General features: G+C 57.7%; 55 protein-coding genes (2 of these 55 only partly in view). 37 read left to right on the top strand and 18 right to left on the bottom strand.

Translation table 11 applies throughout. The features are described from left to right. The 9 genes from ACQUWM_RS10410 to ACQUWM_RS10370 all read left to right on the top strand — a co-directional run. Positions 1 to 206: the 3' portion of a DUF2004 domain-containing protein gene (locus ACQUWM_RS10410; RefSeq protein ID WP_428922092.1), read on the top strand. The gene continues 97 nt to the left of window position 1, outside the view; only the last 206 of its 303 coding nucleotides appear in the window; its start codon lies off the left edge, out of view; the stop codon is at positions 204 to 206. Between the two features lie 564 nt (positions 207 to 770). Beyond that, positions 771 to 1100: a hypothetical protein gene (locus ACQUWM_RS10405; protein ID WP_428922091.1), complete on the top strand. Its 330-nt coding sequence runs from the start codon at positions 771 to 773 to the stop codon at positions 1098 to 1100. 121 nt (positions 1101 to 1221) lie between these two features. Further along, positions 1222 to 1554 carry a hypothetical protein gene (locus tag ACQUWM_RS10400; RefSeq protein ID WP_428922090.1) on the top strand — a complete coding sequence of 111 codons (333 nt, stop codon included), beginning with the start codon at positions 1222 to 1224 and terminating at the stop codon, positions 1552 to 1554. A gap of 128 nt (positions 1555 to 1682) precedes the next feature. Further along, positions 1683 to 1979, top strand: coding sequence for a hypothetical protein (locus ACQUWM_RS10395; RefSeq protein ID WP_428922089.1), 297 nt, complete (start codon positions 1683 to 1685; stop codon positions 1977 to 1979). Positions 1980 to 2086: 107 nt separating this feature from the next. Further along, positions 2087 to 2536 (top strand): hypothetical protein, encoded by a 450-nt coding sequence (locus ACQUWM_RS10390; RefSeq protein ID WP_428922088.1) that lies wholly within the window; start codon positions 2087 to 2089, stop codon positions 2534 to 2536. Positions 2537 to 3099: 563 nt separating this feature from the next. Then, positions 3100 to 3414 carry a cupin domain-containing protein gene (locus ACQUWM_RS10385; protein WP_428922087.1) on the top strand — a complete coding sequence of 105 codons (315 nt, stop codon included), beginning with the start codon at positions 3100 to 3102 and terminating at the stop codon, positions 3412 to 3414. Between the two features lie 136 nt (positions 3415 to 3550). Further along, positions 3551 to 4237: a hypothetical protein gene (locus ACQUWM_RS10380; RefSeq protein ID WP_428922086.1), complete on the top strand. Its 687-nt coding sequence runs from the start codon at positions 3551 to 3553 to the stop codon at positions 4235 to 4237. Between the two features lie 288 nt (positions 4238 to 4525). Continuing rightward, positions 4526 to 4984: a hypothetical protein gene (locus tag ACQUWM_RS10375; RefSeq protein ID WP_428922085.1), complete on the top strand. Its 459-nt coding sequence runs from the start codon at positions 4526 to 4528 to the stop codon at positions 4982 to 4984. Positions 4985 to 5442: 458 nt separating this feature from the next. After that, complete coding sequence (locus ACQUWM_RS10370; RefSeq protein WP_428922084.1) at positions 5443 to 7584, top strand: LamG-like jellyroll fold domain-containing protein; 2142 nt, start codon at positions 5443 to 5445, stop codon at positions 7582 to 7584. 349 nt (positions 7585 to 7933) lie between these two features. Here the strand turns inward: ACQUWM_RS10370 and ACQUWM_RS10365 are convergent, their stop codons facing one another. Continuing rightward, positions 7934 to 8071 (bottom strand): hypothetical protein, encoded by a 138-nt coding sequence (locus ACQUWM_RS10365; RefSeq protein ID WP_428922083.1) that lies wholly within the window; start codon positions 8069 to 8071, stop codon positions 7934 to 7936. Between the two features lie 142 nt (positions 8072 to 8213). On the opposite strand from ACQUWM_RS10365, the gene ACQUWM_RS10360 reads away from it, so the two are divergent. Both ACQUWM_RS10360 and ACQUWM_RS10355 read left to right on the top strand, forming a co-directional pair. Next, on the top strand, positions 8214 to 8837 hold the full coding sequence (locus tag ACQUWM_RS10360) for an FMN-binding negative transcriptional regulator (protein ID WP_428922082.1): 624 nt from the start codon (positions 8214 to 8216) through the stop codon (positions 8835 to 8837). 86 nt (positions 8838 to 8923) lie between these two features. Beyond that, positions 8924 to 9421 (top strand): DUF523 domain-containing protein, encoded by a 498-nt coding sequence (locus ACQUWM_RS10355; protein ID WP_406998576.1) that lies wholly within the window; start codon positions 8924 to 8926, stop codon positions 9419 to 9421. Positions 9422 to 9792: 371 nt separating this feature from the next. Here the strand turns inward: ACQUWM_RS10355 and soxR are convergent, their stop codons facing one another. Next, entirely contained in the window at positions 9793 to 10248 is a 456-nt protein-coding gene (gene soxR / locus ACQUWM_RS10350) for a redox-sensitive transcriptional activator SoxR (RefSeq protein ID WP_406998578.1), read from the bottom strand. Between the two features lie 81 nt (positions 10249 to 10329). On the opposite strand from soxR, the gene ACQUWM_RS10345 reads away from it, so the two are divergent. Then, positions 10330 to 11250 (top strand): arylamine N-acetyltransferase family protein, encoded by a 921-nt coding sequence (locus tag ACQUWM_RS10345; protein ID WP_428922081.1) that lies wholly within the window; start codon positions 10330 to 10332, stop codon positions 11248 to 11250. 102 nt (positions 11251 to 11352) lie between these two features. Here ACQUWM_RS10345 and ACQUWM_RS10340 read toward each other — a convergent pair whose 3' ends face one another. After that, complete coding sequence (locus ACQUWM_RS10340) at positions 11353 to 11952, bottom strand: FMN-dependent NADH-azoreductase (protein ID WP_428922080.1); 600 nt, start codon at positions 11950 to 11952, stop codon at positions 11353 to 11355. Positions 11953 to 12060: 108 nt separating this feature from the next. Between ACQUWM_RS10340 and ACQUWM_RS10335 the strand changes: the two genes are divergently transcribed. Next, on the top strand, positions 12061 to 12993 hold the full coding sequence (locus tag ACQUWM_RS10335; RefSeq protein WP_428922079.1) for a LysR family transcriptional regulator: 933 nt from the start codon (positions 12061 to 12063) through the stop codon (positions 12991 to 12993). Here the strand turns inward: ACQUWM_RS10335 and ACQUWM_RS10330 are convergent. From ACQUWM_RS10330 to ACQUWM_RS10320, 3 genes are read right to left on the bottom strand one after another with little or no spacing between them, the layout of a single operon-like run. Beyond that, entirely contained in the window at positions 12968 to 13711 is a 744-nt protein-coding gene (locus ACQUWM_RS10330; RefSeq protein ID WP_428922078.1) for a sulfite exporter TauE/SafE family protein, read from the bottom strand. The genes ACQUWM_RS10335 and ACQUWM_RS10330 overlap by 26 nt on opposite strands. 10 nt (positions 13712 to 13721) lie before the next feature. Next, positions 13722 to 15887 (bottom strand): TRAP transporter permease, encoded by a 2166-nt coding sequence (locus ACQUWM_RS10325; RefSeq protein ID WP_428922077.1) that lies wholly within the window; start codon positions 15885 to 15887, stop codon positions 13722 to 13724. A 14-nt stretch (positions 15888 to 15901) separates the two neighbouring features. After that, on the bottom strand, positions 15902 to 16909 hold the full coding sequence (locus ACQUWM_RS10320) for a TAXI family TRAP transporter solute-binding subunit (protein WP_428922076.1): 1008 nt from the start codon (positions 16907 to 16909) through the stop codon (positions 15902 to 15904). 217 nt (positions 16910 to 17126) lie between these two features. Here ACQUWM_RS10320 and yghU point away from each other — a divergent pair, with 217 nt between their 5' ends. Then, positions 17127 to 17999: a glutathione-dependent disulfide-bond oxidoreductase gene (gene yghU, locus ACQUWM_RS10315; protein ID WP_428922075.1), complete on the top strand. Its 873-nt coding sequence runs from the start codon at positions 17127 to 17129 to the stop codon at positions 17997 to 17999. Here yghU and ACQUWM_RS10310 read toward each other — a convergent pair. Next, positions 17972 to 19537: a flavin-containing monooxygenase gene (locus ACQUWM_RS10310; RefSeq protein ID WP_428922074.1), complete on the bottom strand. Its 1566-nt coding sequence runs from the start codon at positions 19535 to 19537 to the stop codon at positions 17972 to 17974. The genes yghU and ACQUWM_RS10310 overlap by 28 nt on opposite strands. A gap of 52 nt (positions 19538 to 19589) precedes the next feature. Continuing rightward, positions 19590 to 20528, bottom strand: coding sequence for a metal-dependent hydrolase (locus ACQUWM_RS10305; RefSeq protein ID WP_406998596.1), 939 nt, complete (start codon positions 20526 to 20528; stop codon positions 19590 to 19592). 328 nt (positions 20529 to 20856) lie between these two features. Here ACQUWM_RS10305 and ACQUWM_RS10300 point away from each other — a divergent pair, with 328 nt between their 5' ends. Then, on the top strand, positions 20857 to 21963 hold the full coding sequence (locus tag ACQUWM_RS10300; RefSeq protein WP_406998598.1) for a histone deacetylase family protein: 1107 nt from the start codon (positions 20857 to 20859) through the stop codon (positions 21961 to 21963). Further along, the gene (locus ACQUWM_RS10295; protein WP_428922073.1) at positions 21902 to 22990 is read left to right on the top strand and encodes an Ldh family oxidoreductase; all 1089 of its coding nucleotides are present in this window, start codon (positions 21902 to 21904) and stop codon (positions 22988 to 22990) included. The genes ACQUWM_RS10300 and ACQUWM_RS10295 overlap by 62 nt, the downstream gene beginning before the upstream one ends. Before the next feature lie 7 nt (positions 22991 to 22997). Here ACQUWM_RS10295 and ACQUWM_RS10290 read toward each other — a convergent pair whose 3' ends face one another. Continuing rightward, positions 22998 to 23879, bottom strand: a complete 882-nt coding sequence (locus tag ACQUWM_RS10290) for a helix-turn-helix domain-containing protein (RefSeq protein ID WP_428922072.1) — start codon at positions 23877 to 23879, stop codon at positions 22998 to 23000. Positions 23880 to 24019: 140 nt separating this feature from the next. Between ACQUWM_RS10290 and ACQUWM_RS10285 the strand changes: the two genes are divergently transcribed. The 7 genes from ACQUWM_RS10285 (at position 24020) to ahpC (ending at position 31369) form a co-directional block, all read left to right on the top strand. Then, positions 24020 to 24901, top strand: a complete 882-nt coding sequence (locus tag ACQUWM_RS10285) for a DMT family transporter (protein ID WP_406998604.1) — start codon at positions 24020 to 24022, stop codon at positions 24899 to 24901. Positions 24902 to 24957: 56 nt separating this feature from the next. Then, positions 24958 to 25170: an acetyltransferase gene (locus ACQUWM_RS10280; RefSeq protein WP_406989620.1), complete on the top strand. Its 213-nt coding sequence runs from the start codon at positions 24958 to 24960 to the stop codon at positions 25168 to 25170. A gap of 152 nt (positions 25171 to 25322) precedes the next feature. Next, positions 25323 to 25916 carry a transcriptional regulator BetI gene (betI, locus tag ACQUWM_RS10275; RefSeq protein ID WP_406998606.1) on the top strand — a complete coding sequence of 198 codons (594 nt, stop codon included), beginning with the start codon at positions 25323 to 25325 and terminating at the stop codon, positions 25914 to 25916. Positions 25917 to 25963: 47 nt separating this feature from the next. Continuing rightward, complete coding sequence (gene betB, locus ACQUWM_RS10270) at positions 25964 to 27439, top strand: betaine-aldehyde dehydrogenase (RefSeq protein WP_406998608.1); 1476 nt, start codon at positions 25964 to 25966, stop codon at positions 27437 to 27439. 27 nt (positions 27440 to 27466) lie between these two features. Continuing rightward, positions 27467 to 29161: a choline dehydrogenase gene (gene betA, locus ACQUWM_RS10265; protein ID WP_428922071.1), complete on the top strand. Its 1695-nt coding sequence runs from the start codon at positions 27467 to 27469 to the stop codon at positions 29159 to 29161. Positions 29162 to 29376: 215 nt separating this feature from the next. After that, a complete protein-coding gene (locus ACQUWM_RS10260) occupies positions 29377 to 30594 on the top strand; it encodes a BCCT family transporter (RefSeq protein ID WP_406998612.1) in 1218 nt (405 codons plus the stop codon). A 211-nt stretch (positions 30595 to 30805) separates the two neighbouring features. Continuing rightward, on the top strand, positions 30806 to 31369 hold the full coding sequence (gene ahpC, locus ACQUWM_RS10255) for an alkyl hydroperoxide reductase subunit C (RefSeq protein WP_406989613.1): 564 nt from the start codon (positions 30806 to 30808) through the stop codon (positions 31367 to 31369). A 40-nt stretch (positions 31370 to 31409) separates the two neighbouring features. Here the strand turns inward: ahpC and ACQUWM_RS10250 are convergent, their stop codons facing one another. Then, complete coding sequence (locus ACQUWM_RS10250) at positions 31410 to 32141, bottom strand: DUF3581 domain-containing protein (RefSeq protein ID WP_428922070.1); 732 nt, start codon at positions 32139 to 32141, stop codon at positions 31410 to 31412. Between the two features lie 260 nt (positions 32142 to 32401). Here ACQUWM_RS10250 and ahpF point away from each other — a divergent pair, with 260 nt between their 5' ends. Further along, positions 32402 to 33988 carry an alkyl hydroperoxide reductase subunit F gene (gene ahpF / locus ACQUWM_RS10245; protein WP_428922069.1) on the top strand — a complete coding sequence of 529 codons (1587 nt, stop codon included), beginning with the start codon at positions 32402 to 32404 and terminating at the stop codon, positions 33986 to 33988. A 64-nt stretch (positions 33989 to 34052) separates the two neighbouring features. Here ahpF and ACQUWM_RS10240 read toward each other — a convergent pair whose 3' ends face one another. Beyond that, positions 34053 to 34733, bottom strand: a complete 681-nt coding sequence (locus ACQUWM_RS10240) for a transglutaminase-like domain-containing protein (protein WP_428922068.1) — start codon at positions 34731 to 34733, stop codon at positions 34053 to 34055. 159 nt (positions 34734 to 34892) lie between these two features. Then, the gene (locus ACQUWM_RS10235; protein WP_428922067.1) at positions 34893 to 35498 is read right to left on the bottom strand and encodes a porin family protein; all 606 of its coding nucleotides are present in this window, start codon (positions 35496 to 35498) and stop codon (positions 34893 to 34895) included. 215 nt (positions 35499 to 35713) lie between these two features. Here ACQUWM_RS10235 and ACQUWM_RS10230 point away from each other — a divergent pair, with 215 nt between their 5' ends. From ACQUWM_RS10230 to ACQUWM_RS10195, 8 genes are all read left to right on the top strand, one after another. Then, entirely contained in the window at positions 35714 to 36751 is a 1038-nt protein-coding gene (locus tag ACQUWM_RS10230) for an NAD(P)H-dependent flavin oxidoreductase (protein WP_428922110.1), read from the top strand. After that, entirely contained in the window at positions 36748 to 37323 is a 576-nt protein-coding gene (locus tag ACQUWM_RS10225) for a YgjV family protein (RefSeq protein WP_428922066.1), read from the top strand. Before ACQUWM_RS10230 ends, ACQUWM_RS10225 begins: the two co-directional genes overlap by 4 nt. A 103-nt stretch (positions 37324 to 37426) precedes the next feature. After that, positions 37427 to 38665: an RNA polymerase sigma factor gene (locus tag ACQUWM_RS10220; protein WP_428922065.1), complete on the top strand. Its 1239-nt coding sequence runs from the start codon at positions 37427 to 37429 to the stop codon at positions 38663 to 38665. A gap of 72 nt (positions 38666 to 38737) precedes the next feature. Next, on the top strand, positions 38738 to 39097 hold the full coding sequence (locus ACQUWM_RS10215) for a YciI family protein (RefSeq protein WP_406989603.1): 360 nt from the start codon (positions 38738 to 38740) through the stop codon (positions 39095 to 39097). 36 nt (positions 39098 to 39133) lie between these two features. Then, positions 39134 to 39487 (top strand): DUF1428 domain-containing protein, encoded by a 354-nt coding sequence (locus ACQUWM_RS10210; protein ID WP_406998626.1) that lies wholly within the window; start codon positions 39134 to 39136, stop codon positions 39485 to 39487. Positions 39488 to 39643: 156 nt separating this feature from the next. After that, positions 39644 to 41170, top strand: a complete 1527-nt coding sequence (locus ACQUWM_RS10205) for a flavin-containing monooxygenase (protein ID WP_428922064.1) — start codon at positions 39644 to 39646, stop codon at positions 41168 to 41170. A 105-nt stretch (positions 41171 to 41275) separates the two neighbouring features. Continuing rightward, the gene (locus ACQUWM_RS10200; protein WP_428922063.1) at positions 41276 to 42196 is read left to right on the top strand and encodes a lysophospholipid acyltransferase family protein; all 921 of its coding nucleotides are present in this window, start codon (positions 41276 to 41278) and stop codon (positions 42194 to 42196) included. Between the two features lie 6 nt (positions 42197 to 42202). After that, positions 42203 to 43912 carry an alpha/beta fold hydrolase gene (locus tag ACQUWM_RS10195; RefSeq protein WP_406998632.1) on the top strand — a complete coding sequence of 570 codons (1710 nt, stop codon included), beginning with the start codon at positions 42203 to 42205 and terminating at the stop codon, positions 43910 to 43912. Between the two features lie 8 nt (positions 43913 to 43920). On the opposite strand, the gene mltF is transcribed toward ACQUWM_RS10195, so the two are convergent. Beyond that, positions 43921 to 45297 carry a membrane-bound lytic murein transglycosylase MltF gene (gene mltF, locus ACQUWM_RS10190; RefSeq protein WP_428922062.1) on the bottom strand — a complete coding sequence of 459 codons (1377 nt, stop codon included), beginning with the start codon at positions 45295 to 45297 and terminating at the stop codon, positions 43921 to 43923. Between the two features lie 412 nt (positions 45298 to 45709). Between mltF and ACQUWM_RS10185 the strand changes: the two genes are divergently transcribed. Next, complete coding sequence (locus ACQUWM_RS10185) at positions 45710 to 47029, top strand: DEAD/DEAH box helicase (protein ID WP_428922061.1); 1320 nt, start codon at positions 45710 to 45712, stop codon at positions 47027 to 47029. 106 nt (positions 47030 to 47135) lie between these two features. Here the strand turns inward: ACQUWM_RS10185 and ACQUWM_RS10180 are convergent, their stop codons facing one another. Both ACQUWM_RS10180 and ACQUWM_RS10175 read right to left on the bottom strand, forming a co-directional pair. Further along, the gene (locus ACQUWM_RS10180; RefSeq protein ID WP_428922060.1) at positions 47136 to 47894 is read right to left on the bottom strand and encodes an OmpW/AlkL family protein; all 759 of its coding nucleotides are present in this window, start codon (positions 47892 to 47894) and stop codon (positions 47136 to 47138) included. A gap of 157 nt (positions 47895 to 48051) precedes the next feature. After that, positions 48052 to 48507, bottom strand: coding sequence for a winged helix-turn-helix transcriptional regulator (locus ACQUWM_RS10175; protein WP_406989594.1), 456 nt, complete (start codon positions 48505 to 48507; stop codon positions 48052 to 48054). Positions 48508 to 48597: 90 nt separating this feature from the next. Between ACQUWM_RS10175 and ACQUWM_RS10170 the strand changes: the two genes are divergently transcribed. The 3 genes from ACQUWM_RS10170 to ACQUWM_RS10160 all read left to right on the top strand — a co-directional run bounded on the left by ACQUWM_RS10170 (position 48598) and on the right by ACQUWM_RS10160 (position 50769). Then, positions 48598 to 49710 (top strand): NADH:flavin oxidoreductase, encoded by a 1113-nt coding sequence (locus ACQUWM_RS10170; RefSeq protein WP_428922059.1) that lies wholly within the window; start codon positions 48598 to 48600, stop codon positions 49708 to 49710. A gap of 127 nt (positions 49711 to 49837) precedes the next feature. Continuing rightward, positions 49838 to 50149 (top strand): outer membrane protein assembly factor BamE domain-containing protein, encoded by a 312-nt coding sequence (bamE, locus tag ACQUWM_RS10165; protein WP_406998641.1) that lies wholly within the window; start codon positions 49838 to 49840, stop codon positions 50147 to 50149. Positions 50150 to 50175: 26 nt separating this feature from the next. Then, the gene (locus ACQUWM_RS10160; RefSeq protein ID WP_406998643.1) at positions 50176 to 50769 is read left to right on the top strand and encodes an exopolysaccharide biosynthesis protein; all 594 of its coding nucleotides are present in this window, start codon (positions 50176 to 50178) and stop codon (positions 50767 to 50769) included. A 120-nt stretch (positions 50770 to 50889) separates the two neighbouring features. Here the strand turns inward: ACQUWM_RS10160 and pntB are convergent, their stop codons facing one another. The 3 genes from pntB to ACQUWM_RS10145 form a co-directional block, all read right to left on the bottom strand. Further along, a complete protein-coding gene (pntB, locus tag ACQUWM_RS10155; protein WP_406998645.1) occupies positions 50890 to 52284 on the bottom strand; it encodes a Re/Si-specific NAD(P)(+) transhydrogenase subunit beta in 1395 nt (464 codons plus the stop codon). A 12-nt stretch (positions 52285 to 52296) separates the two neighbouring features. After that, positions 52297 to 53874, bottom strand: coding sequence for a Re/Si-specific NAD(P)(+) transhydrogenase subunit alpha (locus ACQUWM_RS10150; RefSeq protein WP_428922058.1), 1578 nt, complete (start codon positions 53872 to 53874; stop codon positions 52297 to 52299). A 114-nt stretch (positions 53875 to 53988) separates the two neighbouring features. Continuing rightward, a complete protein-coding gene (locus ACQUWM_RS10145; protein ID WP_406998649.1) occupies positions 53989 to 54621 on the bottom strand; it encodes a TetR family transcriptional regulator in 633 nt (210 codons plus the stop codon). Between the two features lie 329 nt (positions 54622 to 54950). Here ACQUWM_RS10145 and ACQUWM_RS10140 point away from each other — a divergent pair, with 329 nt between their 5' ends. Beyond that, positions 54951 to 56291, top strand: the 5' portion of a protein-coding gene (locus ACQUWM_RS10140) for a flavin-containing monooxygenase (RefSeq protein WP_406998651.1). The gene runs 237 nt beyond the window's last position; the window shows 1341 of its 1578 coding nt (coding positions 1-1341); it begins with the start codon at positions 54951 to 54953; its stop codon lies off the right edge, out of view.

Genomic DNA, 56291 nt, shown 5'->3' with positions numbered 1-56291 from the left:
AAGAGCTTCCAGAGAGTTATTGGCAGAAGCATCTAGGAGTCTCTGCACCATCCAATGAGCAAGTAATTGGGCTACTGGTCCTCAGAGAAAAATGGGATGACGAAGAGGTATACGACTTTACTCTTCCTGATGACGTGACGGATTACGTGGTTAGTGTGTCATTCGACGACGAGGGGAAAATCGAAGAAATCGTCATGGAGAGCTAGCCTCCACCTAACCAAGTGTTCCAGTTCGTTCCGGGCCTGAAGGCCCTCCACCGGACAGCCTTGTCGCCGCTTCGCTCTGCCAAGGCTGCCGCTGAACAACGGCGTTATGTGTTCACTGATTTCCAACTTAGGGAGCTGCTTTGGACTGGGAAGTGATTAACGGCATTACCGGGATTGTAAGTGCAGTTTGTGCAGTGGTGAGCTTGGCTTACCTCGGCTTTGAAGGTCGGCGCTCTACGCCAGTGGAACGGCATCCAATCCTGTCCATGCATCGTTTCATGTCCCTCGTCCTAGCTAGTTCGGGGTGGGCTCTTCTATGCTTAAGTGGTCTCTGGATTTTCGAGCCCTTCGGGTGTTGCCCTATGGATGAGGAGTACCTCAAATTATACGGCGTTGTTATAGCATTCCCTGCCGGTGTTATCTTTTTAGCGGGAATCAGGCTAATGCAACCTGGCGGCGCCACATAACCAATGCATCAAATACGTTCCGGCCCGACGGGCCTCCACCGGACGGTTTTTCCTCCGCTTCGCTGCGCAAAAACCGCCGTTTATGCAGGCGTTATGTGTGTTTGAGAACATGAAAATATCAATAGATGCGGGCTCCTTCCTGGAGCAACAAGAGATTCTGACTGGTGAAATGATCGCCAGGGTTGCTGACCATTTGGAAGCTGGTGGCCTTAAAGGGGATGTGCTGAAGGAAACAACCGGGAAAGTGGCCTTTGAAATAGCCTGCATGATTGATGGGGTCTCAGAAGTCAGCTTCGATGGTAGCGAGGCTCATCCATACCTAACGTTTCAAAGCGGGGACAACGAACTTGTCCATCTTGGCGGCAATTCATACATGCATGAGCTGGTGTACGGTATTCTGAATGCTATGTTCGACGAGAACACATAACCAGTCATTCCAGTACGTTCCGGCCCTAACGGGCCTCCACCGGACCGCCTTTTCTACGCTCCGCTCCGTAAAGGCGGCCGCTGAATATTGGCGTTATGTGGCAGTTCGTGAAGAGATTTGAATGGCCAAAAATTTGACCGAAGCGAAGGAAAAGCTTTTAAGCACGGAGTACCCGCGTTGGCGCAATGTGCTGTCTTGCGTGATTCTCGTGCTTCTCACCACGGGCATGGTTTCGGGTTGGTGGTATGCCTATTACACCGTCTCTGACATAGAGTGCCATAAAGGTATTTTGTATTTCTCAGCTGTGTGGCTGGCGGCGCAATGGGTCGTCATTGGCTATTTATATCGCTATCAAAATATTCCCGCGTTTGCTCGCGGTGCGATCAAGTTTCTGATATTGCTCGGTAATGTATGGTTTGGGCTTTTCGTTTTTTCGCTACAGCCGTGTGCTTAGTAGTCCAAGCACATAACCAGTCATTCCAGTTCGTTCCGGCCCTGACGGGCCTCCACCGGACGGCCTTTTCTCCGCTTCGCTGCGCAAAGGCCGCCGCTGAATATTGGCGTTATATGTAGGCGAAACTCGTGTACGAAGAACCATGGTCAGACATTAAAGACTACCCCGATAGGCACAGAGCAGCTTTAGAAGCTGAGCTAAAAGCTGAAATCGGTGGAGACCATGTATTAGCCAATCGGAATTTCGATATTGTGGCTAAACGTGAGGATCAAGATGATGTTCTAGTTTTGGCTGAAGGGAAATTTTATATCATTCATCTCACTTGGTCTGGCCATACTGAACCCGCACCTTACCCAAGGACAGAAGCGTTCGCGTCGAAGGAGCATCTTGATGCCAAGCTATTGGAGGATGTCCGGTGGTATTGAGTCATTCATATAACCAAACGGTCAACCGGACGCCAAAAGCGTACCGCTTTTGGTTCCCTTCGCTGCGCTACGGCGCCGGTTACCATCAGCGTTATGAGTAGAAAGTAATGGCACAGTACAAGCAGATCGAAAGTGCGTGTCACAACTGGGCTCATTCATTCCTGAGCCTAGAGAACTTTGATGAGCATGGCTATTTTGCAGAATCGCTTTACCAGAGCTCGAAGGCACAGAACCAATCAAAGGTTGTGATCAACCTGCTAACTGGGGAGGTTTCCCCGGGCCACATTAAGAACAGCAGACTTGCCGCGTTTACAAAGCACATACCTTGGCAGTTTGGTAAGCAACTGCGAAGTCAAAATGTAGAGTTAGCCATGGTTCGTTCAGCCCGCCTGGAGATCAGGTACGATCTCCAGGCGGGGTCGGTAGATTATCAAGGATATGTGTTTCGCGACCCCGGTTCAGCGCCGGTCGCAGTTCCGTATTGTGCAGAGGTCTACCTAATTGATGATCGCGGAAAACAACACGCAGCCAAGGTGAAAGAATGGTGGCGCTCGTGAAAACATAACAAGGTGGTAAGTGTCTTTTCAGATGAGAAAAACTATCGCTGTGCTATTGCTTTTTTTGAGCTGTTTCGCGATGGCGCTTAGCATTCGCTTCGTGAGTGGTGTTGAGTCTATGCCAACCGGCGAAGGAAATTGTAGTGCTATTTGCGGCCTTACTCTGTTGGCTGGTGAATGGTTTGGGGACGGTATCGGCAGATGGATGGCTGGGCTGCTGTGGCTAGGAGTAGGAATGTTTTTAGCTTTTATGGCGGGGTTGTGTCTGTTGCGTCGGAACAATTAACAAGTGCAGGCAGGCCTTCCTGATCAGGTTGGACAATGATGATCCCGAGGTCGCAATGGTAGGCCACGGATGCATGGATCCGAAATTCAAAGAGCTGGTGAGTCCAACTTATAGTGGTTGGGTGGCTACGGGTTTCCAGTATGAAGATGAGTAACCACATAACCATGCGGTCAACCGGACGCCAAAAGCGTGGCGCTTTTGGTTCCCTCCGCTAATGCTCCGGCGCCGGTTACCTTCGCGTTAATTGTCTCCGGGGTCTGAAACAAAGGAGTGTTGAGTGCCAGGCAAATATCCAAATAAAATCCGTACATTGCCGCTTTTCGACGGGCGCTTTGATGCTTACAAACTCTCCGCTGACGGCGCAGACGTATTGTTCGCCTCCTATCCGTCAGGAACCAGTATCCCGCCACATTCCCATGAGACGGAGAACCATGGAGTTATTATCCGGGGAGAGTTAATTCTCACCATAGAGGGACGAGTGGAGCGCTACGGTGTAGGTGACTGGTATTATGTTCCGGCGGGAGTGGAGCATGCTGCGGAGTTCGAGCAGGACACTGATGAAATAGAGTTCTGGTTTGAACAAGCCAATTAACCAAGCCAGTCACGGCGACGGTCACTACATTGCGGCTGCGCCTCCATTCCGTAGCCGCGCGTGCTGAGCGGCGTTGATATGACTCCCCACGTCAAGAGGCATGCACCAGTCCAGGCCCGTTTCAAAAGGACTTCAATTGAGAGACCTAAAGCAGCTCATCGAACTTGCGGAGGCAAATGAACGAGATCCGGCCACACTCGATCGAGCGATAGAAATCTATGAGCAAATAATCAATGAGCACGATTATTCGCATTACTCTACGATGGCCGCAGTAGCGCTTGATCGAATCGAGCAACGTGAAACTGCGCCGGCACGGATCAAGCAAGGTGAAACTCCGCCGGCACCGATCGCTAAACGAGAACGTTCGCAGGTTGAGCGCGTGCTTTTCCGACTAGCCATTTTATTCTACGTTGCCTCGCTGGTTCTGCCGGTCGATGGTCACTTCTTCGTGGGAGTGGTGATGCTAGTTTTGTCTGTTATCGGGTCAGCTTGGATGTTTCCTGAAGCGGTTTCTCGCATCCCCAGCGATCCTGCAGCTGCTTTCGGCCTAATTACCTTGCTTATTATGCCTTTCTACAACATTCTTTTCCTCGTTGCGCTGACAAGGTTTTGGGAGGCTGGCCGCTCACGATTTTCTGTCTTCAGAATTGTTTTTTACACCTGTACAGTTTACAGCTTGGTGTGGTCAGCTATAGCGGTGTTCACACACGTTGAGAAGTTTTACATTTCTGGGCTATGGGCAGCGGCTTTTCTATTTTTATCCTTGGCAGTTGCTATTTGCACCGAGAAAAACCTAACCAATGCAGGCAAGGGACGCTCCTGACGTCGCGCCCCTGCTGCTGGCGTTAGAAATTATGAAAGCATCCAGTGTCGCTTCGGTTTGCATTTGTAACCGGGTGACCGAACCCTTAACAATACATAGCACCGGAGGCCACTGGCGTGGCGTCGGTGTGCTTCGCATTACATATTTGATATTCTCATGATTTATATAAGGCTTCTGGTTTTAATATCATTCTACTTAATACCTGATTTTTCAAATTCCGGTGACTCCATAAATCTTGAAGATTCAATTATAAAGGCTATATCTGTTGAGCCCCGCTGGCATATACCCATGAATAAAGCTATTGAGGGCTATACGCCTGATCAATACATACCAGCACTAATTTCTATAGCATCATCCAATCGCTCAAAAAAGGTTAGAATGCGCTCAGCATACTGGCTATCTGGTTTTTACACTGATAATGGAAATAAAGGCTATCTTCACATTGACAGTCTAGAGGAAAATTTAGATATACTTTTAAGCACTCTCCATGAAACAAGCACATCACGAGCAGTTATTGCGATATTAGGAGGACGGAATTCTGGGGCAAGCTATGTACCTTGCTATATGTCAGATATTAGCCAAGAAAAAATCATTGCAGCCTTAGTTGATAGGAAAATGTTTATCCAGAAAGCAAAAGAAAATCACCCCAGCGAAGAAATAAAATGGAATAATGATTGGAATTATGAATTTAATGAGTTGAACTCGGCAATTCGAGCAACGGAGTCTTGCAATCTAAAAAATCTATAAACATGGGATTTTGTTACGCTGCGCTTTACAAAATCCAGTTATGGCGGCGTTAGGTTCCCGAGTTACCCACGGAGAGAGTGACAGGCACTAGTAAAGCTGAGACCCTCCCGAAATGGAAGGAACTCAGAGCAGTACAGATGACTTAGACCTCTGCCGCGTAGCGGCTTCGTCCAACATCGAATTTACTTGCTTATCTGTGATTGGATGAGATTTTTAACCTCGCAAATAACGTGAACTAATCCTCGAAATAAATACAGATCGTTATGACGCTGTATCGTCGTATGCTAGTTTTAGCCGCTTTTTTTATTATTGAGTAGTGAACAAGGTCATGTACGGAAGCTCGCGTATCAGCCGATGTTTTGAAATGGTGGTTTTCGTCGCGGATGTAACCGGACACGGGTCGCCGAAAAAACATTTACCACGGAAGTTTGTTCAATTAGATGAAAGGTGATGGTTTGATGTCCTACCTTAGTTCCTGCCGTTCGCTGGTCCCCCTGCAGTTAATGGTTTTGGTGTGTGTTTTACTCAGCGGATGTTACGACACTTCTTCCGGGACGCCCGACGAACTGGCCAATACCAGTGCCGACGATACGCCGACCGAGCAGGAAGCACCACCGCTCCCCACCGAGCCGGAAACACCACCGCTCCCTGATGAAGGATTCAAGCACCCCGGTGTCCTGAGCACCGATGCGGACTTCGACCGCATGCGTGACAAGGTGACCGGGGAAGAGGAGCCCTGGCTGTCTGGCTGGCAGGCGTTTATCGGTGACGGGTACTCCAGATTGGGCCGGTATCCCCGGACGCTGGAACATCTAATACGAGGCGCCCCCGATCAAAACTTCGCGCAACTCTTTGGCGATATCTGGGCGTCCCATGCCTCGGTGATCCGCTGGAAGATCAGTGGCGATACGGCCTATGCCGACCAGGCGGTTCGCTTCTTGAATGCATGGGCATCTGATCTGAAGAGCGTCAGCGGCCACGACAGAGCCCTGATCGGACTTTATACGTATCAACTGGTAAACGTCGCGGACATCCTGCGGACATACGATGGCTGGAGCGAGGCGGACCAGCAGCGCTTTGCCGACATGCTGTTAAACCTGTTTTATCCGGTTAGCAAAGATTTCCTCAATCGTCATAACGGTACCTGTAATTCCTATTATTGGGCCAACTGGGATCTGGCCAACATTGCCTCGATCATGTCCATCGGAATTTTCACGGACCGGGAAGACATCTACCGGGAAGGCCTGGATTACTTCTACGGGGGGATAGGCAACGGCGCTCTGGATTACCTGATGGTCTATAGACACCCGGGCAACATGGGGCAATATCAGGAAAGCGGTCGCGACCAGGGTCATACAACGCTGGGCATGGCCCTGTTCGGCGTGATCGGCAAGATGGCCCTGAACCAGGGGGACGACCTGTTCGCCTACAACAACTACCAACTATTGGCGATGTCCGAATACATCGCCAAGTACAACCTGATGGAAGAGGTTCCCTTCAAGCCCTACAACAACTGCGTCAACGTCAATCACACGGTCATATCGAGCTGGCCGCGTGGCCATTTACGGCCCGGTTGGGCGCTGATCGTCAACCAGTATGAAAACCGCCTGGGCATCGCCGCACCCTGGTCGAGGAAAATGGCTGAGAAGCTAGCGCCCGAGTACCGCGGCAATGGGGCCGATCAACCGTATTGGGGTACGCTGACCGAATCGCGGGATCCCTTTCCACCGGGCCGAGCGCCGCGTGGGCTGACCTCGACCGTGCTGAGCGGTGAGATCGTGCTGTCCTGGTGGGGCGCGACGGGTGCGGAAAGTTACCGACTGAAACGCGCCGAAGCGGCGGAGGGGCCCTACGACGTGATCGCCGAACGAGGCGCCGAAGAACTCCTGACGCATACTGATATCGATGTTCAGGACGGCAAAGAATATTTCTATCAGGTCACCGCCATCTCGCCGGAGGGAGAAAGCGAGCCGTCGAACCGCGTCGCCGTGACAGCGGGGCATCAGTTGTTGCTGCACCTGACTTTCGACAACCTGGAAGAAAACAGTGCCAATGGTGTCCTGGGGCAGGCGTTGGTTCTGGATGGTGTCGATGATGTCGTCGAACTCGATTCAAGTCTGTTTTCCAATCTGAGTGATTTCACGATGGCGGGCTGGGTCAACCTGGATGAGGCCAAGCCATGGCAACGGCTGTTTGATATCGGTGCCGATACCCTGCGATTCATGACTCTGGTGCCGTACAATGACAGCGAGCAGGTGTGTTTTATCATCACCAAGCTCGGAGTGGGGAAAGGGCACGACCATATAAGTCTGGACGATCGCTTGTGTGGCGGATCGCCGGTTATCGGGGAATGGATGCACCTGGCCATCACCCTGTCCGGGCAAACCGCCGTGCTCTACGTTAATGGCGAGGCGGTCGCTCGCCATGAGTCAATAAGACCGACCCCCGCCCAACTGGGTGTGCTCGACCAAGCCTGGCTGGGGCGTTCCCAGTTTGAGGCCGACCCCTTTCTAGGCGGTCGGGTGGATGATGTACGCCTGTACAGCGGTGCGCTCACGGCCGAGGAGGTTAAGGCTTTGGTTCTAATGGGCTCGCTCTAGGCTTCCTATATGCTGGTCGCCAAGGAACGGCGGTCCAGCCATGAGTCAGAATCTTGCGGATGAAAGCCCTGCATTTCGTTCGTTGGGGAAGAAGATGCCGTTGCGAGAGAGGGTTTAGCGGGCTGGCAGTTGGCATTCCTCAATACTACGCAAACCAGTTAACCAAACGCTGCACTCGGACGCCCTTGTCGCTGCGTCAAAGTCCCCGGTGCGCCAGCGTTAAAGCTAAAGGACGAGCATGCCCCAAGTTCACATCAGGACTGCTGAGTTAACCGATGCAGAAGCAGTGACGAAGCTGGTAAATCGAGCTTATCATCCTACAGCTGGATCGGAAGGTTGGACTCATGAATCAGCCTTGGTCAGCGGAGATCGAATAGACCAGGGTAAGGTAGTCACGGCGATCCAGTCCGGTACTGTCTTGGTAGGAAACAATGAGCGAGGCCTGGCCGGTTGCGTACAGGTTGAGGTAACTGATCGAGTGGCCCATACAGCGTGCTCATCGAGCCTTTGAATGAATTCACCATTTATTTGCCGCCAACTGTGCTGGGCTGAATAGACGTAACCATGCCAGTCACAGCGACGGCTAGCGTTATCTGTATCAATACCCCCCCCCCGAGAGAGATAGAAAAATGCTAGTCCCTAGCCATTTTAGAGAAGAAAACCAGGAAAAACTTCAGCAGTACATCAGGGAATACAGTTTTGGTGTGCTGGTGGTTGCTGACAGTGATGGTATCGACGCAAATCACCTGCCCTTCCATTTCAGTTGCAGCGAAGACCACCCACTTGGAACGCTGAGATGCCATGTGGCTCGTGTGAATCCTGTTTGGCAGCGAATTGAGAACGGTGCTTCGGTTCTTGCGATTTTTCAGGGGCCGGATGCCTACGTATCACCGTCCTGGTATGAAACCAAAGCGGAAACGGGTCGGGTTGTTCCAACATGGAACTATCTGGCTGTCCATGCGCAAGGCAAGGGTTTGATCTTTCAGGAGCACGCCTGGCTGAAAGAGCATCTTCATCAGTTAACGGATCTTCACGAGTCCAGTAGAGAAAATCCATGGTCTGTAGATGATGCTCCTTCCGAGTTCACCAGTCGTTTGGTTAAAGCCATCGTCGGTATCGAGATCAGAATTGAAACTCTCACAGGACAGGTTAAGGCAAGCCAAAACCACCCGGAGCGCAATAGAGCTGGTGTAAAGGCTGGGCTTGCAGAGGGTTCTGCCAGTGATTCGGCAATGTCTGAGTTTATCAGCTAACAATACTCGGCACTCGGCCGGCCTTTTCTTCGCTTTGCTCCATAAAGGCCGCCGGTGCGCTTCGCGTTGTACTGGAGGCTAGTGATTTGAGAAAAGTGTTAATGAGTGCCTGCCTCTTAGGGAAAAGGGTTCGATATGATGGTGGAAGCCTTGCCGTGACTGGTCAGATTGTTGAGCAGTGGCTATCTGAGGGGCGAGTTATTTCTGTCTGCCCCGAAGTCGAGGCAGGGATGAGTATTCCCAGGAGGCCAGCGGAGATTTTCAAAGGCAATGGAGACAATGTGTTAAAAGGCGAAGCTGATGTTGTTGAAAAAGATGGGGGCACGGTAACTCGTGATTTTTTAGCTGGTGCCTCTATTGCTTTGGATTTATGCAATAAGTTCAATATCAAAATTGCAGTACTTGCAGAATTTAGCCCCTCCTGCGGAAGTTCAGCCGTTTACGACGGGAGCTTCTCAGGTAGAAAAACTCCCGGTATGGGGGTTACAGCCGCTTTGCTACGCCAACATGGTGTTCAAGTGTTTAACCAGTATCAGATAGCTGATGCTAACGAGGCACTCCACTCGACAAGCGCGTGGAAGTAGTGCCTGCGAATGCATAGCAATCGCAGGCACTTAAGGGTCTCTAGAGAATATCCGTAATAGCGAAGTCCTAGCCAATACCAAGAAAGGAAAGAATCACTACCACGATAACTACTGCACCGACGATGTAGACGATATTATTCACGAGTAGATACTCCTTTTCACATATCCGAAATCGCGCTTGTTTGCCTTCCGTGTGGCGCGCTGTATAACTTCTTGCGGAGGCGACTCCTTTGCTTCTTCTCAGTTCAGGGTAGATTGTTGGCTTCGCATGGTCTGTTCGCTGGCGAACCGAGTTGCGAAAAGAAAGGTCAATGAATGATGCATAATACTGCGCCCTGAAAGACGGCCTTCCACCGGCCACCCGTTCACCTTCAGTTTGTATCGAACAGTCGTGCTCCTGGTCCTTCCTCCGCAGCGATATCAGCGGGGTTGCGCAAAGGGCAGCTCTTCAGTGACAGGCAGCCACAACCGATACAGCCATCAAGCTCATCCCGTAGCTTGCTCAGCTTGTCGATGCGTTCGCTCAGGCTGTTGCGCCACGCATCCGACAGCCGCTGCCAGTCGGACGCGGTAGGTGTACGGCCGTCAGGTAGCGACGACAGTGCTTCCGCGATCTCCTCCAGAGGGATACCGACCCGCTGGGCTACCTTGATGATAGCCACCCTCCTGAGCACGTCCCGCGCATAGCGGCGGTGACCGCTGGCGTTTCGGGTGCTCTTGATCAACTTACGGGATTCATAGAAGCGCAGGGCGGACGTTGCCAGGCCGGCGCGATCGGCGACGTCTCCGATGGTCAGTGTTGTCTGTTTGGGGTTGGCGTGACGCATTTTGAAATCAGCTCTTGACTTAAAGTTAACTTTAACTTTTACGCTTATGGCCACCGTAATTCAATACATAGGAGTGGAGCCATGAGCGAACATGTACCCGGGCAAACCGGACTTGAGTTGATCAATGGAAGTGCCCGCGAGGGGCTTTGGGAATCGGAATTGCTCGATCTGAAAGCGTACCTGGCACGGATTGGCTATCAGGGGTCAACCGAGCCAACCGAGAAAACCCTCCGCGACTTGCAGCGGGCGCATCTGGACGCGATTGCATTCGAGAACCTGGATGTTATCACCGGCGGGGAGATCCGGCTTGACCTGGCTAGCCTTCAGGACAAGCTGGTTTACCGTCGTCGCGGCGGGTACTGCCATGAGCAGAATATCCTGTTTGCTACCGTACTGGACCGGCTCGGGTTCCATGTGACTGGCCGCAGTGCGCGCATGCTGATGGGGGCCGATGAACGTGAACTGACCGCTATCGGCCACACATGCCTCAATGTCAGGATCGATGGAACTGATTGGCATGTGGATGTCGGCGTCGGTAATACCGGGCCTCGGGAACCCATCCAGCTGAAGGACGGGGTCGAGATTTCCCATGACCACTGGACTTATCGTTTGGAGAGGACCGACGCTGGCCGATGGCTGCTGCGCTATCTCAGGAACGATGGCTGGTTCAATCTCTACCAGTTCAGCGAGGAGCCCTATTACCGGGTGGATTACGAAGAACACAACTACAATGTAGCGACACGCGCGGAGTCACCCTTCGTGCGTCGGATTGTCGCGCAGCGTAATGGTGGAGATGTCCGGTATGCGTTGACCGACTGTGAGCTGAAAGTTTTCCGTCCGGGCGAGCCGCCGGAAAAACGCTCCATTCAACCAGCGACGATGCCCGACCTGCTCCGGGAGTTGTTCGGACTGGAGTTGCCACAGCAGGCACTGGAAATGCTCGCGGAACGGGCTCAGGCCACATGCGGTGCCGAAGTTGAGGAAGACTCGCTCGGGGCCTGATGATGGGGGGAGGTGGGTCCGGAAAGGGGCAGCGGGGCAGTCACTCAGTTCAGGCCAATGAACCGTGTGTTGTGTTTTTCGTGGCGCTGCCCCCCTTCACCTTTAAGCACTCAGCAACTGGCCGATGCGGTTCTCCGCTGCGGTCAGGCTTTTAGCCTTGTGGCTTTCGTCCAGCGCCAGGCCTTCGGCATGAATGAACTCCACATCCGTGATGCCAATGAATCCCAGAATCTCGCGCAGGAAACTGGTCTGGGAGTGATCCTCACCGTAAATTCCGCCGCGGCTGATGAAGACGTAGGCCTTCTTTCCGGTAATCAGCCCTTCGGGGCCATTTTCGGTATAGCGGAATGTGACGCCAGCGCGTGCGATGTGGTCGAAATAGGCGTGTAGCATGGATGGCACATTGAAGTTATACATCGGCACGCCAAGTACGATCACATCGGCATTCTTCACTTCTTCAATCAATGCGTCCGAGTAGGCGACGATCCGGCGTTGTTCCCCGGTCATTTCATCCGGTTTGGTAATGAATGCCTGGAAACGGTCCAGGCTGAGGTGGGGAACCGGGTCTTGGGTCAGGTCGCGTGTGACGACTTTCCCGTCCGGATTCTTTGCCAGCCACTCTTCGGCGAAGCGGGTGGCGAGGGCGGATGACTGCCCCTGGCCATTAAAGATGCTGCTCTGGATCTTCAGTAAGGTGCTCATGGTGCTGTCCCCTCCAATAGGATGATGATCGACAGTCAGTATTTCAGCATTGATTGATTTGATATAAAAATGTAAATAATGGCTTAAAACCATCGAATGAGATGATGTATGAGTGCCAAACCAACCCCTACTCCGCATATCAGCCTGGAGCAATGGCGCAGCCTGGTCGCCGTTGTTGACGCGGGGGGCTACGTCCAGGCTGCCGAGGCGCTGCACAAGAGCCAGTCATCCATCACCTATGCAGTGCAGAGGCTGGAGCACGTACTGGATGTGAAAGTGTTCTCCATGCAGGGGCGGAAAGCGGTGCTGACTCCGGTCGGCCAAATGCTTTACCAGCGGGCGCGTCAGTTGCTGGAGGATTCCCTGGGCATGGAGCGGGCAGCTGTCAGGGCGTCCGCAGGCTGGGAGAGCGAGATTGCGATAGCGGTGGAGGTACTGTTCCCGACCTGGCTAACGCTTGAGTGCCTTGATGCGTTCGGAAAAATCAGTCCCCAGACCCGGATCAATCTGTACGAAACCGTACTCGATGGCGGCGCGGAACTCCTGCAGCAAGGCAAGGTCGACCTGGCGATTCTGCCCAAGGTCCCGCCGGGCTATCGCGGTGAAATCTTGCAGCGAAGTGCGAGCATTGTCCCGGTCGCGCATCCCGATCATCCCCTGCACCAGCTTGAGCGTGAACTGTCGCTGCGTGACCTGCGTAAGCACCGGCACGTTGTTGTGCGCGATACCTCCGTTAAGCGCAGCGACAAAACCCATACTGTGGATGTGGCGCAGCGGTGGACGGTCACCAACATGGCGACCCTGATTGGTGCAGTATCCCGCGGGTATGGTTTTGCCTGGCTGGCAGCGGACAAGATCCGCCACGAACTGGAAGCGGGCGTTCTGAAGCCCCTGCCATTGCGTGGTGGTGAACGTCTGGCTGATTTTTATCTGATTTTCGCGGACAGCGAAGCCATCGGCCCAGGGGTTGAGCGCCTGGCCCAGGTTTTTCGCGACCGGGGCGAGGGCACAATGCTTACCAGATCAGTCGCACCAGAATGATCGCCACCATCACCAGGGTCAGCCATTTGATCCACAGTGCGCCACGGACTCCCATATTCACCCGCACCGCCACGATGGCGCCGGCCATGTTCCCGAGCGCCAGCACCAGCCCCATGCCCCAGAAAACCTGATCGTTGAGGGCAAAGATCGCCAGGGCGGGCAGGGTGTAGATCAGAATGATGAAAACCTTGATGACATTCACTTGGGGCAGGTCGATCTTCAGCATGCGGTACAGGACCACAACGAACAGCGCCCCAACCCCGACCTGGATAAAACCACCGTAGAGACCAATCAGGAAAAGCGCGAGGTATTCGGGAATGCCCAGCCGCTCCGGCGTCAGGGGGCGGGTATCAAGCTTCGGCTGTGGCAGCAGCATGAAAATGGAGGCGCCGATCATGGCGGCAATCAGCACGCCCTCGAAGATTTGCCGGGGAATCCAGGTGGCTGTCCAGGCACCCAGGAGGGCGCCGGCCACTGCCGGGATGGACAGGCGGATGCTGACCGCCAGATTGTGGTGACCGGCCCGGAAAAAACTGCCTACCGCCGTGATGCTCTGCAGGGTGATCGCCACCCGGTTGGTGCCATTGGCAATCTGGGCGGGCAGCCCGAGAAACATCAGCAGCGGCAGCGTCAGCATGGACCCGCCCGAGGACAGCACGTTGATAAAACCCGCCACACCGCCAATGGCCACCAGGGCCAGGATCTCCGGAAGACTCATGATGGGTCACTCAAGCCGTGGCGGCGTGCGGCATGCCCATACCGCGCCGGGCACTCCAGACCAGCAACGCCAGGAAGACCACCAGACCGGCCAGGTCGATCCAGATCATGCCATGGGGCCATAACATCAGCGCGCCTACGGGGAACATCAGCAGTCGCAGCCACCAGGACAGGCGATGTTCCAGATACCCTTCCATGCCGGCAACGATCGCGTAAATCCCGAACAGCGCAAAGGTAAACACCTTGATGGCCTCGGCCGGTGTACCCGACACCAGGGGAGAATAGGCAAACAGCAGCGGAATGATGTACAGGCCCTTGGCGATCTTCCAGGCGGTCAGCCCGGTGCGCATGGCGGGGGTGCCGGCTATGGCCGCTGCCGCGAACGCGGTGAGGCAGACCGGCGGCGTTACGTTGGAATCCTGGGACAACCAGAAGATGATCATGTGGGCCGACACCAGTGCCATGGTCAGGGCATGGGGCGACAGCGCCAGTTCCTGCAGCTGGGTGCTGAAGGTGTCCGGCACATCCGCCAGCAATTGTGTGGCGGTTGCCATATCCATGGGGGCATTGAGCAGGTTCATGCTGTCCGGCGCGGTGAGCATGAAGATGGCCCTGGCTTCCTCCGGCAGGTTACCGCTGACCATCAACTCCAGCAGCTGGCTCTGGGCGATCAGGCCATAGATGGCTGGCGCCGACAGTGTGGCCAGCACGATATAGGCGGCGGTGACCGGCAACCCCATGCCCAGGATCAGGGATGCCAGAGCCACCAGCGCGATGGTGATCAGCAGGTTGCCACCGGCCCAGTCGGTAATCATCAGTGAGAAGGTGTTACCGATACCGGTGGTGGAGATCACATTCACGATCAGGCCCACGGTGATCAGCAGGATCGCGGTGGTCATGATGTTGCGGCTGCCCTGGGCTAGGGCGTCCAGGATGTCCCTTGGCTTCATCGGGTTTTTGGTCAGCCAGGACGCCACCACCACAGAGATAATGGCAATGCCCGCAGCGTAGGTCGGGGTAAAGCCGTAGATCAGCGCGGCCACCAGGATGACCAGCGGCAACAGGTAATGCCAGCCTCCCTTGAGGACCTGGGCAAAGCTTTCGGCGTTCTCATCTTCCAGTTTGACGGCATGGCTGCGTTTGGCCTCAATGCGGACAAACATCGCCACGGAGAGGAAGTACAACAACGCCGGCAGCGCCGCCACGCCGATGATGGTGACGTAGGACACCTGGGTATAGGACGCCATGATAAAGGCCCCGGCACCCATGACCGGGGGCATCAGCTGGCCACCGGTGGATGCCGCGGCCTCCACGCCGCCAGCAAACCGGGCCGGGAAACCCGCCTTGCGCATCAACGGAATGGTGATCACCCCGGTGGACACGGTATTCGCCACACTGGAGCCGGACACCGAGCCCATCAGGCCTGACGAAAACACCGCCACAAACCCGGGGCCGCCGATAAAGCGGCCAGCGGCGCAGCGGGCCAGGTCGATGATGAAGTCCCCGGCGCCGGATTTCACCAGGAATGCGCCGAAGAGGATGAACATGAACACGTAGGTCCAGGAGATGCGGGCAATGGAGCCCAGCATGCCCTGACCACCAATGTAGGAGCGAAACAGCACCGTTTCCCAGGTCAGCCCCGGGAAATTGAATATGCCCTCCACGTACTGGCCCCACCAGGCCACGTAGGTGAGCGCCACGATGCACAGGCAGGGGATAAACCAGCCGGTGGTGCGGCGGGCGAACTCCAGCACCAGCACCACCGCAAGGATGGACACGACCCAGTCAGCGGTGGAGAACACCACCCCGCGGTCGTACAGCGCATCCTCGAACCCGATCAGGTAGAGGGCACAGCCCAGGGCCAGTAGTCCGAGCACCAGGTCCACCGAGAACACCAGCCGCCGGGTACCGGGCCGGTCGCTGCGCACCATGGGCATGGCCAGGGCACACAGCAGGCCAAACAGACCGAAATGCAGGGCGGAGGTCCACAGTTCCGAGAGCGTGGAAAAAGTATTGAACCAGAGATGGCTGAGGGCAATGCCAATGGCCAGCACAAAAATCACCCGGCCAATGACCGGGTGATCCAACCGCTCGGGCGCCTCCGTCGGGCTTTCCTCGCGGATCTTTTCCAGCCGGCTGTCTAGTTCCGGATCCTGGTCGGGGGCTGCGTTACTCACTCAGGTACGTGCCCCTATTCCGCGATCAGACGGTCCGGAATCTCGATGCCCTGTTCCTTGTAGAACCGTGCCGCCCCGGGGTGCAGTGGCATGGGCAGGCCGACAATGGCCTTTTCCAGCGCCATGGCCTTGGTGGCCGCGTGGATATTGTTCAGGAACGGCAGGTTCTCGTAGATGGTTTTGGTGATCTGGTAGACATCTTCTTCCGAGACATCATCCCGCACCGCCAGGATGTTGGGCTGGGCAATGGTGTTGATCACCTCGTCCTGATTGGGATAGGTGCCCGCCGGGATTTCGTACGGGGACCAGAGTTCGAATTCGCTGTTCACCTGGGCCAGCTGCTCTGCGGTGAAATTCAGGGTGGTGATGTCATTACCCATGTTGGCATAGGCCCGGGTGACTGCGGAAGCCGGCACCCCGGCTGGAATATTCATGCCGTCGATGTTGCCATTCTGCAGGGCATCCGCACTGGGGCCATAGCCGAGATAGGCCATATCCATGGCTTCCTGGTCGACGCCCAGCTTGCCGAGAATGAAGCGGCCGGATCCCTCGGTGCCGGAATTCCGGGCGCCGATGGAGAAGCTCTCGCCGTAGAGGTTTGCCATGTCGGCAATGGTGCCGCTGTCGGCCAGTTCGCTGCGAACCACGAAATGTTCCACGTTCTGCCACAGCATGGACACGGACCTCAGGTTTTTATAAGCCTTGGGTACCGGACCACTGCCACCCCACGCCCAGGCGCCGTAGAGGCCCTGGAGAATGCCAAACTGGATCTGGTCTTCGTCCATCAACTTCAGGTTCTCGCCGGAGCCGGCGGAGCTGATGGCAGACACGGAGATATTCTGGGTGGGCTCAAGTTTGACCTTGATCAGGGTGGAGATCGCGACCCCTACCGGGTAGTAGGTGCCACCAGTGGTTGCGGTTCCCATGATGTAGTTCCCCTCGGCCCGGGCAGTGAGGGAAATCCCGAGGGTCGCGGCGGCAAGCATCGCCGTGGCGGATTTCAGGAACTGGCGCTTATTCATAACGGTGTCCTTACTCGTTGGTCGGAACGGTTGTTCTTATGGCACTGTTTAATCCCGGTTAACTTAGACCAGGCCGCGACAATCGGCCACCTTATTGAGTAAGCCATTAGGCGTAGATGGGCTGGTGGCATGCATTGCCGGACGGTTGCCCGTGACACCATCGTGTTTTCCGGTACAGTGACCGTTATTCATCCACATCTCGAGAAGAGGCCGATGTATGACCGATAACACCTACACCCCACCCAAAGTCTGGAAATGGGAGTCCGCCAGCGGTGGCGCGTTTGCCAATATCAACCGTCCCATTGCCGGCCCGACCCATGACAAAGAGCTTCCGGTGGGCAAGCATCCGTTGCAGCTGTATTCCCTGGCCACACCCAACGGCGTGAAGGTGACGGTGATGCTGGAAGAGCTGTTGGCCCTTGGTTTTGAGGGGGCGGAGTACGACGCCCACCTGATCCGGATTAACGATGGGGAACAGTTCGGCAGTGGCTTTGTGGAGGTAAACCCGAATTCCAAGATTCCGGCGATGATGGACTACAGCACCAATCCGCCGGTGCGGTTGTTCGAATCAGGGTCGATTCTGTTGTATCTCGCCGAGAAGTTTGGCGCCTTTGTGCCCGAAGACGTTGCCGGTCGCGCCGAGTGTATGAACTGGCTGTTCTGGCAAATGGGCAGTGCGCCGATGCTGGGTGGCGGTTTTGGTCATTTCTATGCCTACGCCCCCGAGAAATACGAATACCCGATCAATCGCTACGCCATGGAAGTGAAACGCCAACTGGATGTGCTGGATCGCCAGCTGGCGGACCGACCGTACATTGCCGGCGATGAATACACCATTGCCGATATGGCGATCTGGCCCTGGTACGGGGCGCTGGTCAAGAACAAGGTCTACGAAGCGGCGGAATTCCTGGAAGCCCATACCTACACCAACGTGGTTCGCTGGACGGATGAGATCGCCAAGCGCCCGGCGGTGCAGCGTGGCCGTATGGTCAACAGGGCCTGGGGCGAGCCGTCGAGCCAGCTCCATGAGCGGCACGACGCCAGCGATTTCGAGTTCCGCACTCAGGACAAACTGGAGACTTCTTCCTGAACCGGTGCCCGCTTTAAGGGTTGGTCAGATACAGCGTGAGCTTTGGCCTTCCCGGCGAACTCTACATCGTAGTCTTTCAGCCTGAATACGTTCAGCCGGCGCTTCAGGGCGCTCAGTGACCAGGGCCAGGCGGCGAAGTTGCGGCCGTTCTGGTCCAGGTAGTAGCTGCTGCAGCCGCCGGCATTGAAGACGGTGGTTTGCAGGTTCTTCTGGACCCGTTGGTTGTGCTGTTTCAGCACCGAGGGTTTGATGCTCAGCTTGCTGATCCGCTTTTCCTTAATCTTCCACAGCCCGTCAATGATGTAGTCGAGCTGTGCCTCCGCCAGCCGTATAAATGAGTCATACACCAGCACGTTGGGGCCCAGGATCAGGAAGGCGTTTGGCGAATTCTCCAGTGTGGTGCCCAGGTACGCCTCCGGCGAGCTGCTCTTCCACAGGTCGGCCCAGCGTTCCCCGTTGGCGTTGAACACCTTGTTGCCGATGGGCGGGTGGGAAACGTCGAACCCGGTGCCCCAGATGATCACATCCACTTCGCGGCGTTCGCCGTTGGCGGCGATGACCGTATTGCCTTCCACTTTCACCAGCCCGCTGGGAATCAGCGAGGTGTTGTCGGCCTGCAGGGCGTCGTAATAGTCGTTGGCAAACAGGATGCGCTTGCAGCCGATGTCGAAGTTCGGGGTCACCGCCTTGCGCAGTTCCGGGTCCTGTATCTGCAGCTTCAGCAACTGCCTGGCGGCCACATTGACGGGCTTGAGGAAGGTCGGGTTACGCAGGCCGAAATTGATCACGTTCAGCGAGCCGGCGACGGCCTTGCGCCAGGTGCCCTGGATCGCCGGGAACCGGTCGATCACCTGTTTGCTGGTGTCACCCAGTTGCATGTCGGGCTTGGGCAGCACCCAGGGGGCTGTGCGCTGGAAAACATGGAGTTCCGCCGCTTGGGGCTGGATACGGGGCACGAACTGTATCGCCGAGGCGCCGGTGCCGATGACGGCAACACGCTTGCCGGTCAGGTCGTAATCGTGGTTCCAGCGGGCGGAGTGGAACATCTCGCCCTTGAAGCTTTCCAGACCCGGAATCGCCGGGATCTTTGATTCGGTGATCGGACCGGTAGCGAAGACCACGGTTCTGGAGAGGTACTGACCGCTGCTGGTATCCAGTCGCCAGAGGTGGCGTTCGTCGTCCCAGGCGGCGCGGTTCAGTTCGTTGTTGAACTCGATCAGCGGGGTGATGCCGAAGTCGTCGCTGACGTTTTCCAGGTAGTCCAGAATTTCCGGCTGTTTGGCAAACAGGTTGCTCCACTTGCTGCTCGGGGCAAATGAGTAGGAATAGAGCGATGACGGCACATCACAGCCACAGCCGGGGTAGGTGTTTTCCCGCCAGGTGCCACCGACCCGGCTGGCCTTCTCGATGATTTTGAAGTTGTGGTAGCCGGTTTTCTTCAGCTTGATCGCCGTGGCCAGCCCGGAAATGCCCGCGCCGACAATAAAGGTGTCGTAGACAGTGTCCGCGGCGGAGGCGTTGGTGTTTGAAGTTGCCATGTGTTGTGACCGTCTTTGAATTCTGTGGTTTTAAGGGCCTGCCGAGCGGGAATTACGCCCGCACCGGCGGGACGATTTCCTTGAGCAGGTAAGGTGTCAGCAGACCGGTCTCGGGATTGAGCAGACGCTCTTTGTAGTAGGCGAGATACTCGGAGGTATCGTGGTCGTTGGGGTGAAATCCCGGGCGCAGGTAATCGAAGACATGGCCAAGGGTGCTGCCATAGACGCCATCCCCGCGACCGATCAGCAGATCAAGGCTGCGCTTGGCATCTTTCCAGAACCGCAGGCTGATCAGGTTGCGCGGCCGGCGGATGAATGGAATCAGTACGCCGCCCAGGGGAACCAGGAACCAGATGGTGATCAGGGCCAGTGCAAACCCGCTGACGCGCAACGCATAGTTGCCCGAGAGCTGCTGGAAGACATCGTAGGCGATGTCCTTGTGCTCGGACTCCTCCAGCATGTGCCACATCCACAGGCCACGCTGCTTCTCGTCCTCACTGTGAAAGAAGTTCTCTTCGTGCTTCATCATGAATTCCGCCAGTACGGCGGTGAAGTGCTCAATGCCGGCCATCAGCGAGAGCTGCAGGGGTTGCGGGAACCGCCGGAACCCGTAGTTGAATACGTTCTCGGCCAGGAAGCGGTAGAAGGTCACCGGAAACCGGTGTTCTTTCAGGACCTCGTTCCACTCCTCGTGCACCTTGGAATGCAGCGCTTCCTGGCCGATCAGGGAGGTTACCCGCTGTTTCAGCACCGGGTCGGTCAGGAAATCGCGATGGTAACGGGCGGTCTCGATCACCAGATCTTCGCCATAGGTCAGAAAGATCGACAACGCTTCGAAGTAGGCGGACGCCAGTTCCGTGTTCACGTAAAAGTTGGGGTCGGCATCCCTGGCGTTGAAATCGAACTTCATGTGGCGGATGGGCACGTCAGCCTTTGGCGTCTCCGGTGGTGTTGTCACGGAGTCGAGTTTTTCGGCGGTTGCTGAGGTCATGATGGTTTCCTTGGGTGCCGTGGTCACTGTTGTGAGCCGCGTGGCTAAAGCATTTGTCAGGGTAAGAGATTAAAGCGACTAATTGTTCGGGTTCAATTCGGAACCCGGGGGCGCGCAGGGAGCGGTGATAGCGGCAGGTCTCCCCCTTCGGTGGGGCTGTAAGGACAATAATGCGAATGCTTGTTCGGATTTTTGCTTTTCCCCGGTTTGTCACTGGAAAGTCCACGGCCTGAGGGATGTGTTTTCGGGATTTGCGACTATGCTTTGCTCAGGGCCCTGCGTTGGATGCAGGGCAGCGACCTCATGAACTGGAAATACGGAGGACCTTGTGACAGAACGGAAGGTGGTCACCGTGTTTTACGATGAGCGGGTTCTCAATCACTTCCCGGATGTGAATACCGCTTTTCTGCCCGGACGTCTGGATAAGCGAATTCGCACGATCCTGTCCGGCCTCAATGTGCAATGGAAGTACCCCGAACATCCCGGACGCCTGGATGCGATCATGGATCTGCTCAAACGGGAGCCTATTCCCGGGGTGGCGTTCGCGGCGGGGCAGGCCGCCACCCGGGAGCAGCTGGCCCGTGTTCACACCATGTCGTTCCTGGACGATATTTTCTCCCTCAGGGATGAAAGTGCCTGGCTGGATGTCGACACCACTGCGGTATCGCCAGGCAGTGTTGAAGCGGCAGAGGTGGCTGCGGGCACGGCCATAGCTGCAGTGGAGTCGGTGGTGGCGGGCCAGACGGAGAGCGCGTTCGCAATGGTACGCCCGCCGGGGCATCATGCCGAACCGGCGCGGGCGAGGGGGTTCTGCCTGTTCAACAACGTTGCGGTTGCGGCGGCCCATGCTCAGGTGACACTGGGCTGCGAGCGCGTGTTGATCCTGGATTGGGATGCTCATCATGGCAATGGCACCCAGGATATTTTCTGGGCCGATCCCGACGTGATGTTTATTGATCTGCATCGGGCAGCGCCGTTCTATCCGGGGTCGGGCGCACTGCAGGATATCGGTGCCGGTCGGGGTGAAGGTACCACTGTGAACGTGCCACTGCCCGGCGGAGCCGGCGATGTGGCGTATTTCCGCGCGCTGCAGGAGATCGTAGTGCCGGCAGCGGATTACTTCAAACCGGATCTGATCCTGGTCTCAGCGGGCTTTGATGCCCACTGGTTCGATCTGGCAATGAATGTAAGCTATGAGGGCTTCGCCGCCATGACCGGGGTAATACAGACCCTGGCCCGGCGGCATTGTGATGGTCGGCTGGTGTTTGTCCTGGAAGGGGGATACAACACGGAATCCCTGTCACGTGGGGTGCATTCGGTCTTGGAGGTGCTGGCAGGCGGGTCGGTCCCCGATCCCCGGGTCTGTGGCATGGATGAAGTGGATCAGGCCATCGAGTTTCACCTGGGTGCTTTTTCTGACGACGAGAGGACCTGAAGTGGCGGCTTCAGAACACGACACTCGAATTCCTTTCCACGAGTTGGAAGGGTTGCTGAAAACGATTTTCGAACACCACGGCACCTCGCCGGCGGTGGCCCGCACCCTGGCCCATAACTGCGCCAGCGCCCAGCGGGACGGTGCGCTCAGCCATGGGGTTTTTCGTATACCGGGTTACCTGTCGACCCTCAGAAGTGGTTGGGTAAACGGCCAGGCGGTCCCGAAAGTGGAGAGCGTTGCGCCGGGATTTGTCGTCGTGGACGCCTGCAACGGGTTCGCACAGCCTGCATTGGAGGCCGCCCACAACCTGATGCTGAAGAAGGCTCGGGCCAATGGCATTGCCATGCTCGCGATTCGTAATTCCCATCATTTCGCGGCTCTGTGGCCGGATGTGGAGCCCTTTGCACGGGAGGGTATGGTGGCCCTGGCATTCGTCAACAGCATGGCCTGCGTGGTGCCCTTCGGTGGTAAAAAGCCTCTGTTCGGCACCAACCCCATCAGCTTTGCCGCGCCCCGGGCCGGAGCGGATCCCCTGGTGTTTGACCTGGCCACCAGTGCCATCGCACACGGTGACGTGCAGATCGCCGCGCGGGAAGGCAGCAGCCTGCCCAACGGCTGTGGCGTGGATGCCCAGGGCAACCCCACCACCGATCCGGCCGCGATCCTCAATGGTGGAGCGCTGCTGCCCTTCGGCGGCCACAAGGGTTCTGCGCTGTCGATGATGGTGGAATTGCTGGCGGCGGCGCTGACCGGCGGAAACTTCTCTTTCGAGTTCGACTGGTCACCCTATCCGGGCGCGAAAACCCCCTGGACCGGGGAACTGGTGATTGTCATTGATCCTTCCAGGGGCGCGGGTGGCGACTTTGCCAAACGCACCGAAACCCTGGTGCAGGAAATGGTATGGGCGGGCCAGCCCCGACAGCCCGGGGAAAGGCGCTATCTGCGGCGGGCGGAGGCCATGGCGCAGGGAGTGATTATTGGTGGGGAAGAACTTGACCATCTTCGTGAGTTGGCTGGCGTTGTGTGAGAGGCGGCTACCCTTGACGGCGATAGTCTGAGGGCGACTGGCCGAATCGACGCCTGAATGCCCGTGAAAACTGACTGTGGTCGCCGAAGCCACATGCCAGCGCGACGGCGATGATCTTGGCGGATGGATTCTGTAGCAGACGTCGTGCCCGCAGCAGTCGCTGTTCCTGAACGTACTGGTAGGGCGCCAGCCCAAAGCTGGCGCGGAACAGGCGGGCGAAATGGTAGGGGCTGAGGTTGAGCCAGCCGGCCATGGTGGCCAAATCCAGGGGTTGGCCCAGGGATTCGTCAATCCGATGGGTCAGCTGACGTTGTTGCGAACGGGAAAATCGCCCGCTGGCGGTCGGTTCCGGAAGGGTGTGAGCACCATAGCGGCCGGCGATCTGCACGATCAGCCAGTGTGCCAGGTGATCCATTGCCTGAGGCTGGCTGGCGGATTCCCATTCACTCATGTCCAACAGGCGTCCGGCCTGGGCGATCATATCGTCCTCAATCTGGTAACGTTCGCCAAGTTGCAGGGCCAGGGGCTCCCGGTCCCAGGTGCGTTCGACGCAGCGGTGCAGGTCCTGGTCGGTGAAGTAAAAATGCAGGAATTCGAACGGGCCGTTGATGCGCCAGAGCGACTGGCTGCCGGCGGGAAACAGGCAGACCGCACCGGGAAAACCATGGCTGACGGCCTGGCCGTTCACCTGCCGGGTGGTGTGCTCGCCGCCGCGGGTGTAGATGCTGAGGGCGTGATGACGGGGGCGCTCATAGCGGGCCTCGCCATGGTGATTGTGCCAGTGGGCAAGGGCGCGGCCGTCGTTCAGTTCCAGCACACGGCGGGGCGCTGCGCCGGCTGTGGTCAGCGCATGGACAATGTCCCTGGTTTCGTCTCGGCTCGTGGCCATTCCGTTCGGCTCCTGATGTCTCCTCACCTTTATCCCTCACTACCGCAAGAATCTTCCACCCTTTGACAGGATCTGACAAGTCACGGGTTACTGACCGGGCTATGCTCCGGAGTCCCTGTTGAATTGAGGAGCGTCTTGCCATGCCCATCAGTGCTCATTATGCCCTGACCGTTCTGATCTGGGGGCTCACCTGGACAGCCATTCGGCTGCAGGTCGAATCCGCTGCCGTGGATATCTCGGTGTTCTACCGCTTTGTCCTGGCCGCTGCGGTGGCCCTTGGCGGGCTGGCACTGTTGCGGCGACTGCCACGGCTGACCGTCAAACAGCATGGCTGGCTGGCGCTGCAGGGGCTAACGCTGAACAGCATCAATTTCCTGTTGATCTATCGCGCCGCAGAAAACATGACCAGTGGCCTGCTGGCAGTGGTGTTTTCCCTGGTGGCCCTGTTCAACGCCTTCAATGGGTGGTTGTTCATGGGCATTCGTCCCAATCCCCGCATCTATCCGGCGGTGACACTGGGCATTTCCGGTGTCGCCCTGCTGTTCTGGCACGATTTGCAGATAGGCAACGCCGCGCTGCCAGCGCTGCTGTTTGCGGCAGCGGGCACCTTCTGGTTTTCCCTGGGGAACCTGCTCAGCCTGAAGGTTCGCGAGGAAAACATTCCCTTGCTGGCCGGCAATGCCTGGGCGATGTTTTACGGTGCCGTTGCGCTGGGCATCTGGTGCCTGGTGAGTGGCGTTGAATGGGAGATGCCGCAGGGTGCAACGTTCTGGGGCGCGACCCTGTTCCTCGCGATTCCCGGGTCGATCGTGGCGTTCTTCAGCTACATCACCGTTATCCGTGAGCTGGGCGCTGACAAGGCCGGCTACGCCACAGTCCTGTTCCCGGTGGTGGCCCTGAGTGTGTCGACCTGGCTGGAAGGGTTTGTCTGGAGCGGTACCGCGCTGGCGGGGGCCTGCCTGGCGATCCTTGGTAACTACGTGCTGTTCCGCAAGCCCCGGGCCACGGCGAGACTGGCGTAATCGCTGTTCTGTTTGCGGTTTTGGGGCTAAGCTTCTGGTAGAGACAGGAGGGCGCTATGTTTGTGGCAGAAAAATACACCGGCCATTTAATTGAAGTGCTGGATATCCCGGCCCTGTTCGATCCCCACAGAACCCGCATCAAGGGCAGTATGCAGTACGGTGAGGAAGCCCAGGATCCGGAGTTCTATGAAAAGTCGGAGCTGGGGTTTCCCTCCGGTGAAGCCTTGCCGAAATGCTGGACCGATCCCAATTATCGGCTGAAGAAATGACCGTGTGTGTCGGATTAGGCGAAGCCGTAATCCGACCCCACCTGTTCAATTTCTAACCGGCCAAAGTTGAAACCCCACCTTCTTTTCTGTAGCCTTTATTTTAATTGAACGTTCAATTAATAAAATGTGAGCCGGAAAACAGCGAAGCCGCCATGCCGATTGTTGGAGTTAAAGACACACGAAAGCAGCAGTTGATCGACGCCACCATGGAGTCCATCGCCGAGCTGGGAATGCAGAACACCACCATCGTGAGCATCAGCAAACGGGCGGGGATGTCCTCGGGCATTATCAGTCATTATTTCGGAGGCAAGCAGGGCCTGATTGAAGCGGCACTGCGTTATTTGCTGGATCAGTTGGGCAGGGAATTGCGGGAGCGTATGGCGAAGACCGACGGCTCCCCGGAACAGCGGCTAAACTGCATTATTGAGTCCAATTTTTCTGAATTCCAGCGCTCGGCGCTGGCCGCCAAGACCTGGCTGAGCTTCTGGGCGCGCTCCATGCATGAGCCCGGCCTCCAGCGGCTGCAACAAATCAACAACGCGCGGCTGTACAGCAACCTGCGCTATTCCTTTGCCCGGGTGCTGCCAGCGGCAGACGCCACCGAAGCGGCGCGGCAAACGGCGGCGTTGATTGACGGCTTCTGGCTGCGCAGCGCACTGAGTCTGGATCCGCTCGAGAGCTTTGAGGCCGGCGAGCGGCTCTGCAAGAAATTCGTTCACGAGACGCTGGCGCAGGCAAGCGCCTGACACACGGTTCACAAGACCACGAAGTCATCAGATTGAGGTTACCCGCTATGTCACTGTCCACATCCGAAACCGTTGTTCAAAACTTTGTCCATGGCCGCTTTCTGGCCAACAGCTCCGGCGAAACTTTCCCGGTGGTGAATCCTGCCAACGGCCAGGTGATCTATCGGGTAGAAGTGGCCGATGAATCTATCCAGCAGGCGGCCATCGAGAGCGCCCGCGCCGGCTTCGCGGAATGGTCGGCGATGACCGCCATTGAGCGCAGTCGAATACTGCTCAGGGCTGTGGCACTGCTTCGCGAACGCAATGATGAACTGGCGGCCGTGGAAGTGAAGGACACCGGCAAACCCTGGCAGGAAGCGGAAGCCGTGGATGTGGTCACCGGCACTGATGCCATCGAATTCTTTGCCGGCCTGGCTCCGTCCATTGAGGGCAATCAGCAGGATCTGGGCGGTGATTTCTATTACACCCGCCGCGAGCCGCTGGGCATCTGCGCGGGCATTGGTGCCTGGAACTACCCGATCCAGATTGCCTGCTGGAAGTCCGCTCCGGCGCTGGCCTGCGGTAACGCGATGATTTTCAAACCGTCGGAAGAAACCCCGATGGGAGCCGTCAAGCTGGCGGAAATCTTTATCGAGGCAGGCGTGCCGGCGGGCGTGTTCAACGTGGTGCAGGGTGCGGCAGACGTCGGCCAGTGGCTGACCCATCATCCCGAGATCGCCAAGGTATCCTTCACTGGCGAAGTGGGCACCGGCAAAAAGGTGATGGCGGCTGCGGCATCGTCCCTGAAGGACGTGACCATGGAGCTGGGCGGCAAGTCCCCATTGATCATCTTTGACGACGCGGACCTTGAGAATGCGATCTCCGCCGCGATGGTGGGCAACTTCTACACCCAGGGCGAGATCTGCACCAACGGTACCCGGGTGTTTGTTCATGAGGATATCTACCCGCGCTTTATGGACCGCCTGTTGGAGCGCACCCGCAAGAACATCAAACCGGGTGACCCGATGAATCCGGACACCAACTACGGCGCGCTGATTTCCGCCAAACACCGGGATCTGGTGCTGGACTATATCGCCAAAGGGATCGCCGAAGGCGCCACCCTGAGCCACGGCGGCCGGGCGTTTGATCCGGAGGATTCCAAAGGCGGCTACTTCGTGGAGCCCACCATCTTCTCCGATTGCACCGATGACATGACCATCGTGAAGGAAGAGATCTTTGGCCCGGTGATGTCAGTGCTCACTTTCTCCGGGGAAGACGAGGTGATTGCCCGGGCCAACAACACCGACACTGGTCTGGCTGCCGGCGTGTTCACCAACGACATCCGCCGCGCTCACCGGGTGATTCACCAGATCCAGGCAGGTATCTGCTGGATCAACAGCTACGGAGCCTCCCCGGCGGAAATGCCGGTCGGTGGCTACAAACTCTCCGGCATCGGCCGCGAAAACGGGCGCGAGACCATTTCCCACTACACCCAGATCAAATCGGTGTATGTAGGGATGGAAGACCTCGACGCCCCGTTTTAATCCCGCTGGCCACACAGGAGAACGCGTATGACAGAAAATCAATACGACTACATCATTGTGGGTGCGGGCTCGGCTGGTTGCGTACTGGCCAACCGTCTCACTGAAGACGCGCGCCACAGGGTGCTGCTGCTGGAAACCGGCGGCAGCGACAAGAGCATCTTTATCCAGATGCCGACGGCCCTGTCCATTCCCATGAACACCAAAAAGTACGCCTGGCAGTTCGAGACCGAGCCGGAGCCGTACCTGGATAATCGCCGCATGCACTGCCCTCGGGGCAAGGTACTGGGCGGTTCGTCTTCCATCAACGGCATGGTTTATGTCCGTGGCCACGCCCGGGATTTCGACGAGTGGGAATCCGAAGGTGCGGAGGGCTGGAATTACCGGCAGGTATTGCCGTACTTCAAGAAAGCGGAAACCTGGGCCTTTGGTGGCGATGACTACCGGGGCGACAAGGGCCCGCTGGGGGTGAATAACGGCAATAATATGCAGAACCCGCTCTACGAGGCCTTCATCAAGGCCGGTGCGGATGCCGGCTATTTCGAGACCGGGGATTACAACGGCGCCCAGCAGGAAGGTTTCGGCGCCATGCACATGACCGTCAAGAACGGTCGCCGCTGGTCCACCGCCAACGCCTACCTGCGCCCGGCCATGGAGCGCCCGAATCTGACGGTGGTGACCCATGCTCTGGTGCACAAGGTGCTTTTGGATGGACAGGACGGCAAGACCGCCACCGGCGTGCGCTATGAGCAGGGCGGCAAGATTCATGAGGCAAAAGCCGCGGAAGAGGTGATCCTGTCCGCCGGTTCCATTGGCTCCCCCCATCTGTTGCAGCTGTCCGGTATCGGCAAGCGCGAGGTACTGGAAAATGCCGGCATCGACGTACAGCACGAGCTGCCGGGCGTGGGCGGGAATCTGCAGGACCATCTGGAGTTTTATTTCCAGTTCCGCTGTAAGCAGCCGGTCTCCCTCAACGGCAAGCTGGACTGGTGGAACAAGCTCAAAATCGGCGTGCGCTGGATTCTGCGCAAGGACGGCCTCGGCGCCACCAACCACTTTGAATCCTGCGGCTTTATCCGCTCCAAGGCGGGGGTCGAGTGGCCGGACCTGCAATACCACTTCCTGCCGGCGGCCATGCGCTACGACGGCAAGGAAGCCTTTGCGGGCGACGGTTTCCAGCTCCATATCGGTCATAACAAGCCGAAAAGCCGCGGCTTTGTGCATGTGCAATCCGCTGATCCGAAGCAGGCGCCGACCATTCGCTTCAACTACATGGAACATGAGGCCGACCGCGAAGGCTTCCGAGACTGTGTCCGCCTGACCCGGGAAATCATCAGCCAGCCGGCGATGGATGAGTACCGTGGTACGGAAATCCAGCCGGGTGTCGAGGTGCAAAGCGACGAGGAAATTGATGCCTTTGTTCGCCAGGCGGTGGAAAGCGCCTATCACCCATCATGCTCCTGCAAGATGGGCATCGACGAGCTCGCGGTGGTGGACCCGCACACTCGGGTTCACGGCATTGAAAACCTGCGGGTGGTGGACTCGTCCATTTTCCCGACTATTCCCAACGGCAACCTGAACGCGCCCACCATTATGGTGGCCGAGCGGGCAGCCGATCTGATCCGGGGCAAGGAGCCCCTGCAACCTTCTGACGCGCCTGTGGTGATGGATGACCAGTGGCAGGGGCGGCAGCGACCGGGACAGGCAAAGCGCGCTCTGAGTTAGCGCGCCGTCATCCCCCACCCGGGCGTGCAATGTGCCCGGGGTTTTGCAAGCCCTCAGGATTTCCCTATCAGCGCGACGGCATCCCGCCGTTTCCGGGCGCCGGATAGGCAAGTCCTGGGTTTGTGTCCGATTCGAAATAAGCAGCGCTTACAAAGTAGAGGAGGAACACCCATGCTGTTCACTAAAATGATGAAAGATAACCGGAGGTGCAGCGCATGACGCTCTGGTTATCCACCGGCCTGATTTTCACTTTCGCCGCCATTGTGCTGATTCTGTACAAGTGGTGGGACATCCAGTGCATTGGCGTAACGCCAGTTCGCACTTTCACCTTTATCGCCATCCTGTTCACGTCCGGGCTGGATGTGGGGCTGATCATGTTCCCGCTGACCGAATTTGGTGGTTACGGCGATCTGTCGGCAAGTCCGGAGTACGGCTTCGCCAACCCCCTGGCCATTGAGTTTGGCTTCTGGGCCTTCCTGATCTGGGGCTTCTATTTCCTGACCTGCTTCTATTTCGCGATCATTGAACCGCGGGTGCAGTTCTTCGAGATTCCGCTGGTGAAAATCGTCAACAACGTGGTGATCATCGGCACCTGTGCGTTTACCGCTTACCTATTGCTGGTGAACCTGCCCTGGTACCTCCCGCAACTCGGTGACGGTGAGTCCGTCGTGCCGGCGTTCTACTTCATTGTGTTTGCCGCGATTGGCCTGGCGGTCTACTCCAGTTCCAAGATCAAGTACGTGCGCATTCTCAGCCTGGGCTCCAGTGTGCTGTTCATTGCCCTGATCGTCGGCATGTGGTTCCGGGCGTTCGTGCTGGGCGCGGGCTCCCCTGGGGATTTCCTCGGCACTGCCGGACTGTTGGGTGAGTATTTCACCAACATCCACCAATTTGCTTTGCCGATCAATGACTACCACGAGTTTTACCTGTTCTGGTGGTTCGCCTGGAGCATTATGATTGGCCAATTCACCGCCCGTTTCGTCAGCGGTATCCGCACCTGGCAACTGTTGCTCGCCATGCTGGTGGTGCCGTCCATCGCCATCGGGGTGTGGTTCTCGGTGCTTTACCATTATCACGCCGAAAGTCTTGAGATCGCGGCGTTCACCAACCTGGCCATGATTACCGTGGGCGTGCTGATGGTGGTGAACTCACTGGACTCCCTGATCCGGCTCTACACCGACAACCTGAATATGACCGCCGAGCGCCTGGGCCGGGCGAACTACGTGGTGTTCAACTTCCTCGCGATGGTGGGCCTGACCATGCTGTTCCAGCTGGATTTCCTGAAGATTCAGTGGGTCGGCGCTCTGGTTATTGCCCTGTATTTTGCCTGCTTTGCCTACATCCTGACGAAGAAGCGGGCGGAAGTGATGGCCATCAAAGCGTCACCGAAAGAGAATATTCTCGACTTCCGTAAGATTGAACTTGCCGGTTAAAGCCCCATAAAGGGAAGCAGTAGTCGTTTCAGGGGATTGGAGCGGCTGCTGTGACGCTTCGGGGGACAGGTACACTGGCCCGGAGGTTCAATGGATAGGTAATGCCTATCTGTCGTTTGGAAATAATCAATTTTGACGAAGCGTCGAAAACCCGTATCTTTGTCCCCGTACTTTAATCAACACGCAAACGAACCAACAGGAGTTATCTTAAATGGGCGTGATTAACAGCGAGATCAAACCGTTCAACGCAACTGCCTTCAAGCAGGGCGAGTTTGTTGAAATCTCCGAAGCTGATGTAAAAGGTAAGTGGTCCGTATTTTTCTTCTACCCGGCCGACTTCACTTTCGTATGCCCGACCGAGCTGGGCGACGTTGCAGACAAGTACGAAGAGCTGCAGAAGCTGGGCGTGGAAGTGTTCTCTGTTTCCACTGACACCCACTTCACCCACAAGGCATGGCACGACGCTTCCGAGACCATCGGTAAGATCAACTACTTCATGGTTGGCGACCAGACCGGCACCATCACCAACAACTTCGGTGTGATGCGTGAAGGCCAGGGCCTGGCAGACCGTGCCACTTTCCTGATCGATCCGGATGGCGTTATCCAGGCCATGGAAATCACTGCTGAAGGTATCGGCCGTGACGCGGACGACCTGATGCGCAAGGTGAAAGCCGCTCAGTACGTTCGTAACCATCCGGGCGAAGTATGCCCAGCCAAGTGGAAAGAAGGCGAGGAAACTCTGGCGCCTTCCCTGGACCTGGTTGGCAAGATCTAAGCTCCTCCCCGAGAGTAGCTCAAGAGCAAAAAACCCCGGATTATCCGGGGTTTTTTGTGTCTGGGGAAACCGCAGTGCCACGGGCCTTGAGGCGATAGAACTCCTCGATGACGCCGGCCATGGCATCCGGGCAGTAAGGCCGCAGGCCGCTCAGTATTAGGTGTTTGGTAACTTCGCCCACGGCCTTGCCGTCTGCGGTCAGCTGGTACTCCAGCAGAACGTTGCCCCGCTTCCCGGCCGCCTCCAGCGTTGCGTTACTCAGTTCGAGGTCCGGCGACGGCAGATCCAGGTCGTTCAGGGCCAGGCTCATGCTCTCGTACATGACCATCGGGCGATCGGGATTGAACATCACCCCGTTCGACTCCATCAACGGCTTCAGGGTATGGGGGAAGTTCTTGCCGGAGGCGGCCACGTAGGCGCGGGTAATATCCTCGATCAGCTGCTGGTCCTCGGTGCGGGCGCCACTGCGGGTCACTTCGATATAGACCTTGCCGGCGTCATCGCAAACGTTAATACCGCTTTCGGTTTCCACAAACCGTAAGGGCACGTCGGCACCCAGCAGGCTACGAAATCTGAACGTCATGTTTTCCGAGAGCCCGAAACGGGCCAGAATGATGGCGAAGAGCAGGTCCCCGGGAACGCAGAAGCGGCGGGCATCCGGATCATGAATAGGGTTGAAGTCTCCCGCGATCTCTTTGGCGAACTGACTAGCCTGCAGGGCGGAGATATGTACGTGCCCGTCCTGGACGGTGTGGAAACGATCTAGAAACATGCGTTGCCTATTCTGAGTACCAGAGAGTGGTTATTCGGTGTCCTTGTTACACGATACGCTGACAAGCTGCCGTTGGGTATTCGCTATTGGTCAAGCCTGGGAAGCATCCACTGAAAGGGCATAGCAAAGTCCTATCAAACCGTTTGGGGCAATTAATTTGAGCATTGGCTTGCCAGTCCGTATCTTCATCGCATCTCATATTAATTGACCCGTTTCAATTTCAGAAACCCAGTTTCAGTCTCTAAAGGAGAAGCACGACTATGTTGGATGCCAGCATCAAGGAACAACTCAAGGCGTATATGGATAAGCTGCAGCAGCCGATCGAGCTGGTTGCCGCCTATGACGATAGCAAGAAGTCCCAGGAGCTACGTGAGCTCCTTGAAGAGCTGGAGCCCATGTCTGAGAAGATCAGCCTGCGCACCGAGGAAGATCCGGATGTGCGTCGCCCTTCCTTCGCCATTAATCGTGTGGGCACCGATATTGGAGTGCGTTTCGCTGGCATTCCCATGGGCCACGAGTTCACCTCGCTGGTGCTGGCCCTGCTGCAGGTGGGCGGCCATCCGTCCAAGGCCTCTCAGGAGGTGATCGAGCAGGTTCAGTCCCTGGACGGCGAGTTCGAGTTCGAAACCTATTTTTCCCTGTCCTGCCAGAACTGCCCGGACGTGGTGCAAGCCCTCAACCTGATGAGTGTGCTGAACCCGAAGATCAAGCACACCTCCATCGACGGCGCCCTGTTCCAGGACGAAGTCGAGAAGCGCGAAGTCATGGCGGTGCCGAGCGTTTATCTGAACGGCGAGAACTTCGGCCAGGGCCGGATGACGCTGGAAGAAATTGTGGCCAAGCTGGATACCAACTCCGATGCCCGCGAAGCCGAAAAGATCAACGGCAAAGACGCCTTTGAAGTACTGGTCATTGGCGGGGGGCCGGCTGGCTCGGCTGCGGCCATCTACGCTGCCCGTAAGGGTATCTCCACCGGGATTGCCGCCGAGCGCTTCGGTGGCCAGGTCGCCGATACCATGGGCATCGAGAACCTGATTTCCGTGCCCTATACCGAGGGTCCGAAACTGGTCAGCGCCATGGAGCAGCATGTCACTGAATACGATGTGGACATCATGAACATGCAGCGCGCCGAGAAGCTGATCCCGGCCAGCCGGAAAGGTGGCCTGCATGAGGTTCGCCTAGCCAATGGCGCATCGCTGAAATCCCGCACAGTGGTGCTGTCCACCGGCGCCCGCTGGCGTCAGATGGGCGTGCCCGGTGAGGAAGAATATCGCAACAAGGGTGTGGCCTACTGCCCGCACTGTGACGGCCCGCTGTTCAAGGGCAAGCGCGTGGCGGTGATTGGCGGCGGCAACTCCGGCGTGGAAGCGGCGATCGACCTGGCGGGCATCGTCGGCCATGTCACCCTGATCGAGTTCGGCGCGGAGATGCGGGCGGACGAGGTGCTGCAGAAGAAGCTGCGCAGCCTGAAGAACGTGGAGATCATCACCTCTGGTCAGACCACCGAAATCACCGGTGAGAACGGCAAGGTGAATGGCCTTCAGTACACCGACCGCAACACCGGTGAGAGTCACCACGTGTCACTGGAAGGCGTGTTCGTCCAGATCGGCCTGGTGCCCAACACCGAGTGGCTGAAAGGCGATATCGAGCTGAGTCAGCATGGTGAAATCATCGTCAATGACCGCAATGAAACGTCCATTCCTGGCGTGTTTGCGGCTGGCGACGCCACCACCGTGCCCTACAAGCAGATCGTGATCTCGATGGGTGAAGGCTCGAAGGCGGCACTGAGTGCCTTCGACTTCCTGATCCGCAACTCGGCTGAAGATGAGGACGATCAGGCAGCCTGATCGTCCGGAACTCCTGATGAGAGCAAGGCAGGCCTCCATGGCCTGCCTTTTTTATAGCTCCGGGCTATGGCTGGGTAGAGCCTTCCGACACATCGTCTTCGAGACTGCCTGAGAATTCAGGCTGAATGTCATCCCGCGCAAACAGGTGCCCGTAGGCGGCCCGAATTCCGTCCACGATAAATTCGTGGGGAACGTCGTCGAACACGCCGTGATCATTGACGTATTCCATGTGGGCTTCGCCGGATTCGGTGTATTCCTGGAAAATGGAATCGTTAACGCCATCGAATTCCAGTGGCTCCACGTCCATCAGCTCGCATAACCTGGCGTTGAAGGCGGGGGTGGCTTTGACCCAGCGGTCATTGAGGTACAGTTCAATGAAACCGTGCATGCGGAAGATATCGGACTGCAGGTAATCGATCAGCTTCTGGCTGGATAAATGATTGCGCACATCCGCCAGGCCCAGCCGGCTGGGAATGCCAACGGAACGCGCCGCCGCACCCAGCAGCACCGCTTTGGGAATGCAGTAGGTTTCGCCGCTTTCCAGTGCGTAACTGGCGCTGAACGTCCCGGGATCCGTCCGGAACACGTAGGGGTTGTAGCTCACGGTGTCCCGTACCGCCAGGTACAGGGCTTTCGCCTGTTCGACAGGATCATCCGGCACATTTTGCAACTGGTGACGAATCCATAAGCCCAGCTTGGGATCATCGTAGTCAAAAAACTCGGTAGGCTTCAGGTACTGGTCCATTTGTCGCATCCGGCGATGGTATCTTGTGATGATTGCGCAATGACGGCGCATTCATCAATGATGAATTCTGACAAACAGATTGGCCGAATTCTTAATCTGATCGGATTGCCTTCCTGGAAATGTCCGCTGTTCGGAACGGACATTTTAAACCCGGGCCGATCAGAATTGGCGAGTCAATCCAACGGAGAAGCCATTTAAGTCCGCGTCATCAGTGTCCAGATAGGAAATGTATTCGGCAGTCACGGCTAAATCTTGCTGAATGACCAGGTTGAAACCGAAGGCGTATGAGAAGTCTGAGTCATCCAGCGACTCACTTACTTTCGGAGCTTCGTCATTCCGATTTTCTTTGGTTACCGGGTTGAATTCGAGTTTTCCGCCGGATGCGGCGTAGCCAAGAGAGACGTAAGGGTAGAAACTGGACTCATTGGCGTAACCCAGCACAACATACTGGCCAATTGAGTATTCATGGGTCACATCGATGTCTTTGTAGTCGCCAGACAGAGTAGTGCCATCCGGTATTGTCCAACTATCTTCCGTGACACCAACAGCCAGCCGGGTTTCCACCCCTAAATACGGTGTGAATCTTATGCCAAATTTACCTGTTAAACCGTAGGTATCGAATTCAAGTTCATCGTCAACGTCAAAAGTGTTGTACCCAACGCCCCCGCTTACATAAATCCTGTTCTCCCAGGGCGAAGCAGCATGAGCGTTCAATGTGAAAGCGCAGCCCAGAGCGATCAATCCGATCTTCTTACTTAGTTCCATTGGTCACTTTTCTCCATTTTCCTTTATTGACGTTGCTTGATCGCCTAACCAATAGCACAACGGTTGTCAGCCATGTGGCGAATTTTCAATTGCGGTACAAATAGCTACAAATCAGATACGTTTAGAATCAGGTCGCTTTGACACAGGCAATTCCGTGGCTCAATTTCCGGCATTGTGGCAGTCTGGGAGGGTTTCAGGGAGAGGGGGTAATGGATATGACGCTGCAAACACTTCTGGGAATCAAGTTACCTATCATCCAGGCGCCGATGGCGGGGGTTCAGGGCAGTGAACTGGCCCTGGCGGTGTCCAACGCCGGCGGCCTGGGGTCGCTGCCCTGCGCCATGCTGGGTGCCGATGCCTTGCGCGCCGAGCTGGAAACGCTGGCGGCGGGTACCGCCAAACCCTTCAATGTGAACTTCTTTGCCCACAAGCCGCCCGAGCCGGATGATGCCCGGGAACGGGCCTGGCGGGAAGCGCTGACGCCATACTACCTGGAGTACGGTATCGATCCGGAAGCCATCCCCGCTGGCGGTGGCCGCACTCCGTTTAACGAGGAAGCTGCCGAACTGGTGGAGACCTATAGGCCGGCGGTGGTCAGTTTTCATTTCGGGCTACCCGAGAACACCTTGCTGGAGCGCGTAAAAGCCACGGGCGCCAAAGTCATTTCCACCGCAACCACGGTTGAAGAGGCGGTCTGGCTGGACGAACGGGGGGTGGATGCGATCATTGCCCAGGGGCTGGAGGCGGGCGGTCACAGGGGAATCTTCCTGACCCGGGACCTGTCCACCCAGATGGGTACATTTGCGCTGCTGCCGCAGGTTATCGAAGCAGTGCGCTGCCCGGTTATTGCTGCTGGCGGGATTGCCGATGCCCGGGGCATCCGTGCGGCCATGGATCTGGGGGCCGCCGGAGTCCAGTTGGGCACGGCATTCCTGCTGTGCCCGGAAGCCACTACACGCCCGATCCATCGGGAGGCACTGAAAAGCCCGCAAGCCCGTCACACCGCCCTGACCAATCTATTCTCTGGTGGGCCCGCCCGGGGCATCATGAACCGGGTGATGCGTGAGCTTGGCCCGATGTCCGGGGTTGCTCCGGCGTTTCCCCTGGCGACATCGGCCATTGCACCCTTGCGAGCAAAGGCTGAAGGGGCGGGATCCGGTGATTTTTCACCCCTGTGGTCCGGGCAAAATGCGTCCGGTTGCCGGGAAGTGCCAGCCGGTGAGTTGATTCGCCGGTTGGCTGAGGGGTTATGATCGGATTCTTTGCCGACATGTCACTGGCCGCCATGCTGGGGCAGGTCTGCGGTCTGATTGCCCTGGGCTTCTGCGTTGCCGGATTTGCCAACAGGAATGACGACCGGCTGATGGTGCTGCTGATTTCCGCCAACGTTGCCTTCGCCCTGATGTTCGCGTTCTTTCAAAGCTGGACCGCAGTGGCGTTGACGGTGCTGGTGATCCTGCGGATTGCCCTGGCGCGTAAGTTTCTGGGCAGTTGGCGCATCATGACGGTGATTCTGGCGGTCAACCTTCTGGTGGCTGCGGTGACCTGGCGGGTACCGACGGATGTCTTTCCACTGACAGCCGCAGTTCTGGGTACGGTGGGTATGTTCATGTTGCGGGGCATACCGTTGCGGATTGTGCTCGGGCTGGCGGCACTGTCATGGATGCTCAATAACATCGTGATTGGCTCGGTGGGTGGAACCTTGGCCGAGGGCATGGTGCTGGTGACCAACATCATCACCATTATTCGCCTCCATCGCCTGAAGAAAAAGTATCCGGATGTAATAGAGCCGCTGCTGGGCGGAGAGTCTGATCGTCGTTCGTAATGTCGATTTAATGAATCCGCGCACGACAACCTGCCAAAAGATGTACGACACTATTCAATAGTTTTATCCCAATAACTTTATCGTCAGCTATTGGATCAATGAGATGGATGCTCTGGATCTGGACGTTCTTTACCGCCAGCACTCAAGGCAGGTGCTGGCGACGCTGATCCGTTTGCTGGGGGAATTTGACCTGGCAGAGGAGGCGCTGCAGGACGCGTTTGCAGCCGCCGCCCAGCAGTGGCCGGACCAGGGAGCGCCGGATAATCCGCTGGCCTGGTTGATTCGCTGTGGCCAGAACCGGGGCATTGACCAGATCCGACGGCGACAGACCGTGCGCTTCCACGCCGACGAACTGGCTCGGACCATGGACGAATCCGACACCCCGGACCTGGCGGATTCGTCCCTGCAGGATGACCAGTTGCGACTGATCTTTACCTGTTGTCACCCTGCGCTGGCGGTGGAATCGCAATTGGCGCTGACGCTGCGGGAGGTCTGTGGGCTCACCACGGAACAGGTGGCAAGGGCGTTGTTACAGAAGCCCACCACGCTGGCCCAGAAGATTGTCCGTGCCAAGCGCAAAATCCGCGAGGCGGGCATTCCCTACGAAGTCCCCGACGACAAGCGCCTGCCGGAGCGTCTTGGGGCAGTCCTCCATGTTATCTACCTGATGTTCAATGAAGGCTACGCCCGCACCGAAGGGGAGGGGTTGATCGACGCCAGTCTGACCGCCGAGGCCATCCGCCTTGCGGAATTGCTTGCAGTGCTGATACCGAACGGCGAAGTATTCGGATTGATTGCCCTGATGCGCCTGCAGGACGCCCGCAAGGCGGCCCGGGTGGATGAGCGCGGCGAACTGGTGACGCTGGAAGACCAGGACCGGACCCTGTGGGACAGGGACGAAATCCGACTGGGCAAGGCATGGTTGATGCGGGCACTGGGGCAGTCGCCGGCTGGCACCTACACCCTGCAGGCCGCCATTGCCGCCGCCCACGCCGATGCAGCGAGTTTTGAGGAGACGGACTGGCACGACATCACGGGTCTCTATGATTTGCTCTACCAACGTTCGCCGACGCCGGTTGTTGCCCTGAACCGGGCCGTGGCGGTGGCGATGCTGGAAGGGCCGCAAGCCGGCGTAGCTCTGCTGGAGGGTCTGTCTTCCCACAAAGCCATCCAGAACTACCACCTGTTTCACGCCGCCCTGGCCGACCTGCACCGACGTGCCGGGCATGGAGAGCAGGCTCGGGTGGCCTACGAACGCGCGTTGTCGCTGGCAAACCAGGCCCAGGAAAAGCGTTTTCTTCAGAAGCGGTTATCCGAGATGGGGCGGGGCGACGGGCAATAAAATTCCCGTTCGGTGTCGAAATCACCGACCGGCGGACGACAAGGACACGGGACAAGACAAAGGAGACCCCCCATGAAATACGTGGCATTGGTTTACTACCGGGAACAGATCATCAATGACATGACCGAGCAGCAGTGGCATGACCTCAATCAGGAGTGCATCCGTTGTGTGGAGAATCTGGCTGACAAGGGTAAGTTCCTGGCCGGCCAGGCGCTCCAGCCGGTGGGCAGTGCCACCACCCTGAGGGTCAGGGATGGCGAGGTTCTGATGTCGGATGGTCCCTTCGCTGAAACCAAAGAACAGCTGGCAGGGTTCTATCTGCTGGAGGCCCGGGATTTGAACGAGGCGCTGCAACTGGCAAGCCATATTCCGCCGGCGCGCCTGGGCAGTATTGAAGTTCGTCCGGTGCGGGACCTGCCACCGAAGGACTGAATGGAGCCAGCGGACAATCAGACAGGAGATTGGAACATGACCTATGTGGATGGTTTTGTAGCCGCGGTGCCAACCGCCAACAAGGAAAAATACATCCAGCACGCCAGGGACGCTGCGGTGGTATTCAAGGAGCACGGCGCCCTGAGCCTGGTGGAGTGTTGGGGGGACGACGTGCCCGAGGGTAAGGTCACCTCCTTCCCGATGGCCGTGAAGTGTCAGCCTGAGGAAACGGTGGTGTTTTCCTGGATCACCTGGCCGTCGAAGGAAGTGCGTAACGCCGCGATGCCAAAGGTGATGGAAGATCCGCGCCTGCAGGCCGACGTCAACCCCATGCCTTTCGATGGCAAGCGGCTGATTTATGGCGGCTTCCAGATGGAGGTGGACGAATAGGCCGGGATCCCCGACTGGCCCGCTGAACACTCGGCAACCGGGAGATTGGCCAATTCACCGGTTGCCGTAAATCGCTAACGTTGGATCATGGTTGGCCCGAACCCATATTTTAAGGGACAGGGCCAGAAAGATTTTATCAGGAGCGAGGCCGCTACCATGAGCCAACAACATTTTGATGTACTGATTATCGGCGCCGGCGTTTCCGGCATTGGCATGGCGTGCCACCTCAACCGCGAGTGTCCGGGCAAATCGTTCGCCATCCTCGAACGCCGCCAGTCTCTGGGCGGTACCTGGGACCTGTTCCGTTACCCGGGCATCCGTTCCGATTCCGACATGTTCACCTTCGGCTACAATTTCCGTCCGTGGACCGGTGGCAAGGTGCTGGCGGATGGCGCCTCCATCAAAAATTATGTGAAAGAAACGGCCGAGGAAAACGGCGTCGACAAGCACATTCAATACGGTCTGGCGGTAAAAACCGCGGACTGGTCCAGTGCCGACAAGTGCTGGACGGTGACTGCCGAGCGGGAAGAAACCGGCGAGACCGAAACCTTTACCGCCAGTTTCCTGGTGGGCTGCACCGGTTACTACAACTACGACAAGGGCTATAAACCCGACTTCCCCGGCGAAGAGGACTTCAAGGGCGAGGTGGTTCACCCCCAGCACTGGCCCGAGAATCTGGACTATGCCGGCAAGAAAGTCGTGGTGATCGGCAGTGGCGCCACCGCCATTACCCTGGTGCCGACCATGGCGGAGGAGGCGGCGCACGTCACCATGCTGCAGAGGTCGCCCACCTACCTGATGCCGTTGCCGTCTACCGATAAGGTGACCCTGGGCCTGCAGAAAGTGCTGCCCGCCAAGGCGGCCTACAAGATCACCCGCGCCCGCAACATCTCCATCGCGCGCCTGTTGTACGAGCGTTCCCGCAAGAGTCCGAAGGCCATGCGTCGGCTGTTCCTGAGCGTGATCAAGCATCAGGTGAGCGGTACGGCGGACATGCGCCACTTCACGCCGGACTACAATCCGTGGGATCAGCGCCTGTGCGTGGTCAAGGATGGCGATCTGTTCAAGGCGCTGAAGTCCGGTAAGGCCTCTATCGCCACAGACCACATCGAGCGTTTCACCGAAACCGGTATTCGCCTGAAATCCGGTGAAGAGCTGGAAGCGGACATCATCATTCCGGCCACCGGCCTGGATATTCAGATGCTCGGTGGTATCAAGCCGGCGGTGGATGGCGAGACAGTGGTGATGAAGGACAAGATCATCTATAAGAACGTGCTGGTGGAAGGCATACCCAATGCCGCCATGATCTTCGGGTACACCAACATCTCCTGGACCCTGAAGGCGGATATCGCCGCTGAATACCTGTGCCGCCTGATCAATCACATGGACAAGAAGGGTAGCCGTGTGGTGGTTCCGCGGGATACCGAGAACAGCCTTGGTGAAGATACCATTCTGGGCGCCCTTAGCTCCGGCTATATCAAGCGCGCGGAGGATCGGCTGCCGAAGCAGGGGACTCACGGCCCGTGGAAAGGCTCACAGAATTATCTGGAGGACGTGAAGATCCTGCGTTTTGATCCCATCGAGGATGGCTACCTGGAGTTTGATGGCGAGCTCTCCCGTGACGCGTCGGAGAGCTCCACCGGCTTCCTGAAACCGTTGCGGTCGGCGCTGTTCGGCTCATAATGGCTTACCGGGCCTGCGGGCCCGGTTACCTAAAGCATCTGTAAGTCGGTGCGGGAATATGTCAGGCTCTTTGGCCTTATTAATTGCAGTAAAGGCTATTGATGTATGTCGAAAACGGCCAGAAAGAAAAACAAGCCTCTGTGGCATCCGGTTTACTGGTCCTCCTGGCTGATTGTCTTCACGCTGTACCTGCTGTCGTTGCTGCCAATGCCGGTCAAGCAGCGCTTTGGCAAGCGCCTGGGGTGTTTTCTGGAGCGCAAGCTGAAATCCCGTTCCAGGGTGGCCCACACCAACCTCGCTGCCTGTCTGCCCGAGTTGGCCGAGGATGACCGGGAGCAACTGGTGCAGGATAATTTTATCGCCTGTACCCGTGGCTTTCTGGAAAGTACCCACGCCTGGTGGCGGGACATGTCCAGCTATTGCGAGAGCACGGAAATACACGGGCTGGAGCACGTGGAGGAGGCAAAGGCGCAAAACCGGGGTGTCCTGCTGATCGGCGCCCACTACAGCATTTTTGATTTCGCCCTGCCGCTGATTGCCTGCAAACTGGACAAGCCGGGGTATATGTACCGCCCCAACGATAACCCCGTCATTGATCGTATGATCGAAAAAGGCCGGCGCCGTCACTTCAATATTCGCTCGTTTTCCAAGCGCCAGCTGCCCAGGATGATGAAGTTCCTTAAGGATGGCGGCCAGGTGTGGTTTGCCTGTGACCAGGATTTCGGTCGCAAGACCGAGCTTTTCGTGCCGTTTTTTGGCGTGGATGCCGGCTGCATCACTTCCCCCAGCTATATTGCGCGGGAGTCCGGTGCGGCTGTGCTCTGTGTCAGCCATTTGCGGTTGCCTGATGGTCGCTATCGCGTGGAGTTTTCCCCCATTCAGGAAGACTTCGGCCAGGACGAAACCCGGGATGCCGAAACCTGGAACCGCTTTATCGAATCCACCATTCGGGAGTTTCCGGACCAGTACCTGTGGCTGCACAAGCGGTTCAAGAGCCGACCAGAGGGTGCTGCGAAGATCTATTAGAGAGCCATGTCTTCACAACCGTTTACCACCTCAGAGCTGGCGCTGCTGGTTTACCAGGCCGCACAGGACCGGGAGCGCTGGCCGGAGCTGGTCAGCGCCCTGAAGGAAACCGCCAATCCGTTCGATGAGGACCCGGTCTATCGGGATCGTGACGCCCGTAGCCGGATCATGGATGAGCTGCTGCCCCATATCAGTCAGGCGCTGGAGATGGAGCAGGCGATGCGCCAGGGCGAGACTGCCCAGGATCTGCTGGGGCAGACCCTGGAAATGTTACCGGTGGGCATCGCTCTGGTGGATGATGGCCTCAATATCCTGACCATGAACCGTCAGGCCGACATCAGCCTGCGCGAGAGTGGCATTCTCGGTAATCATGGCGGGCGCGTTCGGATCAACAACCGCGAACACCACCGTACTCTGCATCAGTCCATCCAGCAGTCTTTGCGGGCGGGCACCAGTCACACCCTGATGCTCAACGACCATAGTGCGGCGCGCGCGGTATCCCTGATGGTGTGTCCGGCGGATGTGGTGCGGGAGTCTGAGCGACAGGACGCTTCCGTTGTCACGCTGTTCATTTCCAATCCTGACATCAACAATCTGGTGAACGAGGCCACGGTCGCCGATCTCTATGGCCTGAGCTCGGCGGAAGCGTCTCTCACGCGGCACCTGATTGAGGGGCTGTCGTTGAGTGAAATGGCAGAACGCCGTGGTGTGTCGGAACATACGGTGCGCAGCCAGTTCAAGTCCATTTTCCGCAAGACCGACACCAGCCGTCAGGCGGAGCTGGTGTCGCTGATTCTGTCCGGACTTGCCCCGATCGGCAACAGCCTGCCGGAGATGACCGATCGCACCGCGTCCTGGCAGCGCGAGGATGAAATCGAAACTCGTTACTTCCAGACAGCGGACGGGCGAACGCTGTCCTATTGCCAGTATGGCGAGCCGGGCGGACGCCCGATTATCTTTTTCCACAGTGTGCGCGGGTCTCGCCTGGAAGTGCCCGGTAGCCTGGACGTCCTCCATCGCCTCAACCTGCGGCTGATTGTGCCAGACCGGCCGGGGTATGGCCGATCCGATGCCCTGGAGGATCGCACCACCCACCACCTAGCTGAGGACGTGGCGGCGCTGGCGGATCACCTGGAGCTGGATCGCTTCCTGCTGCTGGGGTATTCGCTGGGCGGCTTTCTGGCGCTGCATTGTGCGGCCCACCTGGGTGAGCGTGTTGAAAGGCTGGGGCTGGTGTCTGCCCTGGCTCCGCCCCAGACCGATCCCGGCGGGCGTCCGCTGAAGGGGCTGTTTCGTCTGGCTGTGACGTTGGCGGACAAAGCGCCATCGCTGGCGGAAAAAATCCTCAACCAGATGGCCCGGAGTATCCTGCGGAATCCCCGCAAGCATCTGGGATCGGACGCTGACCGGCGGCTGCTGGAAGACCCGGAAACCCGGGACCAGTATGTGCGGGCCATGGCGGAGTCCTGCAGTCGCGGCTCCGGAGGGTTTGTGGAGGATCTTAAGGCCGTGGCCCGTACCCCCGATCTCTCACCGGACCAGCTGAATCTTCCGGTTTATCTTTGGCACGGCCACCAGGATGGCCAGGTGGACGTGCAGCAGGCCATTCGCCTGGACGAATGGCTCACCAACAGCGAGTTGACCCTGTTGCCCGACGGGGGCCACTTCTTCATCTACGAACGCTGGGAGAAGATCCTCAAGGGTTTTGTCAGCTAACGCCCGGGCTAGCCGTCGTCAAAGGCAACACTGATCACATCCCGATAGTTACGAATGCGCTGCACGTAGTGAACCGGTTCATATCCCCGAGCATAACCGTAACGGGTTTTGGGGTAGTAGCGCTTGTCGGCCTTCAGGGGCAGCACTTCTTTCATGTCATCCCAGGAATCCGGATTTTTGCCCAGGTCCCGCGCCAGTTGGCGGGCGTCCAGCAAGTGACCGCGACCGATGTTGTAGCTGGCCAGGGCCAGGAAGGTGCGGTCTGGTTCCGGAATGGTATCCGGCAGGCGGCGATGACGATCGGCCAGGTAACGCGCACCGCCGTCAATGGCGGCCACCGGGTCGAGGCGGTCGGTGACGCCCAGGGATTGCGCGGTATTCTTGGTCAGCATCATGATGCCCCGAACCCCGGTGGCGGATACCGCAGCGGGATCCCAGTGAGACTCCTGGTAGGACAGCGCAGCCAGCAGGTCAGCGGGCATCCCGGTGGTGGCTTCCGCGTCAGCGAAGTGAGTGACAAATTTGGGAAGCCGCTCTTCAAGGCGGCGGTTCAGTGCTCTCAGGTCGACAAAATCAAACTCGCCGATGTAAGCGTAATACCGGCTTTCCATAAAACCGATGGCTTCATCGCCGGCGGTACTGTTCATCCATTCGCGGGCGCTGCCTGCCAGTTCCTCGGACCCGGCCGGGAGGTACCATCCCAGGTTCTTGCCGGAGCTCAGGTTCATCGCTACTTCAAGATGAGGGAAGTGGCGGCGCATGACCTGAACAATGTTGGAATCAGCCACGGTGCAATCGAGGGATTGCTCTGCAACCGCAGACAGCAATACTTCGGTTGTCCGACCGTCGTCCTCCTTGAATTCGACGCCCTCATGCTCCGTTGCCAGACTGTTCAGGGTTTCCACGTAGCTTGAATCCGCTGTCACCGTAATGCCTACGTCAGCCAGAGCCTCGGGCTTGCGGGGAAGCGGGCGCATTTCCCGATGGCACACCAGCTGTTCGGTAATTTCGGTGTGGGCCGGGCCCTGGGTGAAGCGTTCTGTCCGTGAGGGCAGGTGTGTCAGACCGGCTGCGGCAAGATGGGTGGCTCCGGATTCCAGTGCTTTTAGTACATCAGAGGTGGAATCATGCATGGTCCACTGCACCTGCCAGCCTTTACTCTCGGCAAAGCGGGTGACCAGGCTGTGTTCCGGGCCGATGGGATTTTCGTGACGATCCAGGTAGTAGGTCGTGGACCCATTGCGGGTGGCTACTTCCAGCACGCCGGTTTCTTCCGGTGGCGCCAGTTGCTTGGCAGATGTTCCGCTGGAAGTGTCGCTCTGGCCGCAACCGACAAGGGCAGTAGCGGTCAGGGCGACCAATGCAATTTTCAGGGTCGGAGTCATTGAAGACCTCTCTTGTTGTAAGTGACGTGTCTGGTTACGAACCCGTAACCTGAATGTATCACTTTGAATTCAACGAGGTGGGGATTGTCGGCTGTACAATCGCCAGTTTGGCCCAATCGGGGGAGAACGGTTTAGCGCATCTGCAGAGTAAATAATTATAAAAAGTTATGAAAAGCACCTATGGCTATTTCCCGGACCCTCTGTTACCGTGCCTGCATCCTGCCTCTAAGGATTTCCGCAGTTTCCGGCCCTGTGCCCTTTGCGACCTATCCGATACGACCTGTCAGAGGACGTCACCCCGTTAACGGCGCGTGACCGTAGTCGTCTATTATTCCATGAATTTTCATGGCATCTGCCCGCATTCGCCGAGAACGGTGGTCGTGGAGGCAGAACAATCAAGAGTTGATCCAATATGAGTTTTTCTTCACTCGGTTTGTCCGAGCAGCTGGTCCGTGCCACTTCCGATCAGGGTTATGATACCCCGTCTCCCATTCAGGCCCAGGCAATTCCTGCCGTGCTTTCTGGCCGGGATGTGATGGCTGCCGCCCAGACCGGCACCGGCAAAACCGCCGGCTTTACCCTGCCGCTGTTGCAGCGCATTGGTGAGAACCCGCGCACCGGCAAGGGTCCCCGTGCCCTGATCCTGACGCCCACCCGTGAGTTGGCGGCTCAGGTTCACGACAGTGTAAACCTGTACAGCAAATACGTTCCCACCAAGGCCGCTGTGGTTTTCGGTGGCGTGAAAATCAATCCGCAGATGATGAAGCTGCGCAAGGGTCTGGACGTACTGGTGGCAACACCGGGTCGGCTGATGGACCTGTACCAGCAGAACGCCGTTCGCTTCAACGAAGTGGAAATCCTGGTGCTCGACGAAGCCGACCGCATGCTGGACATGGGCTTCATTCGTGACATTCGCAAGATCCTTGCGCTGTTGCCGGCCAAACGCCAGAACCTGCTGTTCTCCGCCACCTTCTCCAACGAGATTCGCACCCTGGCCAAGGGCCTGCTGGATAACCCGGTTCAGGTGGAAGTCGCGGCCCGTAATACCGCGGCGGAAAGCATCAAGCAGTCCGTCTACCCGGTAGACCAGAGCCAGAAAACCGCCCTGCTGAGCAAGCTGGTGCGTGACAATGCCTGGGAGCAGGTGCTGGTGTTTACCCGTACCAAGCATGGCGCCAACCGCCTGACCCAGAAACTGGAGCGCGACGGTATTACCGCTGCGGCGATCCATGGCAACAAGTCACAGGGTGCCCGCACCCGTGCGCTGGCGGACTTCAAGCAGGGTGAAGTGCGTGTGCTGGTAGCAACCGATATCGCGGCCCGTGGCCTCGACATCAAACAGTTGCCCCAGGTGGTGAACTTCGAGTTGCCCAATGTGCCGGAAGATTATGTTCACCGTATTGGCCGTACCGGTCGTGCCGGTGAAAGTGGCCACGCGCTGTCATTGGTCAGTGCCGATGAAGGCAAGATGCTGGCGGGTATCGAAAGGCTGATCAAGAAGCAACTGCCGCGCAAGAGCGTGGAAGGCTTCGAGCCGACCAACAACCTGCCGCTCAAGCCCAAAGCCAAGGCCGATCCGAGCCGTGCCCGTAATCGTAACGGTGGTGGTAACGGCAAACCGGCCGGCAATGGCCGCAGCTTTGGCGCCAAGCCGGCTGGTCGCAGTGGCGGCCGCAGCCAGAACGGCGGCGGTGGTCAGGGCCGGCGTTCACCGGCTCGCCAAAGCGCGTAACCGGCCCCCGGCATTGCTGCAATAAAAAGGCGGGGCCGAAGCCCCGCACAAGAGAACGTACCTGCCGGAAACCCACAGACCGTGAGGTTTCCGGCGGGCACGGGGATCAGAACTTGTAGGTAAAGCCCACCATGTAAACCATCGGATCGATTTCCACGTCCGTGGTGATCTCGCCCACTTCCGTGTCGCCGGACAGCGCCGTGATGGTGGCGTCAGTTTCAAGATCTACCCACCAAATGGCTGCGTTCAGCCCGAAATGCTCGTCCAGCATGTAATCAACGCCCAGCTCCAGGGCAACGCCAACACTGTCATCCAGATCCAGTTTCGAACCGTCAACAGTGCCTGCAGGGGTGCCGAAGTTTGCCTGTGCCACGGAATCAATCACGGCATTGAGCGTATTGGTGGTTTTTTCCTCAAAGAAGGTAGTGTAGTTAACACCCACGCCAGCGTATGGCTGAAGCCGGGATGCGCTGTCCATGGGAAAATACTGAAGGGTCAGTGTGGGTGGTAAGTGTTTGGTTTCCGCCAGCTTGCCAACGCCGTCCAGGCCATCAGCACCGCTGATGTTGTGCTTGAATGGAGTGGCTCCCAGAACGCCAACGCCAATGTGGGAGGTGACCATGTAGGTCGCCGTGATCCCGAGCTGACTGTTGGAATCGACGGCCACACCGGTACCCGGCAACGCCAGATCCTGGCCGGCCAGCGGGCCTTTCCCTGAAAACGCCAGGTCACTACTGGAGTCATCCGGGGCTGCGTGGGCGGGGCCGGCCCGCAACATGAAATCACCGGCCTCATAGGCCTGAGCAACAGGGGCTGCTGCCAGAATGCCGGCAGCCATAACACTGAAAGTGAACGTACGGGACATGGACATCTCCTTGAACCTGAATAGTCGATGGCGACAGGTTAAGGACTATGGCGAGTGGAAACTTGATATGGCGCAAGTCTACGCGCCCGGTATCGGAGTGTTCGCTGAGAGATTGATTCAACTCAATAAAATGGCAGGTGAGGGGGAAGACGGCTTGTCAGCCGGTCTTCTTTTTGCCGTCCGGCACGAATACATCACGAACCGTCAGCGGTTTGCCATCGACATCCTGGACTTCCACCGGGCGAATGGTGCGACCGGTTTCACGGTCCCGAAGATCCAGCGGCGCCTGATCCGGCGCCGGGTTCCACTTGTCACCCCACTGGCGCAGGGCAATCACGATCGGGAACAGGTCACGGCCTTTCTCGGTCAGACGGTACTCGAAGCGGGAGCCGTGTTCGCCCACATCCACTTTTTTCAGGACTTCGTTGTCCACCAATCGGGCCAGACGGTCACAGAGGATGTTGCGGGCAATGCCCAGTTCCTGCTGGAAGTCCACAAAGCGACGGGTGCCATACATGGCGTGCAGCACCACAAGCAGAGACCACCAGTCCCCCACTTCATTCAGGGCACGGGCGACGGAGCAACTGGAATCATCAAAACGTTTTCTGGCCATATCGGGAAGTCTACCTAATAGGGTTGCATTTTAAAACCAGATTAAATAGGGTTGCATAAAGAAACCAGATTAATGAGGTTGCGATCTACTATGAGCATGAATCTTGGTCCTATGTTTGACCCCTTCGAAATCCATAACCTGACCCTGCGCAACCGCGTTGCCATGGCACCGATGACTCGCAATTTCTCGCCAGGCAATGCGCCGAGTCAGGAAGTGGTGGACTATTACCGTCGTCGCGCCGAAGGTGGCGTGGGACTGCTGATCACTGAAGGCACCACGGTGAACCATCCCGGCGCCAACGGTTACCCGAACGTGCCGTTTTTCCACGGCGACAAAGCCCTTGCCGGCTGGAAGGACGTTGTTGATGCGGTTCATGAAGCCGGCGGCGCTATCTTCCCCCAGTTGTGGCATGTGGGTGCGGTGCGCAAGGAAGGCACGGAGCCAGATCCGAAAGTGCCGGGTTACAGCCCATCCGGCCTGTTTGCGCCGGGCAAGCCCAACGGCAAGGCCATGAGCAAGGGCGACATTGACGATGTGATCAATGCCTTCGCCGACGCCGCTCAGGATGCCAAGGCGCTGGGTTTCGACGGTGTCGAGATCCACGGTGCCCACGGTTACCTGCTGGACCAGTTCCTGTGGGAAGGCACTAACCAGCGTGACGATGAGTACGGCGGCAGCATGGAAAACCGTCTGCGCTTTGTGGTGGAAATCATCGAAGCCGTGCGCCACCGCGTGGGCCCGGATTTCCCGATTATGCTGCGGTTCTCCCAGTGGAAGCAGCAGGATTATGAGGCGAAACTGGTCAATACGCCGGAGGAGCTGGAACAGTTCCTCAAGCCCCTGGTGGACGCCGGTGTGGATATCTTCCACGCATCGACCCGCCGTTTCTGGGAACCGGAATTCGAAGGTTCCGACCTCAACCTGGCGGGCTGGACCCAGAAGCTGTCTGGCAAGCCGACCATGTCTGTTGGCAGCGTGGGCCTGACCGAAGACTTCATCAGCGGCACCTTCGCCAGCAAGAAAGAAGCGGTGGAGCAGGCCGGCATCGACGAACTGGTGGAGCGTATGAACAACCACGAGTTCGAGCTGATCGCCGTTGGTCGTGCCCTGCTGCAGGATCCGGAATGGCTGGTCAAGGTGAAGGAAGGCCGCATCCACGAAGTGGAGGCGTTTGCCAAGAAGTCACTGGCCAAGCTTTACTGATTGTATGACGCGTTGACGTGAGCCCCGGCCAGCCGCCGGGGCTTTTTTGTGTCTGTCTGTGCTGTAATTTAACCTTGTTTCAAAACCCGTATGATTGACGGCCTGATCATCAAAAAAAGGATATATCATGAGGCCCGTTGCATCTTTTTCTGCCATGATTCTGGTTGTCTTGTCGTTAACCGTTGCCGGCTGTGCCACCGTCGGCCAGGACTTTGCCACCCACAATGTTGACCAGATCGAAATCGGAGAAACCACCCGGGCGGATATTCAGGACATGTTTGGCGAGCCCTGGCGCACCGGTGTTGAGGATGGCAAGCGCACCTGGACATACGGCAAGTACCGCTGGTCTGCCTTTGGTGACGCCGAAACAACGGACCTGGTGGTGCGATTCAATCAGGACGGAACGGTGGCATCCTACGTTTATAACACCACCGAATAGGCGCCAGGACGCGGGAGGCTGGGGTAATGGATGACCAGAGTGACCCGGCGAATATAGAGCAGTTACTGGACCGGTTGGAGGCCGTGGTGACCGACCGTTCCCACGTGTCCATCGGGGAAATGATGGATGCCATAGGGCGCAGAACGTTCGGGCCCGTGGTGCTTCTGGTGGGGCTCATCCTGGTTACACCGCTGAGCGGTGTGCCGGGAATACCGACGCTGATGGGGTTGCTGACCCTGTTGACCCTGGGACAGGTTCTGCTGGGGCGACAGCATTTCTGGTTGCCGGGGTGGCTGGTGCAGCGGAAGGTGGCACGCCAGAAGCTCTTGCAGGGACTGACGTTGTTGCGCCCGCCCGCCAGAAAGATTGATCGCCTGATCCGCCCGCGGCTTACCCTGTTGGTCAAGGGGCCCGGACTTTATGCGATGGCGCTGGGTTGCATGGTGATTGCCGTGGTGATGCCGGCAACGGAAGTTGTCCCGTTCAGCTCCAGTATTGCCGGCGTAGCCCTTGTGCTATTTGGCCTGACCATGATTTCGAGGGATGGCTTGCTGGCCCTGTTCGCCTGGGGGATCTCTCTGACCGGCCCCATCATGCTTGTCCGCAACCTTGGTGGATAAGTAGCAGGCCGAGTTGATAGGCGCTTCTGCCGCGATCTGATCGAACCGGGCTGCCGGGACAACCAGAGTCAGTCCCGGCAGATTGAGCGGTTTTAGCAAGAGTGGCAGAGGCCTGATCGATCAGCCCCGCAACCCTCCTACCAGTTTGTCGATACTTTCCTTGGCGTCACCGAACAGCATGCGGGTGTTGTCCTTGAAGAACAGCGGGTTCTCGACACCGGAATAACCGGTGGCCATGCCCCGCTTGAGAACCACCACCTGCCGCGCTTTCCATACCTCCAGTACCGGCATGCCGGCAATGGGGCTGCCGGGATCCTCGGCGGCGGCCGGGTTCACCGTATCGTTGGCGCCGATCACCAGCACCACGTCGGTTTCCGGGAAATCGGCGTTGATCTCGTCCATTTCCAGCACGATGTCGTAGGGTACGTGAGCTTCCGCCAGCAGCACGTTCATGTGCCCGGGCAGACGGCCGGCCACCGGGTGGATACCAAATCGCACGTTCACGCCCCGCTCACGCAGTATCCGGGTCATATCGCTGACTCCGTTCTGAGCCTGGGCCACCGCCATGCCATAGCCGGGCACGATGATGACGGAATCGGCGTTGCGCAGTTCCTCGCAGACTTCATCGGCACTGGATTCGTACACCGTCTGGTCCGGATCGGTAGCGCTGGCGCTGCTTGTCGTCTGGCCAAAACCGCCGAGGATCACACTGATAAACGACCGGTTCATGGCCTTGCACATGATGTAACTAAGGATGGCGCCGCTGCTGCCCACCAGGGCACCCACTACAATCAGCAGGTCGTTGCCCAGCATAAAGCCGATGGAGGCGGCAGCCCACCCGGAATAACTGTTGAGCATGGACACCACCACCGGCATATCGGCCCCGCCGATGGCCATGATCAGGTGAATGCCGAGCACCGAGGCAATGGCGGTCATCAGCACCAGGGAGATCAGGCCAAATGCCATGCTGTCGGTACCGAGGAACCAGGCCCCCAGCAACACGCAGGCGATAACCGCCACCAGGTTCATCAGGTGCCGGCCGGGCAGGGTGAGGGCCTTGCTGTCGATGCGCCCGTCCAGCTTGCCGCAGGCCACCAGCGAACCGGTGAAGGTCACTGCACCGATAAAGATGCCCACAAACACCTCCACCAGTTTGATGGTGTGTTCCGCTCCGACCGTTGCAATCAGCGGTTCGATGTAGCCGGAAAAGCCCACCAGCACGGCTGCCAGACCGACAAAGCTGTGGAGCAGGGCGACCAATTGTGGCATTTGGGTCATTTCCACCTTGTTGGCGATGGGAATCCCAATGCCGGCGCCAAGTAGCACCGCAATCACAATAGCGATAACGCCGCCGTCACCCACGCTGGCGAGGGTGGCCCCCACCGCGATGATGATGCCGGCGACGCCGTAGAGGTTACCGCGCCGTGCGGATTCCTGGTGGCTAAGGCCGCCCAGGCTGAGGATAAAACAGATACTTGCGACCACGTAGGCCACGCTCACCAATCCTGTGCTCATATCGGGCGCCTCCTACTTGCGGAACATTTTGAGCATGCGATGGGTGACCCGGAAGCCGCCCCCCACGTTGATGCTGGCAATCAGCACCGCGACAAAGGCCATAATGCCGACGGCAATATTCTCCGCCTGGGCCAGATGCAGAATGGCACCGATCACAATGATGCCGCTGATGGCGTTGGTCACACTCATCAGGGGGGTGTGCAGGGACGGCGTCACGTTCCAGATCACCTGCCAGCCGATAAAGCAGGCCAGCACAAACACCGTAAAGTGTTGCAGGAAGCTTTCCGGCGCGTGGGCGCCAACTGCATAGAGCGCGAGGGCCGTCACGATCAGCAGGGCACTCCTGCCAATCAGGCTGCGGCGGTGGGCGTCTTTCTTTGCCGCGGCCTTGTCGGCAGCCGACGGCTCCTCCGTGCCCGGCGCCGGTTTGGGGCTGACCGGCGCCTCCGGCTGGGGTGGTGGCCAGGTAATGTCGTTCTCCCGCACCACCGTCAGACCACGGATGACATCGTCTTCCATGTTGACCTGGGGCTCGCCGTCCTTCTCCGGGGTCAGTTCAGTGAGCAGGTGCACCAGGTTGGTGGCATAAAGATCGCTGGCCACCTTGGCCATGCGGCTGGGCAGGTCGGTGTAGCCGATCAGCGTCACGCCATGGTGATGGGCCACCGTGCCCGGCTCCGTCAGTTCGCAGTTGCCGCCACGTTCCGAAGCCAAATCGACAATCACGCTGCCGGGTTTCATGGATTTCACCATGTCGGCGGTGATCAGTTTCGGTGCAGGCTTGCCGGGAATCAGCGCGGTGGTGATGATGATGTCCACCTCTTTAGCCTGCTCAGCGAACAGCGCCATCTCCGCCTTGATGAACTCATCGCTCATCTGCTTGGCGTAGCCGCCACTGCCGCTGCCTTCTTCGTCCCCAAAATCCAGCTCAAGGAATTCGGCACCCATACTCTCGACCTGTTCCTTAACCTCCAGACGAGTATCAAAGGCGCGAACGATAGCGCCCATGCTGTTGGCGGCGCCGATCGCAGCGAGGCCCGCCACACCAGCCCCGATCACCATGATCTTAGCCGGCGGCACCTTGCCTGCTGCCGTCACCTGCCCGGTAAAGAAACGCCCGAAGTTGTTGGCTGCCTCAATCACCGCCCGATAGCCGGCAATATTCGCCATGGCGCTGAGGGCATCCATCTTCTGGGCGCGACTGATGCGGGGCAGACTGTCGATGGCGAACGAAGTAATCTTCCTGGCTGCCAGTTTCTCCAGCAGCTCCGGATTCTGCGCCGGCCAGAGATAGCTGACCAGAAACGCCCCCTCTTTCATCAAGTCCACTTCATGCTTGTTCAGGGCGGGGTTTTCCATGGGGGCGCGAACCTTCAGGATAAAGTCCGCTTCCTGCCACAGTAACGTGGTATCGGCCGCTATCGCCGCCCCCACTTTTTCGTAGGCTTCATCCGAATAATTGGCGGCCTCGCCAGCGCCAGCTTCGACAACAACCTCGTAACCAAGGCCAACGAGTTTGTGAACAGACGGTGGTGTGGCTGCTACCCGCCGCTCATCCTTGAAGATTTCTCTGGGGATACCTATTTTCATTGTTGGAATGTCCTCCGGGTTGCCCGATGAACCAGTTGTCTGGATACCCACATACTAGTTCAAGTTGACGGAATTGCCCGGAATACCCCAAAAAACGGTAAGTTACTTCACCCGTCAGGAGGACTGGTTCACCAGTTTTTCGATCTCATCCTGGGACAGGTTATCCAACATGGCGCCCCGGAACTGCCGGTTAATAAAACGCTCTGTTTCCTGCTGAATGGTCTCCCGCTGCTCCGGTTTTTCGATGTAATCCATGGCCCGGAACAGAATGTAGCGAATGGTCATGCGGGAAATTTCGTGAATGGTTTCCGGCGGCACGGCACTGACCAGTTGCCGCTCGATAATATCCTCCGCCATTTCCCGGGCACTGGCATTGAGCTGAGCTTCCAGGGCCTTGCGCAACAGCGGAGAAGGACCATGGAGTTCCCGCACCGCGACGGTGGTCGCTGAAGGATTAGATAGAAAGTAGTGGTACACAAACGCGACGGTATCGTGGGAAGCCTGCTCCGAAGATTCTGCCATTTGCCGGAGCTCCCGCACGCCGGACTTCATGTCTGCGGCGATGTATCCCAGCACCTGCAGCCCGAACTCGTCCAGGTTTTTGAAGTGACGGTAAAAGGTATTCGGATTGAGCCCCGCCTCGCGGGCCAGTTCCCGAAGTCCCAATGATGTCAGGCTACGGCTTTCGGTAATCAGACGAAGGCCAGCCTGTACCAGCTTCAGCTTCCCACCGGTTAAAACGTTCATGCGATTTCCACCCAAAGTTAATGGTCTGGTTGGGCGGGCAGGGCTTCCGAAAATGCTCGTAGCCAAGGATGGCGGAGAGCAAGCGTACATGGACGTACTCGCAGCGGTTTTCGGAAGCCCTGCCCGCCCAACCAGACCCTCCCGCGAAGTCCGGAAGCCCGGAAGACAGGACAATCAGTTGTCACGTAAGGCCAATAGACCGTTTCTAGATGAAGCGGAGTATACAGCTGTCTACCGAGACGTGTATACATGTGTATACCGTCAATCATCATGGCGAAACAGACAACAACAGGCAAGGCCAATGGGCCAGCGAACAACGAGGTAGAGTTATGAGTCAGTCAGCACAAATTGCCATCATCGGCACCGGATTCTCCGGCCTGGGCATGGGCATCAAGCTCAAAGAAGCCGGATATGACAACTTCGTGATCCTCGAGCAAAGCGACGATGTCGGCGGCACCTGGCACGAAAACCACTACCCGGGTTGCGCCTGTGACGTGCAGTCTGCCCTGTACTCCTTCTCGTTCGAACAAAACCCGAACTGGAGCCGCATGTTCGCCCAGCAAAAAGAAATCCAGGCCTACCTGCGTCAGTGTGCTGAAAAATACGACCTGATGAAGCACGTGCGTCTGAACACCCACGTGGCCGGTGCAAAGTTTGACGAAAAGACCCAGAGCTGGACCGTCGAAACCTGCGACAGCCCGAAACTGTGGGCCTACATGCAGGAAAAAGGACTCAACCCCGGCGACAAACTGGATCGCAAAGATAAAGACCTGCCAGAGTTCAGCTCTTTCAAGGCTGATGTTGTGGTCTCCGGCATGGGCGGCCTGAGCACCCCGGCCTACCCGCACATCAAGGGTATCGAGAGCTTCACCGGCAAGAGCTTCCACTCCCAGGACTGGGACCACAGCTACGACTTCAAAGGCAAGCGGGTTGCAGTGATTGGTACCGGCGCCTCTGCGATCCAGTTCGTCCCGGAAGTGGCCAAAGAGGCCGGTCACCTGGACCTGTACCAGCGTACCCCGCCGTGGATCGTGCCCAAGCCGGACCGCGAGATCCGTCCGCTGGAGAAACTGATGTTCCGCAAGTTCCCGCAGACCCTGAACGCCTTCCGCCAGAGCATCTACTGGACCCTGGAAGCGCGGGTACTGGGCTTCGTGGGCAACCCGCGCATCCTCAAGATCGGTGAGTTGCAGGCCCGTCGCCACATCCGCAACCAGATCAAGGACAAGGAACTGCGCAAGAAAGTAACCCCGGATTTCCACTTCGGCTGCAAGCGGGTGCTGATCTCCAACAACTACTACCCGGCCCTGGCCCAGGACAACGTGGACGTGCTCACCGACGGCATCCGCGAAGTGCGCGGTAATGTCATTGTCGATAACAACGGCAACGAGCGGGAAGTGGACTGCATCATCTACGGCACCGGCTTCAAGGCCCAGGACCCGATCCCGGCCGGCATGGTCTATGGTCGCAACGGCCAGGACCTGCTGGACGCCTGGAAAGAAGGCGCGGAAGCCTATAAGGGCAGTACCATCAACGGCTTCCCCAACTTCTTCATGCTGATGGGCCCCAACACCGGCCTCGGCCACAGCTCCATGGTGTACATGATCGAAAGCCAGATCCAGTACGTGCTGGATGCTCTGAAGAAAATGCAGAAGCACGGCTGGAAGAGC

This window comes from Marinobacter sp. DUT-3 (genome assembly GCF_050379435.1).
GTDB lineage: Bacteria > Pseudomonadota > Gammaproteobacteria > Pseudomonadales > Oleiphilaceae > Marinobacter.
Note: the sequence above shows the minus strand (reverse complement) of the source record. Positions and strands in the feature narration are given on the sequence as shown.

Bases quoted from the DNA above. Each gene is read 5' to 3' on its own strand.
- ACQUWM_RS10340 (WP_428922080.1), bottom strand. From the start codon at position 11,952: ATGAGCACCTTACTGAAGATCCAGAGCAGCATCTTTAATGGCCAGGGG.
- ACQUWM_RS10225 (WP_428922066.1), top strand. From the start codon at position 36,748: ATGATCGGATTCTTTGCCGACATGTCACTGGCCGCCATGCTGGGGCAG.
- ACQUWM_RS10370 (WP_428922084.1), top strand. From the start codon at position 5,443: ATGTCCTACCTTAGTTCCTGCCGTTCGCTGGTCCCCCTGCAGTTAATG.
- ACQUWM_RS10290 (WP_428922072.1), bottom strand. From the start codon at position 23,879: ATGGCCACGAGCCGAGACGAAACCAGGGACATTGTCCATGCGCTGACC.
- ACQUWM_RS10400 (WP_428922090.1), top strand. From the start codon at position 1,222: ATGGCCAAAAATTTGACCGAAGCGAAGGAAAAGCTTTTAAGCACGGAG.
- ACQUWM_RS10310 (WP_428922074.1), bottom strand. From the start codon at position 19,537: ATGGCAACTTCAAACACCAACGCCTCCGCCGCGGACACTGTCTACGAC.
- ACQUWM_RS10180 (WP_428922060.1), bottom strand. From the start codon at position 47,894: ATGTCCCGTACGTTCACTTTCAGTGTTATGGCTGCCGGCATTCTGGCA.
- ACQUWM_RS10220 (WP_428922065.1), top strand. From the start codon at position 37,427: ATGGATGCTCTGGATCTGGACGTTCTTTACCGCCAGCACTCAAGGCAG.
- betB (WP_406998608.1), top strand. From the start codon at position 25,964: ATGTCACTGTCCACATCCGAAACCGTTGTTCAAAACTTTGTCCATGGC.
- ACQUWM_RS10210 (WP_406998626.1), top strand. From the start codon at position 39,134: ATGACCTATGTGGATGGTTTTGTAGCCGCGGTGCCAACCGCCAACAAG.
- ACQUWM_RS10260 (WP_406998612.1), top strand. From the start codon at position 29,377: ATGACGCTCTGGTTATCCACCGGCCTGATTTTCACTTTCGCCGCCATT.
- ACQUWM_RS10390 (WP_428922088.1), top strand. From the start codon at position 2,087: ATGGCACAGTACAAGCAGATCGAAAGTGCGTGTCACAACTGGGCTCAT.
- ACQUWM_RS10295 (WP_428922073.1), top strand. From the start codon at position 21,902: ATGAAGTGGATCAGGCCATCGAGTTTCACCTGGGTGCTTTTTCTGACG.
- mltF (WP_428922062.1), bottom strand. From the start codon at position 45,297: ATGACTCCGACCCTGAAAATTGCATTGGTCGCCCTGACCGCTACTGCC.
- ACQUWM_RS10200 (WP_428922063.1), top strand. From the start codon at position 41,276: ATGTCGAAAACGGCCAGAAAGAAAAACAAGCCTCTGTGGCATCCGGTT.
- ahpC (WP_406989613.1), top strand. From the start codon at position 30,806: ATGGGCGTGATTAACAGCGAGATCAAACCGTTCAACGCAACTGCCTTC.
- ACQUWM_RS10335 (WP_428922079.1), top strand. From the start codon at position 12,061: ATGAGTGCCAAACCAACCCCTACTCCGCATATCAGCCTGGAGCAATGG.
- betA (WP_428922071.1), top strand. From the start codon at position 27,467: ATGACAGAAAATCAATACGACTACATCATTGTGGGTGCGGGCTCGGCT.
- ACQUWM_RS10320 (WP_428922076.1), bottom strand. From the start codon at position 16,909: ATGAATAAGCGCCAGTTCCTGAAATCCGCCACGGCGATGCTTGCCGCC.
- ACQUWM_RS10250 (WP_428922070.1), bottom strand. From the start codon at position 32,141: ATGTTTCTAGATCGTTTCCACACCGTCCAGGACGGGCACGTACATATC.
- pntB (WP_406998645.1), bottom strand. From the start codon at position 52,284: ATGAGCACAGGATTGGTGAGCGTGGCCTACGTGGTCGCAAGTATCTGT.
- ACQUWM_RS10170 (WP_428922059.1), top strand. From the start codon at position 48,598: ATGAGCATGAATCTTGGTCCTATGTTTGACCCCTTCGAAATCCATAAC.
- ACQUWM_RS10360 (WP_428922082.1), top strand. From the start codon at position 8,214: ATGCTAGTCCCTAGCCATTTTAGAGAAGAAAACCAGGAAAAACTTCAG.
- ACQUWM_RS10215 (WP_406989603.1), top strand. From the start codon at position 38,738: ATGAAATACGTGGCATTGGTTTACTACCGGGAACAGATCATCAATGAC.
- ACQUWM_RS10330 (WP_428922078.1), bottom strand. From the start codon at position 13,711: ATGAGTCTTCCGGAGATCCTGGCCCTGGTGGCCATTGGCGGTGTGGCG.
- ACQUWM_RS10375 (WP_428922085.1), top strand. From the start codon at position 4,526: ATGAATAAAGCTATTGAGGGCTATACGCCTGATCAATACATACCAGCA.
- ACQUWM_RS10345 (WP_428922081.1), top strand. From the start codon at position 10,330: ATGAGCGAACATGTACCCGGGCAAACCGGACTTGAGTTGATCAATGGA.
- soxR (WP_406998578.1), bottom strand. From the start codon at position 10,248: ATGCGTCACGCCAACCCCAAACAGACAACACTGACCATCGGAGACGTC.
- ACQUWM_RS10285 (WP_406998604.1), top strand. From the start codon at position 24,020: ATGCCCATCAGTGCTCATTATGCCCTGACCGTTCTGATCTGGGGGCTC.
- ahpF (WP_428922069.1), top strand. From the start codon at position 32,402: ATGTTGGATGCCAGCATCAAGGAACAACTCAAGGCGTATATGGATAAG.
- bamE (WP_406998641.1), top strand. From the start codon at position 49,838: ATGAGGCCCGTTGCATCTTTTTCTGCCATGATTCTGGTTGTCTTGTCG.
- ACQUWM_RS10175 (WP_406989594.1), bottom strand. From the start codon at position 48,507: ATGGCCAGAAAACGTTTTGATGATTCCAGTTGCTCCGTCGCCCGTGCC.
- ACQUWM_RS10305 (WP_406998596.1), bottom strand. From the start codon at position 20,528: ATGACCTCAGCAACCGCCGAAAAACTCGACTCCGTGACAACACCACCG.
- ACQUWM_RS10145 (WP_406998649.1), bottom strand. From the start codon at position 54,621: ATGAACGTTTTAACCGGTGGGAAGCTGAAGCTGGTACAGGCTGGCCTT.
- ACQUWM_RS10160 (WP_406998643.1), top strand. From the start codon at position 50,176: ATGGATGACCAGAGTGACCCGGCGAATATAGAGCAGTTACTGGACCGG.
- ACQUWM_RS10205 (WP_428922064.1), top strand. From the start codon at position 39,644: ATGAGCCAACAACATTTTGATGTACTGATTATCGGCGCCGGCGTTTCC.
- ACQUWM_RS10280 (WP_406989620.1), top strand. From the start codon at position 24,958: ATGTTTGTGGCAGAAAAATACACCGGCCATTTAATTGAAGTGCTGGAT.
- yghU (WP_428922075.1), top strand. From the start codon at position 17,127: ATGACCGATAACACCTACACCCCACCCAAAGTCTGGAAATGGGAGTCC.
- ACQUWM_RS10365 (WP_428922083.1), bottom strand. From the start codon at position 8,071: ATGGGCCACTCGATCAGTTACCTCAACCTGTACGCAACCGGCCAGGCC.
- ACQUWM_RS10150 (WP_428922058.1), bottom strand. From the start codon at position 53,874: ATGAAAATAGGTATCCCCAGAGAAATCTTCAAGGATGAGCGGCGGGTA.
- betI (WP_406998606.1), top strand. From the start codon at position 25,323: ATGCCGATTGTTGGAGTTAAAGACACACGAAAGCAGCAGTTGATCGAC.
- ACQUWM_RS10195 (WP_406998632.1), top strand. From the start codon at position 42,203: ATGTCTTCACAACCGTTTACCACCTCAGAGCTGGCGCTGCTGGTTTAC.
- ACQUWM_RS10235 (WP_428922067.1), bottom strand. From the start codon at position 35,498: ATGGAACTAAGTAAGAAGATCGGATTGATCGCTCTGGGCTGCGCTTTC.
- ACQUWM_RS10230 (WP_428922110.1), top strand. From the start codon at position 35,714: ATGACGCTGCAAACACTTCTGGGAATCAAGTTACCTATCATCCAGGCG.
- ACQUWM_RS10185 (WP_428922061.1), top strand. From the start codon at position 45,710: ATGAGTTTTTCTTCACTCGGTTTGTCCGAGCAGCTGGTCCGTGCCACT.
- ACQUWM_RS10240 (WP_428922068.1), bottom strand. From the start codon at position 34,733: ATGGACCAGTACCTGAAGCCTACCGAGTTTTTTGACTACGATGATCCC.